The organism is Endozoicomonas arenosclerae (assembly GCF_001562015.1).
Classification (GTDB): domain Bacteria; phylum Pseudomonadota; class Gammaproteobacteria; order Pseudomonadales; family Endozoicomonadaceae; genus Endozoicomonas_A; species Endozoicomonas_A arenosclerae.
The window spans coordinates 1-57,671 of record NZ_LASA01000112.1 but is presented as its reverse complement, the minus strand read 5'-3'; the positions used below and the strand labels follow the sequence as shown (position 1 = coordinate 57,671).

The 57,671-nt window shown below is 48.1% G+C and carries 46 protein-coding genes (1 of these 46 running past the window's edge); 19 read left to right on the top strand and 27 right to left on the bottom strand.

What is annotated here, in order from left to right; genetic code table 11:
* Positions 1-2,632: the 3' portion of a hypothetical protein gene (locus tag WG89_RS17735; RefSeq protein WP_153301661.1), read on the top strand. It extends 266 nt beyond the left edge of the window; 2,632 of the gene's 2,898 nt are visible here — the last part of the coding sequence; the start codon falls outside the window, past its left edge; its stop codon occupies positions 2,630-2,632.
* A gap of 49 nt (positions 2,633-2,681) precedes the next feature.
* On the opposite strand, the gene tldD is transcribed toward WG89_RS17735, so the two are convergent.
* From tldD to WG89_RS17715, 4 genes are all read right to left on the bottom strand, one after another.
* Positions 2,682-4,121, bottom strand: a complete 1,440-nt coding sequence (tldD, locus tag WG89_RS17730) for a metalloprotease TldD (RefSeq protein WP_062268464.1) — start codon at positions 4,119-4,121, stop codon at positions 2,682-2,684.
* Positions 4,122-4,301: 180 nt separating this feature from the next.
* The gene (locus WG89_RS17725) at positions 4,302-8,207 is read right to left on the bottom strand and encodes a YhdP family protein (RefSeq protein WP_062268463.1); all 3,906 of its coding nucleotides are present in this window, start codon (positions 8,205-8,207) and stop codon (positions 4,302-4,304) included.
* A gap of 54 nt (positions 8,208-8,261) precedes the next feature.
* Positions 8,262-9,734 (bottom strand): ribonuclease G, encoded by a 1,473-nt coding sequence (gene rng / locus WG89_RS17720; protein WP_062268462.1) that lies wholly within the window; start codon positions 9,732-9,734, stop codon positions 8,262-8,264.
* Positions 9,735-9,926: 192 nt separating this feature from the next.
* Complete coding sequence (locus WG89_RS17715) at positions 9,927-10,511, bottom strand: Maf family protein (protein WP_062268461.1); 585 nt, start codon at positions 10,509-10,511, stop codon at positions 9,927-9,929.
* 232 nt (positions 10,512-10,743) lie between these two features.
* Here WG89_RS17715 and WG89_RS17710 point away from each other — a divergent pair, with 232 nt between their 5' ends.
* Together WG89_RS17710 and WG89_RS17705 are read left to right on the top strand one after the other, a co-directional pair.
* Positions 10,744-11,226 (top strand): exonuclease/endonuclease/phosphatase family protein, encoded by a 483-nt coding sequence (locus tag WG89_RS17710; RefSeq protein WP_062268460.1) that lies wholly within the window; start codon positions 10,744-10,746, stop codon positions 11,224-11,226.
* Positions 11,180-11,665, top strand: a complete 486-nt coding sequence (locus tag WG89_RS17705; RefSeq protein WP_153301660.1) for an exonuclease/endonuclease/phosphatase family protein — start codon at positions 11,180-11,182, stop codon at positions 11,663-11,665. Before WG89_RS17710 ends, WG89_RS17705 begins: the two co-directional genes overlap by 47 nt.
* A 3-nt stretch (positions 11,666-11,668) precedes the next feature.
* On the opposite strand, the gene mreD is transcribed toward WG89_RS17705, so the two are convergent.
* The 5 genes from mreD to fdhD all read right to left on the bottom strand — a co-directional run bounded on the left by mreD (position 11,669) and on the right by fdhD (position 17,930).
* Positions 11,669-12,157: a rod shape-determining protein MreD gene (mreD, locus tag WG89_RS17700; RefSeq protein ID WP_062268458.1), complete on the bottom strand. Its 489-nt coding sequence runs from the start codon at positions 12,155-12,157 to the stop codon at positions 11,669-11,671.
* A complete protein-coding gene (gene mreC, locus WG89_RS17695) occupies positions 12,154-13,065 on the bottom strand; it encodes a rod shape-determining protein MreC (RefSeq protein WP_079253898.1) in 912 nt (303 codons plus the stop codon). Before mreC ends, mreD begins: the two co-directional genes overlap by 4 nt.
* Positions 13,066-13,292: 227 nt before the next feature.
* Positions 13,293-14,330, bottom strand: coding sequence for a rod shape-determining protein (locus WG89_RS17690; protein WP_034832180.1), 1,038 nt, complete (start codon positions 14,328-14,330; stop codon positions 13,293-13,295).
* 452 nt (positions 14,331-14,782) lie between these two features.
* On the bottom strand, positions 14,783-17,119 hold the full coding sequence (locus tag WG89_RS17685; RefSeq protein ID WP_062268456.1) for an FdhF/YdeP family oxidoreductase: 2,337 nt from the start codon (positions 17,117-17,119) through the stop codon (positions 14,783-14,785).
* A 16-nt stretch (positions 17,120-17,135) separates the two neighbouring features.
* Positions 17,136-17,930, bottom strand: a complete 795-nt coding sequence (fdhD, locus tag WG89_RS17680; RefSeq protein ID WP_062268455.1) for a formate dehydrogenase accessory sulfurtransferase FdhD — start codon at positions 17,928-17,930, stop codon at positions 17,136-17,138.
* Positions 17,931-18,222: 292 nt separating this feature from the next.
* Here fdhD and WG89_RS17675 point away from each other — a divergent pair, with 292 nt between their 5' ends.
* The 6 genes from WG89_RS17675 to gatB all read left to right on the top strand — a co-directional run bounded on the left by WG89_RS17675 (position 18,223) and on the right by gatB (position 27,752).
* Complete coding sequence (locus tag WG89_RS17675) at positions 18,223-20,100, top strand: hypothetical protein (protein WP_062268454.1); 1,878 nt, start codon at positions 18,223-18,225, stop codon at positions 20,098-20,100.
* A 156-nt stretch (positions 20,101-20,256) separates the two neighbouring features.
* Positions 20,257-20,943 (top strand): tellurite resistance TerB family protein, encoded by a 687-nt coding sequence (locus WG89_RS17670; RefSeq protein WP_062268453.1) that lies wholly within the window; start codon positions 20,257-20,259, stop codon positions 20,941-20,943.
* A gap of 663 nt (positions 20,944-21,606) precedes the next feature.
* Complete coding sequence (locus tag WG89_RS17665; RefSeq protein ID WP_153301659.1) at positions 21,607-24,294, top strand: hypothetical protein; 2,688 nt, start codon at positions 21,607-21,609, stop codon at positions 24,292-24,294.
* Between the two features lie 196 nt (positions 24,295-24,490).
* Complete coding sequence (gene gatC / locus WG89_RS17660) at positions 24,491-24,778, top strand: Asp-tRNA(Asn)/Glu-tRNA(Gln) amidotransferase subunit GatC (protein ID WP_062268451.1); 288 nt, start codon at positions 24,491-24,493, stop codon at positions 24,776-24,778.
* A gap of 63 nt (positions 24,779-24,841) precedes the next feature.
* Positions 24,842-26,293 (top strand): Asp-tRNA(Asn)/Glu-tRNA(Gln) amidotransferase subunit GatA, encoded by a 1,452-nt coding sequence (gatA, locus tag WG89_RS17655; RefSeq protein ID WP_062268450.1) that lies wholly within the window; start codon positions 24,842-24,844, stop codon positions 26,291-26,293.
* 10 nt (positions 26,294-26,303) lie between these two features.
* Entirely contained in the window at positions 26,304-27,752 is a 1,449-nt protein-coding gene (gene gatB, locus WG89_RS17650; protein WP_062268449.1) for an Asp-tRNA(Asn)/Glu-tRNA(Gln) amidotransferase subunit GatB, read from the top strand.
* A 189-nt stretch (positions 27,753-27,941) separates the two neighbouring features.
* On the opposite strand, the gene WG89_RS17645 is transcribed toward gatB, so the two are convergent.
* The 6 genes from WG89_RS17645 to eno form a co-directional block, all read right to left on the bottom strand.
* On the bottom strand, positions 27,942-28,463 hold the full coding sequence (locus WG89_RS17645) for a MerR family transcriptional regulator (RefSeq protein WP_062268448.1): 522 nt from the start codon (positions 28,461-28,463) through the stop codon (positions 27,942-27,944).
* Positions 28,464-28,580: 117 nt separating this feature from the next.
* Complete coding sequence (locus WG89_RS17640; RefSeq protein ID WP_153301658.1) at positions 28,581-29,378, bottom strand: hypothetical protein; 798 nt, start codon at positions 29,376-29,378, stop codon at positions 28,581-28,583.
* 96 nt (positions 29,379-29,474) lie between these two features.
* The gene (locus tag WG89_RS17635) at positions 29,475-30,572 is read right to left on the bottom strand and encodes an Ig-like domain-containing domain (RefSeq protein ID WP_062268446.1); all 1,098 of its coding nucleotides are present in this window, start codon (positions 30,570-30,572) and stop codon (positions 29,475-29,477) included.
* Between the two features lie 68 nt (positions 30,573-30,640).
* Positions 30,641-31,693, bottom strand: coding sequence for an endonuclease/exonuclease/phosphatase family protein (locus WG89_RS17630; RefSeq protein ID WP_062268445.1), 1,053 nt, complete (start codon positions 31,691-31,693; stop codon positions 30,641-30,643).
* 147 nt (positions 31,694-31,840) lie between these two features.
* On the bottom strand, positions 31,841-33,250 hold the full coding sequence (locus tag WG89_RS17625; RefSeq protein ID WP_062268444.1) for a hypothetical protein: 1,410 nt from the start codon (positions 33,248-33,250) through the stop codon (positions 31,841-31,843).
* 154 nt (positions 33,251-33,404) lie between these two features.
* Positions 33,405-34,700 (bottom strand): phosphopyruvate hydratase, encoded by a 1,296-nt coding sequence (eno, locus tag WG89_RS17620; protein WP_062268443.1) that lies wholly within the window; start codon positions 34,698-34,700, stop codon positions 33,405-33,407.
* A gap of 649 nt (positions 34,701-35,349) precedes the next feature.
* Here eno and WG89_RS17615 point away from each other — a divergent pair.
* Complete coding sequence (locus WG89_RS17615; RefSeq protein WP_062268442.1) at positions 35,350-36,960, top strand: AbgT family transporter; 1,611 nt, start codon at positions 35,350-35,352, stop codon at positions 36,958-36,960.
* Between the two features lie 76 nt (positions 36,961-37,036).
* Here the strand turns inward: WG89_RS17615 and WG89_RS30420 are convergent, their stop codons facing one another.
* From WG89_RS30420 to WG89_RS17605, 3 genes are all read right to left on the bottom strand, one after another.
* Positions 37,037-37,180 (bottom strand): hypothetical protein, encoded by a 144-nt coding sequence (locus tag WG89_RS30420; protein WP_153301657.1) that lies wholly within the window; start codon positions 37,178-37,180, stop codon positions 37,037-37,039.
* A gap of 314 nt (positions 37,181-37,494) precedes the next feature.
* The gene (locus tag WG89_RS17610) at positions 37,495-38,181 is read right to left on the bottom strand and encodes a Crp/Fnr family transcriptional regulator (RefSeq protein ID WP_062268441.1); all 687 of its coding nucleotides are present in this window, start codon (positions 38,179-38,181) and stop codon (positions 37,495-37,497) included.
* Positions 38,182-38,410: 229 nt separating this feature from the next.
* A complete protein-coding gene (locus WG89_RS17605) occupies positions 38,411-39,904 on the bottom strand; it encodes an aldehyde dehydrogenase (protein WP_062268440.1) in 1,494 nt (497 codons plus the stop codon).
* A gap of 260 nt (positions 39,905-40,164) precedes the next feature.
* Between WG89_RS17605 and WG89_RS17600 the strand changes: the two genes are divergently transcribed.
* On the top strand, positions 40,165-40,539 hold the full coding sequence (locus WG89_RS17600) for an STAS domain-containing protein (RefSeq protein ID WP_062268439.1): 375 nt from the start codon (positions 40,165-40,167) through the stop codon (positions 40,537-40,539).
* A 167-nt stretch (positions 40,540-40,706) separates the two neighbouring features.
* A complete protein-coding gene (locus WG89_RS17595; RefSeq protein WP_172806845.1) occupies positions 40,707-41,849 on the top strand; it encodes a hypothetical protein in 1,143 nt (380 codons plus the stop codon).
* A gap of 2 nt (positions 41,850-41,851) precedes the next feature.
* Here WG89_RS17595 and WG89_RS17590 read toward each other — a convergent pair whose 3' ends face one another.
* From WG89_RS17590 to upp, 3 genes are all read right to left on the bottom strand, one after another.
* Positions 41,852-43,111: a uracil-xanthine permease family protein gene (locus tag WG89_RS17590; RefSeq protein ID WP_062268472.1), complete on the bottom strand. Its 1,260-nt coding sequence runs from the start codon at positions 43,109-43,111 to the stop codon at positions 41,852-41,854.
* A 10-nt stretch (positions 43,112-43,121) separates the two neighbouring features.
* Positions 43,122-43,394: a hypothetical protein gene (locus WG89_RS17585; protein ID WP_153301656.1), complete on the bottom strand. Its 273-nt coding sequence runs from the start codon at positions 43,392-43,394 to the stop codon at positions 43,122-43,124.
* Between the two features lie 64 nt (positions 43,395-43,458).
* Entirely contained in the window at positions 43,459-44,085 is a 627-nt protein-coding gene (gene upp, locus WG89_RS17580; protein WP_062268436.1) for a uracil phosphoribosyltransferase, read from the bottom strand.
* A gap of 296 nt (positions 44,086-44,381) precedes the next feature.
* Between upp and WG89_RS17575 the strand changes: the two genes are divergently transcribed.
* A complete protein-coding gene (locus tag WG89_RS17575) occupies positions 44,382-44,939 on the top strand; it encodes a hypoxanthine-guanine phosphoribosyltransferase (RefSeq protein WP_062268435.1) in 558 nt (185 codons plus the stop codon).
* A 43-nt stretch (positions 44,940-44,982) separates the two neighbouring features.
* Here the strand turns inward: WG89_RS17575 and WG89_RS17570 are convergent, their stop codons facing one another.
* A complete protein-coding gene (locus tag WG89_RS17570) occupies positions 44,983-46,428 on the bottom strand; it encodes a hypothetical protein (RefSeq protein ID WP_062268434.1) in 1,446 nt (481 codons plus the stop codon).
* Positions 46,429-46,530: 102 nt separating this feature from the next.
* A complete protein-coding gene (locus WG89_RS17565; protein ID WP_079253899.1) occupies positions 46,531-47,832 on the bottom strand; it encodes an amino acid permease in 1,302 nt (433 codons plus the stop codon).
* A gap of 164 nt (positions 47,833-47,996) precedes the next feature.
* On the opposite strand from WG89_RS17565, the gene WG89_RS17560 reads away from it, so the two are divergent.
* From WG89_RS17560 to WG89_RS17550, 3 genes are all read left to right on the top strand, one after another.
* Positions 47,997-48,287, top strand: a complete 291-nt coding sequence (locus WG89_RS17560) for a PA4642 family protein (protein ID WP_062268433.1) — start codon at positions 47,997-47,999, stop codon at positions 48,285-48,287.
* A gap of 209 nt (positions 48,288-48,496) precedes the next feature.
* On the top strand, positions 48,497-48,943 hold the full coding sequence (locus tag WG89_RS17555; RefSeq protein ID WP_062268432.1) for a rhodanese-like domain-containing protein: 447 nt from the start codon (positions 48,497-48,499) through the stop codon (positions 48,941-48,943).
* Positions 48,944-49,288: 345 nt separating this feature from the next.
* The gene (locus WG89_RS17550; RefSeq protein WP_062268431.1) at positions 49,289-50,827 is read left to right on the top strand and encodes an alkaline phosphatase family protein; all 1,539 of its coding nucleotides are present in this window, start codon (positions 49,289-49,291) and stop codon (positions 50,825-50,827) included.
* A gap of 19 nt (positions 50,828-50,846) precedes the next feature.
* Here the strand turns inward: WG89_RS17550 and WG89_RS17545 are convergent, their stop codons facing one another.
* Together WG89_RS17545 and WG89_RS17540 are read right to left on the bottom strand one after the other, a co-directional pair.
* A complete protein-coding gene (locus tag WG89_RS17545; RefSeq protein WP_172806844.1) occupies positions 50,847-51,926 on the bottom strand; it encodes a sensor histidine kinase in 1,080 nt (359 codons plus the stop codon).
* Positions 51,927-52,133: 207 nt separating this feature from the next.
* On the bottom strand, positions 52,134-52,808 hold the full coding sequence (locus WG89_RS17540; protein WP_062268470.1) for a response regulator transcription factor: 675 nt from the start codon (positions 52,806-52,808) through the stop codon (positions 52,134-52,136).
* Between the two features lie 143 nt (positions 52,809-52,951).
* On the opposite strand from WG89_RS17540, the gene WG89_RS17535 reads away from it, so the two are divergent.
* The gene (locus WG89_RS17535; RefSeq protein ID WP_062268429.1) at positions 52,952-53,563 is read left to right on the top strand and encodes a methyltransferase family protein; all 612 of its coding nucleotides are present in this window, start codon (positions 52,952-52,954) and stop codon (positions 53,561-53,563) included.
* An 81-nt stretch (positions 53,564-53,644) separates the two neighbouring features.
* The gene (gene fabV, locus WG89_RS17530) at positions 53,645-54,793 is read left to right on the top strand and encodes an enoyl-ACP reductase FabV (RefSeq protein WP_062268428.1); all 1,149 of its coding nucleotides are present in this window, start codon (positions 53,645-53,647) and stop codon (positions 54,791-54,793) included.
* Positions 54,794-54,821: 28 nt separating this feature from the next.
* On the opposite strand, the gene WG89_RS17525 is transcribed toward fabV, so the two are convergent.
* Both WG89_RS17525 and WG89_RS17520 read right to left on the bottom strand, forming a co-directional pair.
* Positions 54,822-55,958, bottom strand: coding sequence for a hypothetical protein (locus WG89_RS17525; RefSeq protein WP_062268427.1), 1,137 nt, complete (start codon positions 55,956-55,958; stop codon positions 54,822-54,824).
* Between the two features lie 195 nt (positions 55,959-56,153).
* Positions 56,154-57,227 carry an alkene reductase gene (locus WG89_RS17520; protein ID WP_062268426.1) on the bottom strand — a complete coding sequence of 358 codons (1,074 nt, stop codon included), beginning with the start codon at positions 57,225-57,227 and terminating at the stop codon, positions 56,154-56,156.
* Between the two features lie 255 nt (positions 57,228-57,482).
* Here WG89_RS17520 and WG89_RS17515 point away from each other — a divergent pair.
* On the top strand, positions 57,483-57,671 hold a 189-nt coding region (locus WG89_RS17515; protein ID WP_479686494.1), incomplete at its 3' end, for a transposase.

Below are 57,671 nucleotides of genomic sequence, written 5' to 3'. Positions count from 1 at the left end.
GGACGACCTTTATCAAACCCTTGAAAAGTACAGGATTGATACCCTCAATATTACCATCAGTCACGATGATCCTTATGAACCCGTGTTGAAGGTACGATGGCCCCACCAGAAAACCGAAGACGCATTAAGCGTTCCTGTAGTAACAGAACAACCTTACTGCTGGGTGATAGAAGTTTTAGACGATGACTGTCAGCAGACTAATGCCGCTTTTTATTCACTGTTTCAGCCCAAAGTTCTGAACCTCTTGCTACAACATCTGAAGTGTTACCTTGAACAGCAGGAATCCCTGGACTCCTGTCTGTTGGCCATCGCCTCAGGGCCTATTCGTCCTTCAACGTCTGCCGGCTCTGGCTATCATCAGGTGCTTGACCTCGGACAACATTCATCCGCTCATTGGCTGACCTGGACCAGAACCCGCCAACCCTCTGACTGGGCTGGTATTCTGCTGCTGGCAAAAGCCGATAACGAACCCACCTATTTATATCAGCTGGCTCAAAGTGATGACGCTGAGCAACAGTTTCAGATTAAATCGTCCCAGAGATACATAGGTCCCAACCATGTCGATCAGCTGTTCAACGGCATTCAGCTGGTTGTCAATAAAGCGGCTTTCTCACAGCTAGATAACTGGGTTTCTAATATTATCAGCAGGCGTTATCCCAATCCTGTAAACACTGTTCAGCCAGCAGATCCCATAGAACCTGCTCCAGCTGAAAATCCTGTAGCCAATGCTATGGAAGCATCTCTTTCTTCTGACACCGGCATCAGTGCAGTCTCTGTAAAAGGCGAATCATCACTGACTCTTTCTCACAAAAGCTTCCGGGATACTCCAAGAATTGAACTGCTATTATCACACGGCTATGGACGTTTTCATGGCCTGTCCTATTACCAGAGAGTGGAGTCTTCATCTCTTGCAAAATTGAAAAACGACCTGACTGGAAGCCCTGATATCCAACAAATGATGACTCTTGCAAAAGGTTATCTATTGGAAAAATTCGCCTGGCGGGAATCACTTAGTAGATCCGAACAGCAGACTGTTAAAAAACTAGTGACAGTACTGGATGAAATTGCCCAGACCAAAGGGGATGAGGCCAGACGAGCAGTATTTCACGCCATGATGATTGAACCACGCAGTCAATATCTTATAGAAGCCGCCATACATCACGAGCAGTCATTAATGGATGAAGCCATCGATATTCTCCGTCATAAGCTGCTGTCTGATCATCATCCTGGTCAAAAGCTGTTAACGACCTACCACTATCTTCCTCAGACAGCCCCTATTAATTACATCTGGGTGGGCAGTCTGCTTCCTGACCGCTACCTGAAAAACATCGAAGAGGTCGCTCAAGCTCATCCAACAAGAAAGATAATTCTATGGAAAGATCGCTCCTTGCTTTCTGATGGGCACAATCTCATGATGGCCGAGCTACCTAATCTCAAGACCTTCTCACCCCATCAGTTGCTGGTGATGGATATTAACGATGTTCCTTTTCACCAGGCTATCCCTGCCCTGGCTCAACAGTTTCAGGAAGCCCTGGCATTTGTTCGCAGGGAACGATTCTTTTCGATATACAGTAATATGATCCGCACAGCCCTGATGATTCTGGGTCCCGAGGTCATTGTACAAAACAGTCGGACAACCGATTTGAATTCTCCGGGTGAGATGGAAGGTATGATCTATGTGGATACAGATATTCCAGTAGAAACACTGCCCTATGACTTTTCCAGCCTGAAGACCCCTCTCGGTATAGCCCTTGAGAATCAGAACAATGACCGTATGGCTGTCGCCCATGATCACCACCCGGTCATGATCAAATATCTGGAGCAGCAACTTGAAAGAATGAATACGGCCCTGACACAAGAGTCGCTTTCGTCCATAAAATGCCAATACCGTAATATGCAGGGTAAGTACGATTGCCAGCGTATACGGAGTCAGTTACTGGACCAGGTCATTGTCTCTGCAGGTCCACCGGTTCTGAGACACTCCATCAATCTTCTGGCTGGGCTGGATACCTACAAACACTATCGCAATGATCTTCTCAGTCGACTGGCTACCCGGCAGCTGAATGAATACTTTGCCCAGACCCTGCTTTCTACCTTTACCTGTGATGCCCTGCACTGTGATATCAGCTGGCTGGAGCCCGACTCCGCGCCTTTATTTACTGCTACCTGGAGCCCGGAAATACTGCCAGAAAAACTTGGATTCAGGTCCTGGTACTGGTTCCAGATCCGGTCAATAGCCGTTAATACTTTCCGGACGTCAGAGTCGGGCAGTGACAGGGGAAGTATGAACAAAGCCCTAAGAAAGCAGATGCTGAAAACACGATCCAGACCTGAATATCTGGAGTTGATCAGAGAAAAAACTGTTGACGTTTATGGACAGATGAAACGGAGTTTTGCAAAAGAGCGAGTGCCCTTTGCCTTCACCAGAGGCCACTCGCCTCTATTGACTGACCACTCCACTGACGCCAGTACCTATTCAAATTCATGCCCTGAATGCATGATTCTGGAACAGCTTCCTGAACAACTGAATCCGGATCCTGTCACGGTAATAGAGTTTTACAGGGTGCTTTATCAGTTTGAAGAAACAGCGGAAATCGCAGAGCAGGCTCTGCTTCAACTATTGAAGTTTTGAGAGTGGACTGGAAAGTGGCATCGACGATGATCACCACTTTCCAGAAAGATCAGGCTGTTCCGCCTACGGTAATTTCATCAATCTTAAGCGTGGGCTGACCTACACCAACGGGTACAGACTGGCCATCTTTGCCACAGACACCAATGCCCGGATCCAGTTCCAGGTCATTGCCGACCATAGAGACCTGATTCATAACATCAGGCCCGTTACCGATCAGGGTTGCACCTTTGACGGGAGTCGTGACCTTGCCATTCTCAATCAGGTAAGCCTCGCTGGTAGAGAATACGAACTTGCCAGATGTGATGTCCACCTGACCGCCTCCCATATTGGTGACATAGATCCCTTTATCGACACTGGCAATAATTTCGCCCGGATCGCTCTTGCCAGCCAGCATGTAAGTATTGGTCATACGAGGCATAGGCAGGTGAGAATAAGACTCTCGACGTCCATTACCGGTGGGAGCAACCCCCATCAGACGAGCATTATGCTTGTCCTGCATGTAGCCTTTGAGAATACCGTTCTCAATCAGAACCGTTGATTCAGTAGGCACCCCTTCGTCGTCCATATTCAGAGAACCACGGCGACCTGTCAGCGTACCGTCATCCACAACAGTACACAGAGGCGAAGCGACTCTCTCACCAATACGTCCCGCGTAAGATGAGCTGCCTTTACGGTTAAAGTCCCCTTCCAGACCATGACCCACGGCTTCATGGAGCAGAACGCCTGACCAGCCGGGGGCTAATACAACGGGCATTGCACCCGCTGGCGCGGCACCAGCTTCCAGATTGACCAGAGCTTGTCGCACCGCTTCACGGGCGTAACTTAAACCTTTATCGTTCTGGATAAACTGCAGATAATCACTGCGACCACCGCCACCGGCAGAACCCCGCTCAATACGGCCATCCTTTTCAGCAATTACACTGACGCTCATCCGCACCAGCGGACGAATATCCGCTGCAAGTGTTCCGTCAGATGCAGCCACCAGAACGACCTCGTGAACCCCTGCAAGGCTGACATTGACCTGTTTGACCCGTGGATCGGTTTTTCTGGCTTCCTGATCAACCGCTTTGAGCAGAGCCACCTTATCTTCACGGCTCATGGAGTCCAAAGGATTTTCTGTCCCATATAGAGCCAGTGGTTGACTGCGACCCCAGGCCTGAATCTGTTGATCCTGTCCCAACCTGGCAATACTGCGTGCAGCGCCTGCAGCCTGTTCAAGAGCCGGTAAAATAATTTCATTGGAATAGGCAAAGCCGGTTTTTTCGCCGCTGATGGCCCGTACTCCGACCCCCCGGTCGACATTAAAGCTGCCTTCTTTGATAATGCTGTCTTCCAACGCCCAGGCCTCATGGCGTGTGGACTGAAAATAGAGATCAGCCGCATCGACCGAGTGCCCGAGAATACTGTCGAGAACCCTGCCCAGCTCGTTGTCACCGATATTTGCCGGCGCCAGCAAATGATTTCGCGCCTGTGTAAGAATGTCGGTCATATATTATTCAGGCCTTTGCTATTTTCCAGAGCCTGCATCCTGTAAAGGTTTGCAGACTTACATCTCGGGAACGGCAACCCATACATTCCGTATACTTTAAAAAAGGTTGCCTTGTATTAGAATTGTCACACCTCTGGACCGAAAAAGCATGTCTATTTTTCAGCTCAGAGGCGCTTTACTCTATGGCTTTTTCCGCTTGGGAATTTCCGTCTGTTCCGGTTTACGGGCTTTGCTGGAGAACAACTGATCCAGTGTGACTTCAGGATTATCAAAGGAACCCTTGATCCGGTAACGAATGCTGGCCAACTGATCCACCTGCTTGCCCACCAGCATATCAGCCAGATAAATCAGACCTGCCACCTGGGGAGCTGTGCCTAATAATACACTGAGTATCGGCAAGTTAGACGACACAGGCAATGTTACCACCAGACTCATATCCATATTTTCGGTGACGGTATCGACATGTCCGTCCAGCTTGAAGTCTGATGAGGGTCCGGTAATCTCCAGTGGCCTATCGAAAGTGATGATCCCTTCATCGAAGCGCACAACACCTTCCAGACGGTCAAAGCTGATGCCTTTCTTATACAGATCCGAAAAGTCGAGACGTAAACGACGAGTCAGCGCTTCCATATTCAGAATACCGAACAGTTTGAGCGCTCCGGCCCCCCCTTCAAGCTTCTGCAATGTACCACTTTCCAGTTTCAGGCGAGTGGTACCTGTCAGAGTACTGAGATTGATTCCCAGAGGAGACCCCTCCCAGGCCAACTGCCCCTGAATGGTGGTTTTCTTTGCTGAAACAAAAGGTGAAATCCCCATGGCTTCCTGTACAGCCTGAATACCCGAGCCTGTCAGGCGCTCGTTGTAGGACGTGCGATGCTGACCATTGACGTAGGTCCAGTCCAGATCACCGGAAAGCTCCATCTTTTGCAAATTAACTTTCAGGTTCTCAATTCGCTTGCCATTGGGCAGTGGACGAAGACCAAAGGAGACAGAGCCCAGATCCCTGTCACCCAGCTTCAGTGATTCAATAGAAATATCAGCATTCGGAAGTTCCGCAGGTCGAATGTGCTCCAGCACATCAGAACGCTCTTTCTTAACTTCTTCACTCACCTGTTTTCCGGAAAAGTGCAGTTTTTTCAGATTCAACTGATAGGGTTGCTGGTTATCCGGTATAAGTAGACTGCCTGCTATCTTGTCACTGTTAAGACTCAGAAGGGTACCTGCTGGCTGTTCTGAGCCCCCTGCTTCGTGAGCCAGATTAAATGCCAGGTTATTCAGTGTTTCCCCTTCAAAGTGAAGCTGGCCAATGTTCAGCTGTTGAACTTCAATCTGCCGAATCAGAGACTTTTCACTTTCGTCACCCGGTTGCCCCTCAAACTGCTGCTTCCAGGGCATCAGGTCCAGCTCAGGAATTGTGCCCGACAAGACAATTTTGTCAGGGGACATCGTGGGCAATGTGCCATCTTTACCCAGCATGACCACTGCGGACTCGTATTTAAAATTCTGGCCAAACTGAATTCGGGCCTGCCCGGTATCACCCAGGCGAATATCCAGTTCATCCCGATCGCTGAACAGATTGAAGCGCAACTCAAAAGGTATCGTCTCATCCGCAGCCACTTTCAATGGGGCTGGCAGCTCTACTTCCATCCCATCGAGATTACTGGTTACTTTCAGCTGAACATCGGCAGGCTTTTCACCCAGGATCAACTCGCCTTTGTAACGACTCGAGCCTTCCAGAAAGCTCAACACATCCAGTTGCAGCCACTGCTGAATAGCATCAGACGAAGCGGTGCCATCCCAGTTAAAATAAACCCGTGGCTGCTTTTTATCGCTCATATCGGTGTAGATGCTGGCAACCACGGAGTCACCCAGAAAATGGCCTTTCACTTTTTCAGCCGACAATCCGTTCTCTGTGCTGAAATTCAGGTCTCCCTGTATGCCATCAATCTGAATGCCAGCCGATTCAATGCCAAAAAAGGCATCTGAGGTTTCAATACTGACATCCACCGAAGTATCCAGAGCATGCTCCAGAGGAATGGCTAGACGAATACTGCCGTCCAGATCACCACGCAAGGTCCACTTCTTCGCTTCACCTTTCAGTTCCTGATCGATGGGCGTTTCAGTCAACAGTTTTTCAAGATCCTGACCTGTAGCAGAGACTTGACCAAAGATTTTCAGATCCAGATCACGGTCCAGCGGTAAACGGGCCTGAACATTACTGAGCTCAGCATCCAATGATCGAGCAGAATCGATGTCCACCTTGATATTGTCGTTGTCCACCCATACCTTGCCACTGGCATCGTAGACTTCCGGCCAATCGGGGTGATAATCCAGACGGGCTTTATCAACATCAAAATACAGCCCCCACTTCACATGCTCAGAATCTTTGTTTTCAAGGGAACCATCATAGTAGAAACGCCCCTCATTCACTTTGGCGCCCTTGATACTGGTATCCAGCCACTCCACCAGCTCTTCTGATAAAGTGGGTAACTTGCTGGGCAGATATTTTGACGCATAGCCGGCATCGCCATGGGTCATACCCACATTCAGGTCCATGACGATCGGCTGATCTCCCCCCAGAGGGATATCCAGTCTTAACTGGCCACTGAGATCACCTTCCGGTGCTTTAATAGTGATATCGTTACTGCTGAGCTGATAGAGATTTTCCTTGTCCAGTACATCCCAACTGAGTCTGGCTTTGGCACTGTCAAATTGCCAGACATCCCGAAACAACTTGGTCAGCCCCAGACTGAATTGCTCGGTATCAAGATCAAAATGCCCACTGAGCATCCCCATCTCCAAACGACCATTGACGTTAGATGCCGAAGGCGCGCCTTCCCATGCATCCACAGAAACGTTTTTCAGATTTGCAGTAAGGTCCAGCTGCTCCCGTAATGGCTTTTCAGGATAATAAGTGGCAGAAATGTCATTTAACCCGCCTGCTGGATTCAGGATCGTGAACAGTTCATCCGCCAGCTCTGGCATGAGTTGGGTGCTAACCAGAAACGATTTCAGTGCTGCCAGGTCAATGGCATCTACAGCACCCGTGTAGGTTGACTCTTTATCCTTGGTACCAGTGAGTCTGGCATGGGTACTGAAAGTATTTTCTCCGGACACCAGTTGAAGATTTTGCAGCCCTAACTTCCAGTCAGTACTCCCTACCAATTGATCACTGCTCAGTGTTAGCCCAGTAGAGAATGAAGCCTCCGGCAACACTTGCTGATCTTTTTGATAAACAATGGACGGTAGAGCTAAATCTCCCTGTAACTGCCAGAGACCATCCTTAAATTCCCACTCAGTATCGAGATTAAGCGGAGCCGATTGCAAATGCCCCTTACAATCTGGCAACAGAGCACACCAGGGCGCAAGATCCAGTGATTCAGCTGTAATCACCCCGGACCAGGCCATACTGTTTCTGTCTATACCGCTACCCAGCGCCTTGAATTCCATAGCCCCCTGTTGAGTCACAACACGGGATTGAAGATGCTTGAGAGAAGATTCTTCAACGATGGAGAAATAGCGGGTATCCAGAATCAGCGGCTCACTGCCAAAAGGCTGCATGGTGAACGAAAAGTTGGTGACATCAATATATTCCTGCAACTGCAATAACTGCAGAGTCTTTTTCAGATCGAAGCTCTTACCATCGTCACGAATGTATTGAATACCCCTGAGGGACCAGACTCCATCGCTGTCGCTTTCAACAGCCAGAGTAACGCCGTCGGCTTCCAGATAGGAAAAGACAGGCGCCCAGTTCATCAGACTTTGTTTTAGATCCAGCTCCAGATCGAGCCGGTGGATTGCAAAACCGGGAGCTTCAGAGGTATTGCCCTGAAGTGTCAGTCCCTTGATATTAAGTGTGGGTCGACCACCGGACCAGTTAGCATCTAATTGGTCAACAGCAAAGGCGGTATCGAGTTTGTCATTAAGATAATCAACCAGATGGTCGTGAAACAAAGGCAGGGATCCGATAAAGACACGGACCCCTGCCACTAACAATACAATAAGAAGAAGCACCGCCATGGTCAGGCGGAAACTCCATAAAGCGGTAGACTTGAGAGAAGCTACCAGCCTTGAATCTGACCTCATGAAATACCAGGCCACCCGTTTTTCATTGACGCTTTCCTTAGTGTGAACACCGGTTTACACCAGCACCACATCAAATTGCTCCTGGCTGTACATTGGCTCAACCTGGAAACGAATCGGTTTTTGAATAAACTCTTCAAGATCTGCGACGTTACTGGACTCTTCATCCAGCAAGCGATCCACTACCGGTTCGGAAGCCAGCACAGTGTAGCTTTGGCTGTCGTAGGCCCGAACGGCTCGAAGAATTTCTCTGAATATTTCGTAGCAAACGGTTTCCGCTGTTTTCAGTGTGCCACGACCATCGCAGGTTGGACAGGATTCACAGAGAACATTTTCCAGTGACTCCCGGGTCCTTTTGCGGGTCATTTCCACCAGCCCCAGTTCGCTGACACCGGTAATATTGGTTTTGGCGTGATCCTTTTCCAGAGCCTTCTCATAGGTTCTGAGCACCTGCCGCTGGTGTTCGGTATCTTCCATATCAATAAAGTCGATAATGATGATCCCGCCCAGGTTTCTCAGCCTGAGCTGACGGGCAATGGCCACAGACGCTTCAAGATTGGTCTTGAAAATGGTTTCTTCCAGATTGCGATGACCCACAAAAGCACCGGTGTTGACATCAATCGTGGTCATGGCCTCAGTCTGGTCAATAATCAGATAGCCACCTGACTTCAACTGAACCTTGCGGCTGAGTGCCTTGTTAATCTCATCTTCAACCCCGAACAAATCAAAAATAGGACGCTCGCCCGGATAGTATTCCACCCGGCCATCCACCTGGGGCACCAGCTTCTTAACAAACTTGGAAACCTTATTGAAAGTCTCTTTGGAATCAATACGGATTTTCTCAATATCCGGATCGACCAGGTCTCGCATGGTTCTCAGATGCAAAGGCAGATCTTCATAAATAGTGGAAGGAGCGCTACTTTCCTTAACAGTTTCTTCAATGGTCTGCCATAACCGGCGCAGGAACAGGATGTCCGCTTTTACTTCGGCTTCTGTGATCCCTTCAGCCGCAGTTCTGAGAATAAAGCCGCCCTTCTCATCTTCGCCATCGTCCTTCATGCCTTCTTCGACCAGCTTTCTAAGACGCTCACGCTCTTCTGCATCTTCAATGCGCAGTGAAATACCCACATGATTGTTATGGGGCATCAGAACCAGATAGCGGGCCGGGATGGAGATATGGGTCGTAAGACGGGCACCTTTGGTCCCCAGGGGATCTTTCGTGACCTGGACGACCAGCGATTGTCCTTCATGCACCAGTTCGACAATGGGTCGTTCTGACTGATCGTCGCTGTCCTTTTCATTGCGGGGAGCAATTTCACTGGCATGGATGAAAGCGGCCCTTTCCAGACCGATATCAACAAAGGCAGCCTGCATTCCGGGCAAAACCCGAACCACTTTGCCTTTATAGATGTTTCCAACTATTCCTCGACTGCAGGCTCTCTCAATATAGATTTCCTGAAGTACCCCATTCTCTACCAGCGCCACACGCGATTCCATTGGCGTGATATTCATCAGAATCTCTTCACTCATTCCCTTCCCCTTCAGCTGGTCAGGTCATCAGGAACTGAATTTTCTACTTATCCATTTCCCGGCCTGCCAGAAAAACAAAAATACAAACTAAATACCTGAAAACGTTTTGCCCGGCAGCACAAGGAACTACCAGACAAGGAAGTGACTGTTTGACAGACTCCCGAGATTCTTTCATTGATCAGCTAATGCCAATCAGGAATGCCAAGGGCTAATACCCAGATTTTGAAGCAAATCCGCAGTGTCTTTCAAAGGTAACCCAACGACTCCGGAGTAACTGCCGGTCATATTCTCTACCAGCAAAGCACCTTTGCCCTGAATGCCATAAGCACCGGCTTTATCCATGGGCTCACCGGTTGCGACATACGCTTGTGCCACTGCCCGGTCAAAAGAAGTCATTTGTACAATTGTTTTGGATACCTTCACCGACAGGTCATTTCCATCCGTGACGGCTACTGCTGTGATTACCTCATGGCTATTCCCACTTAATGACAACAGCATATCACAGGCTTGTTGCTCATTTCGGGGTTTACCGAGTATTTTCATTCTCAGAATGACCGAGGTATCCGCTGCCAGCACAGGCATGGGAGGCCGTTGATCAACACTGAGCTGCTCCCAGCCCGCCAATGCTTTTTCTTTTGCCATTCGGATGACATAAGCCTCGGGCGCCTCATCGGGAAGAGGCGTTTCATCGATTTCAGAATGAATCTGCTGAAAGTCAATGCCGATCTGCTGAAGGAGCTCCTTTCTGCGCGGTGACTGGGATGCCAGATAAATCATGATAAAAACAACTCCTTCAACTGGTCGTCTCGAACTCACAATCCGAGCCCACCGATAAGAAAACGCAGAAAGTTACAGCCTGTATTCACCCTGTCGAAAACATTAGTACATGAAGTCGCACCGGATCTGGCTGCTCTAAAACAAAATTGTACCGGTGCCGGTATTAAAGCAAAAGCCTCAGACTGTGCAGATTCTCACAGACTGGAGAAGGACAGGATAATCAGGGAAGATTATGAAAAACCTAAGAATTTTGGCCGCAAGCGTTTTTTCATCACCGAAAAGCATCACTAAACGTTTTGTTCACCTGGCTCTGACCCTGACAACCAGCGTCTTGATCGCCCTGCCAGCAAAGGCTGAGATCATTCCCGGCGGCCAGTTCCGCGTGATTACCTACAATGTTGCCGGTCTGCCGAGCTGGATCAACAATCTCGATACAGATCGTTTCGAACCCATGGGTGAAAAGCTGAGCGAATTTGACATTGTTCTCGTTCAGGAAGACTTCTGGTATCACGACCTGTTGGCTGCCAACATGGACTTTCCCTATAAGAGTACACCCAAGGTCAACAGCTGGGGTGAGTGGCTATGGCTTTACCTGGTGAATGATGGTTTGAACCGTTTTTCTCGCTTCCCCATGACCGAGGTTAAACGCCATCCCTGGGACAGATGCCATGACTATAACGTCTCAGGTGGAAATGGCAGCGACTGCTGCGCGTAAAGGCTTTTCTTTCGCCTCCCATACTCTGACCGCAGAAAACGGTGAGGAAGTCAGGCTGGATATCTACAACCTTCACATGGAATCCGCTCATACAGACGAAGGCAATTTGATTCGCACTGTCCAGGTAGAGATTCTGATTGAAGAGATGCAAAAGTTGTCCGGAAACAACGCCGTCATTCTGGTAGGAGACTTCAACTTCAGTAAAGGCAAAATGCCAGAGCTCTATCAAAAGCTGATAGAGGAAACAGGATTAACAGATTCCTTCACACCTCTGAGAAAAACAGAAAAGTGGACTGTGGACCGTATTTTCTTTCGCAGCAGCCAGCAATTGAAACTGACACCGGTAAAAGCACAGTCCCTGCGCTTTAATGACGGCGAAAGGACACTCTCGGATCACTCACCCAAAATGGTGCAGTTCAACTGGCGGCTGGAACAATAGTTATCAAGTCACCCTGAAACTGCGTCTGAGATACCTCAGCAAGGCTGACACCCAAGGCCAGAAAGCTGCACTGGTGATAGCCGGTGCCAAATACCAGAGCGTGGGAGGCGTTCTTCCCAGAGCACTGCGAATCCAAAGGTTCAGCATCTGATAAAAGCCAACGATGACAAAGGCCATAAAGGCCTGCTGCCACCATGGAAACATTCTTAAACGCCGATGCAACCCGAGAACAATCACAGCTACCAGCAACAATCCCATAGAGTTCTGGCCAAAGGGTGTCCCCAGCAGAACGTCCATCAGCAAGCCGGTAAAGAAAGCAAAAAACAATCCAAACCGTTCCGGCAGCGCCATAATCCAGTAAAGCACCACCATGGCGACCCAGGCAGGTCTGGCAATAGAAACCCATGCCGGCAAGGGCACAATGCTCAGCAGGAATGCCCCCAGAAGCGTTGCCCAGACAACCCAGTGGGCGTTGGCCTTCTGAATACTCATGAGCCCCCCTCCCGGGCTGACTCTTGCGCTTTCAAGCCCGCATCATCTAACTCTTCATCATTACGGAAGACCAACAGAACAAATCGGGTTCGGTTGACTTCAGCCATCAGCTGAACCTCAATTTTGGCAAAAGCGTCACCGGGGGTGTGGACTATCTTTCTCACTTTCCCTAGCGGGTAACCCACCGGAAAGATCTGCCCCAGCCCAGAACTGGTCAATAAATCACCTTCCCTGATATCTACCGTATCGGGAATATGCATCAACTCCATGGAATCCTTGGCACCTGTACCCACAGCAATGGCACGATAACCACTGCGATTCACCTGAACAGGCACGCGGCTGGCGGGGTCAGTCACCAGCATAACCCGGCTGCTGACAGGGTTGGCTTCAATCACCTGCCCCATAACACCATGGGCATCCACGATGGCTTGCCCTCTAAAGACGCCATCAGTGGTCCCTTTATTAATGGTAACAATGTGAGCGTAGGGATCAGGATCAATACCAATAATCTCGGCCACCAGAACTTGCTCATCCACCAGCTCTGATGAGTTCAACAATTCCTTGAGACGGAGATTTTGAGCGGTGAGGGATGCCAGCTTCTGGACTTTCTGCTCGAGAATGAGGTTACGGGCTTTAAGGCGCGTATTTTCTTCTAACAATTCACTTCGGGAAGTCACCAGTTCGTCTGCAGTGCTAAAAGCCCTGGAAGGTAAATCAGAAATCCATTGCAAAGGGGTCACCACCATGGTTAACCAGGAGCGGGCAACGGAAAGGTAGTTGTAACGATGGTCAACAAACAGCAAGGCAATACAAATAATCAGCAAAAAAACAAAGCGTGTTGCCAAAGACTGTTGCTGGCTAAATATCGGTTTAATGGCTGGCTCCTGTGATTTGCACGGAGAACTCAATCTTTTAGTTTTGAAAAATACTCAGCATGAATTTTTGCCGAAATAAAGCAATGAAAAAAATATTCATGCAACACATAACTGACCACTATTAAAACACACTCAGCCTAATGCGAAAGAGACAATTTCAGTCACTCAAGGTGAAATACCCGATTCAGAACGCACAAAAGGCCAAACGGAAATCCGCTTGACCTGTTGTAAACTGGAACGGTTTAATTTCCAGTGGGCTGTCAGTCAGTGGACAGTAAATCCATGCGATGCTTGTCCATCATCTCCAGTGCACGACCACCGCCGCGGGCGACACAGGTCAGAGGATCTTCTGCTACCAGCACAGGCAGACCGGTTTCTTCACTGATCAGCTTGTCCAGATCACGCAGCAGGGCACCACCGCCAGTCAGCACCAGACCACGCTCGGCGATATCGGACGCCAGCTCTGGTGGAGACTGTTCCAGGGCACTTTTAACGGCCTGCACAATAGCACTCAGAGACTCCTGCAGAGCATCGAGGATTTCACCACTGTTCAGGGTAAAGCTGCGTGGAATACCTTCCGCCAGATTACGGCCACGGACATCAATTTCCATCAACTCATCACTTGGATAGGCAATGGCAATTTCCTGCTTGATGCGTTCAGCAGTGGAGTCACCAATCAGGCTGCCGTAATTGCGACGCACATAGGTCACAATGGCATCATCAAAGCGGTCACCACCCACTCTGACTGATTCAGAGTAAACGACACCGCTCAGAGAGATAATGGCAATCTCGGTGGTACCACCACCAATATCCACCACCATGGAACCACTGGCCTCTTCAACCGGCAGTCCGGCACCAATAGCAGCCGCCATAGGCTCTTCAATCAGATAAACTTCACGGGCACCTGCACCCAGAACCGATTCACGAATGGCTCTGCGCTCAACCTTGGTGGATTTGCAGGGCACACAAACCAGAACCCTGGGGCTTGGCTGAATGAAGCTGTTCTCATGCACCTTATTAATAAAATGCTGAAGCATCCGTTCGCAGACATCAAAGTCTGCAATCACACCATCTTTCATGGGACGAATGGCAGTAATATTTCCCGGGGTTCTTCCCAGCATGCGCTTGGCGTCAGCACCGACCGCCACAACGCTTTTCTGAGTACCCAGATTTCGAATGGCCACAACTGATGGCTCATTCAGGACTATTCCCTTTTCACGGACATAGACCAGTGTATTCGCCGTTCCCAAGTCGATCGACAGATCACTTGAAAACAGACCCCGTAACCTTTTCAGCATTTTCTGTATTACCTTGATTCAAGGCTTTCTGTAAATGTCGCAGACTCTAACAATGCACAGTACTCAGAGCAAGCGGCAATTCCGCAAACAACAATGGTCCGACCGGGGCAAAACAGGGTAAAAATGGGGGTTGCCTCACGGACCATTTCGCAAAGACCATAGATTAACCTAATGCAGATAGCCTTTGTTCTCAATGGCCGTAATTCATAATTTCGAAATAAACTGAAAAATTTTGAACCCTCATTTCATTTTTTTCGAATGATTTTATCCAGTCCTTTCCCGGCAAAAAATTACATGTTGTTCACAGTTCATAAACAAAAGCCCAAAACTCATTGCCGAAAATCAGCAATGAGTTCGTCTCTTTTTAGTATGAAAATGCCGCTCAATCAGGTTCCGTAACCACTAACAAGATTCGGATGAGCGACATTTCCGGCTCATGGCTGTTTAAAATATTAAGAGCCCACAGCGATCGTTTCTTCGTCCTGATATTTTTCAATCACAACCGGAATGGATTTTGATGTGGGTGTATCACTGAATTCGCCTACGCTCTCAAGGGGCACCAGAGGGTTGGTTTCAGGATAATAAGCCGCGACATTGCCCCGGGGAATGTCATACTCCACCAGAGTAAAGTCATCCACCTGTCTCTCCACCTGATCCGGCCAGAGTGAGCGGATGCAAATTCGATCCTGATGAACCATACCCAGATCACGAATGTCCTCTGCACACATCATCAGAACCCTTCTCTGGCCATAAACCCCCCGGTAACGATCGTCCATGCCATAAATCGTGGTGTTGTACTGATCGTGGGAGCGCAGGGTCTGCAGGACAAATATGGGTTTATCCGTCAGCTCTGTGACAGAAGCAGGAATAATGGATTCAGGCAGCGGCTTAGCAAAAATAACAGCCTTTCCTTCTGAAGTATTCCAGTTCAAATCCCGAGCTGAATTCCCCAGATAAAATCCGCCGGGTTGTTTTATCTGCTCATTAAAACCCGTAAAGCCAGGTATTACTTTCTCAATCAGGTCTCTTATACGTCCATAGTCCTTTACCAGCTCCAGCCATTCCACGGGATGGCTGCCCAGGGTTGCCTGAGCCATACCTGCTACTATTTCTGGCTCAGACTTCAATAGATCAGAGGCAGGCTCCAGAACACCACCCGAGGCATGAACCATGCTGAATGAATCTTCTACCGTAATGGATTGACTGCCCGCAGTCTGGAGATCCATTTCCGTCCGCCCCAGACAGGGAAGAATCAGAGATTCTTTACCGGTAATCAGATGACTGCGGTTTAACTTGGTAGCAATGTTCACGGTAAGCTGGCACTGAGCCAAAGCCTTTTCGGTTAATTGTGTATCCGGAGTGGCAGCAGCAAAGTTCCCGCCCAACCCGATGAATACCTTGCTCTTTCCTTCCAGCATCGCCCTGATTGACTGCACAGTATTGTGGCCATGCTCCCGGGGACACGCCATATCAAACACCTGATCCATCTTTTCAAGGAAGGCTTCATCAGGCTTTTCATTGATGCCCATGGTGCGATCGCCCTGGACATTACTGTGCCCACGAACCGGACAGGCACCGGCACCCGGCTTGCCCATATTGCCCCGTAGCAACAGCAGATTGGTTATTTCAAAAATAGTGTCCACAGAGTGACGATGCTGGGTAATCCCCATAGCCCAGGTACAAATCGCCTTTTCCGATTTTTGATAAATCGCAGCCGCTTCTTCCAGCTGCGTACGACACAGACCAGACTGCTCTTCAATAAAGTCCCAGGAGGTATTTTCTACCTGTTCCAGATAAAGCTCCAGACCCTGGGTATGAGTACTAAGAAACTCATCATTAAAGATGGGTTTCCGACCTTCCTGTCTGGCCAGCTTATCTTCTGCCAGCATGGCTTTGACCATCCCTCTGACCGCTGCCATATCTCCGCCCATTTTGGGGGTCAGATACATGCCGGATATCTCAGTAGAACCATCGGTAATCATCTCTACTGCATTCTGGGGGTTGGTAAATCGTTCCAGCCCACGTTCTTTCAGTGGGTTGAAGCTGACGATTTTCGCACCTCTGCGGGAAGCCTTGTAAAGAACGTCCAGCATTCTTGGATGATTGGTGCCAGGGTTCTGACCAAAAATAAATATGGCATCCGCTTTTTCAAAGTCATGGATACTGACGGTTCCCTTACCCACACCAATCGATTTACTCAGCGCCACACCACTGGCTTCGTGACACATATTGGAACAGTCAGGAAAGTTATTGGTGCCGAAGCTGCGGACAAACAGCTGATATAAAAAAGCGGCTTCATTACTGGCACGACCGGAAGTATAAAATTCGGCCTGATCAGGATGCTCAAGTCCGTTGAGCGTGTCAGCAATCAGGTTAAAAGCTTCCTGCCAGCTGACATCTTCATAACGGTCACTCTCCTGGTTGTAACGCATGGGATGGGTCAGGCGCCCCTGATATTCGAGAAAATAGTCACTCTGCTCCCTGAGCCAGCTGACACTGTGACGGGAGAAAAAGTCCGGCCCGACTTTTCTGGAAGTCGCTTCCCAGTTGACGGCTTTGGCGCCGTTTTCACAAAAACGGAACTTTTTGTCTTCACCGTCTTCACCCCAGGCGCAACCAGGGCAGTCAAAACCATTGTCCTGATTGGTCTTGAGCAAGGTACGGATATTCTTGACGGCATTTTCACTTTTCAGCAGATGCTTACCGGTGCTGGCCAGAGCTCCCCAGCCACCTGCGGCTCGGGTGTACGGCTTAAGCTTTTTAGCACTCTGGTCGTTCCTGTCAGTCATTTTACTCCTCCCTGGCCTAACCGAGAATAGTGCTCAAGGGCTCCCTATTCTCGGCAGGCTCCTTACTGTAAAGGCGGGCTTCACCCTGCCTCGAAATATGAATGAGATTCAGACGATGCTGCCTGGCTGTAGTCACAGAAAGAGATGACGGTGCAGCCAGTGTGACCAGTGTTGCCAGACGACATCGAATGGCTTTTCTGACCAGCTCAATACTGCAACGGCTGGTCATGACAATAGTGCGACAAGACAGGTCTGCTGATTCTTTTATAGCTGCGCCCAGCAATTTATCCAGCGCATTGTGACGGCCAATATCTTCACGACAGAGACTGATTTCACCCGAAGCATTTAACAGGGCTGCAGCGTGCAACGCCCCGGAGCCCTCACCTAAAGGTTGCCAGTCCCGAATTCTCTGACGAATGTCCTGAAAATGTTCTGCAGGAGGCAGTTCAGCGCCAGGCAAAAGCTCCAAAGGCGTCAGGGTTGACTCCAGTGATTCATGACCACAGAGACCACAACCACTCCGACCCTGAAGGCTTCTGCGCTGCGTTTTCAGTTTTTGAAAATCCCTCTGGGCAATTTCCATCTCCATCACAAAGCCCAGATCGGTGCGGGTTTGGTTGATGGAATAGATATGTTCCGGGTAGCTCACCAGCCCCTCACTGAGAGAGAAACCCAGGGCAAAGTCTTCAAGGTCATTCTCTGAAGCCACCATTACGGCATGGCTGATTCCGTTGTAGCTCAGCGAAACCGCTACTTCGCCAGGAAGAGGGCTGGACAGCTGACCTGAATAGTCTTTGTAAAAAAGTGTCATTATTTTGGGCTTATGGTTGGTACAGAAGCAGCCTTGTCAGAGGACAATTAAAGTGTCAGTGCTTTGCATATAAAGGCCTTGATCCTCCTGCAATTTCCGCATTTTATCGGAGAAGGTTTTCCTATCAAAGTAATTATTGAACAGACTTGTTCCATTCTCTAAAACTACCTGTAAAGACGTCACAAGCGTCTAAAAAATTCCCATTATTTTTCAAAACATCCAAAACGTTGATTCTGAGTTCAACCCCATGGGTTAAAATAAAATGGTGAGAGCAAAATAATCAGGGAAGATCATGCTGCCTCAAACCAATTCAGGTCTCTATTCCAAAGTTCGCAACTGGGAACAGCAGTTACACACTCTCAGCACCAAAGTGAAAAGCGAAGCCCTGCCTGCCGTCAGCAATGGCCGGGTGGTGACCAAGCCCCCTCCCTCAGGATGGACTTTTAAAGGCTGGTTAAATGGCCCGGACAACGATGCCGAGATTCAAGAGCTGAAAGCAGACGCCAACCAGTTGATCCATGCAGCCCATGAACTCAATAATAAACTCGCCCTGAATGAACGAAGTGTCCTGCCCGCTCCCTCTGACAAGCTGAATGGTCTGACCATAAAACAGCTGCAAAGCAAGCTTCACAGTCTGCTCACCACCCAGTCCTGCCAGCTGGTAAGAGGTTATGACTACCTGGAACAGCTTTTTGAGGAAACCACCCACCAAATCAGCAACCCGGAAGAATCCCTCAGATTCTGCAGCGATGAGCTGCAAACCTGCTATTCCCGATTTCTGGCCTGCGCACCGGATGATACATCGCCCGAGTTATCCTGCATGAAGTTTAGTGCTGCCATTAATAGCTGGCTGGTTGAAAAGAGCAGAGCGTTAAGAAGCGACCCCCATGCAACTCCGGAGCGCTTTGAAGCCCACCGCCTCCTTCAGGAACGTTGTGGCAACTTTATGCTCGAAATCTATGAACTCTCACAAGGTGCATTCAAACAGGTAACCAGACAGCCATCACCTCCGCCATCTCCTGATCTGTCAAACCACCTGACCACCGAAACTGCAAGAGGAGAGTTATCTCTTGCCATAAGAACCAGCCAGGATGCCATCACGACTATGACCATTCCTGATGACTTTCCTGACGCCAGGGAGATGTTCTTAACCGATCTGAAAGCTTTTGAAACACAGTTTGAACAGGAACTCACAGCTTTTCCTGAGGGCCAGATCAGCTACAAGTGGCTGAAAGGTCAGAAGCAAAGGCTGGAGAAAATGCGCGAGACCATGTATTACGCAGTTCGTTCTCCAGACCGCCCTCCTATCGAGCACCCAGGCAGAATCGGCCTCGTTAATCACCACATTGACTGTGAGCCTAACTCTCACGTACAGGCCTTTGCCCATTTGAACGCCTACGATTACTTTTTGTATCGGGTTATTTCCGTCACTCCGGATCCTGGTGCTGTAGAACCGATACTGGATGAGTCCGAACTTGAAGAGCAACAGGCGGAACTGGAGGCTCTGCAAAGGGCAAGGGAAAAGGCCAGAGAGAAACAGAGGAATCAGAGGCCTCCTGCCTGGAATACCCCTCGCACTGTCAGGGAGCAGATGGAGATTCAGGAAAAACGCCTGCAGGAGGAGCTGGATGACCTGAACCAGCGCTATTCCAACCTTTCCTATGAAATTCGCACCCTGAAAAAAGCCGGAAGAGAAAGACATCAGGCTCAGGTTCTGGCATGGAATAACCAAAACTTTCATCGAAAAAATGATCTGAAGAATCAGGAAGAACAACTCTGGTGGCGCAAGGTTTTCGAAGAATTAAGGAATCCACCCAAAGGCCAGAGAGCCTTGACTCTGCACCGCCCCGGTGAAGGAGACGTATTTCGGGCAGAGCCGTTTCATGACGACCTGGTACCAGACCCTTATAAGCTGAGATTTGTTGAGTTGCACCCGAATCGACCCGAAACCATCAACGCATTCCATCAACCTGATGCCAAAACCTTTCTGTGGGGCGGGAGTGGGCACTGGCGATGTCTGGTTAAAAACAAACAAGGCGGGATCGACCTGCTGAACGACTCAACGGTCACCAGAAATTATTTCTCATCCGTGGATAAGATGATCGCCCACTTCAATAGCATGGAAACATACGCTCGCAGGCAAGTCACACTGGTTACTGAGTCAACATGAGGCCCGACTCCATCAACACCGGATGAAGAGGGAGAGAACACCTCCCTCAATTCCTTACCCGATGCTAACAAACCTTTACCTCCCCGAGTCATGCAAAGCAGAAGAACTCACGTATAGTAAGTCACGTGATAAGTAGAACCTGAACGGGAGGCCGTTATGGATTTTAAAGGGTTGTTGAATCAAGTTCTGAGCTCAGGTTCTTCCCTGGCCAGTGACGGTAAAAGCAAGCTGGAGAAAGGACTGAACATCCCCTCCTCTGGCAGTGAGCGCAGTGCCATGCTCTCGGGGATGGGCAAAGGCGCTCTGGCTGGCGGAGCACTGTCTCTGTTACTGGGCTCTAAAAAGGGTCGCAAACTGGCAGGAACTGCTGCAGGTGCAGGCGGTGCTGCGGCACTGGGAGCACTGGCACTGAAAACCTACAAAGACTGGAAAAGTAATCAGTCTGATGCATCCGGGCAAAGCCATGATGAGATGAAATTGCTGCCGGAAAATGAAGAACGACAGAGTCTGGTTATTCTGCAGGCCATGATTGCTGCAGCAAAAGCCGACGGCCATGTTGATGATGAAGAGAAAGCCCGAATTCAGGAAGTGGTCAAGTCTCTGGGCGCTACAGCAGAAGTGAATCAGTTTGTTCAGCAGGAACTGGAAAAACCGCTGGATCCTGCAGAAGTGGCCCGTGAAGTCTACAGCCCTGAAGAAGCCGCAGAAGTCTACCTTGCCTCTTTGCTGGTTGTGGATGAACAGAACTTTATGGAAAAAGCTTATCTGCAAGAATTGGCCAGACAGCTTGAACTGGAATCCGGCCTGGTTGAAAAGCTGGAAGCTCAGGTTCAAAACGCATAGCCTCTGAACAAAGAGTCATGAAACTCTCTTCCCCTTCATGACTCTTTCGTCCTTTCACTTACAAACGCATAAAGCTCAAACCTTTTTTGGTGCAAAGGTTCAGGAAACATTGAACTTGCCATCAGCGTCTACCACTCATCCGAAAACCCTCTGCCAAAAACATAATCTTCTATAATTCCCCCTCACATTTGCTAATGCGTATTTACCTTTATAAACACCGCATAGCATCTGTGAATACTGTTGCCGTTTTTTAATGGACCTTAATAAAGGTAGAAAAGATCAACGAAGAATAATTCAAACATCGAATAGATCTGGAATTAGACGACGCAAGCTGAGCGGCAAACATCACGACAACAGAATCTGAAAAGACCTAAAAAATAGGCCGATCTTACTTTACGCAGGCTTTACCAGATGCACTTTAAGACACCGTTTATAAAATGTTCTTTATTGACTCTCAGCTTAACTTTCTTTGCACCCTATGCTTTTTCTCAACTGCACGTCCTAGTCAGAAGCACTGAAGGCACCCCCTTTCAGCAGAGGGCTGAGATTTTACTGATCTTACTTTCTGAGGGAGAGGTCGATCACTCCTATCTGGACCAGGAAAACATCACGGTCCTTGCCCAAGCTTCTGGTTGTTCATTAGCCCAGCAGTATTTACCCGCAATGCCTGATGAGCAAAAAGTATTAGACCGTGACTGGATCCACTGGACCTACCTGTCTCTTCCTACATCAAAACAACCGAATGCAAAGCCCGTGGAAGTTCCCTCAGTCCCCTGTGTCCATAAAAGAGAATTTCCAAAAATAACCACAGAGATTATCCTGCAAAATCTGCCAGACATTGACGGACACCCTCTTCAGCCACAAAACTTGAACGTTAAAGAGGTAATCAGGGCACTTGAGCGGGCAGAAGTCTCTGGAGAACTCAATCCACTTCCTAAAGCACAGAACCGGAATACTTACTCTTTTTTAGAATGGATAGTTTTCTCTCCCAAGGAAGCAGGTCGGTTAAAATTTTGGAAGAAAAAGCAAAAAGAAAATACACCTCCTGTTGATTTCAATCCCTTAACTACGAGCGGCGAGTTCATCATCGACAGATCCCTCCTTGCTCCTGAAAAGAAAATTGAAGAAGAGGAAGAGCCCGAGAAAGAAGAAAGCGGCAGCGATGGAGAGAATGACCCTCCAGAAGATGATGACAGCGAAGATGACTCAGACAAGGAGCCTGATCGCCCTGAAAGGCCAGAGGCAGTGGAAGCTGAGCCAGAACCCCCCATTTCGCGACTAAGACTTCTGGGACAATGGCTGCTTAATACTGTGCTCCCCAACCTTGCTCGTGGAGCTGCAAATATCTATCTTCCGGGCTCACTCTGGTATCTGCCTTCTACCTATACCCCAAAGGCTCTGGTAATCACCCTCGAAGTGGGAAGAATTTATCTATACACCACAAGTGGTATTCAGTTTTTCTTCAACGATGATGACAAGCCTTCCACCAAGCTGGATAAAAAGCTGACTCCTTATTTGGGTCGCTATCTGGTAAAAGTCCCGGCTGGAACAGCTCTTCTCTATCTGGATGGACTTAAATTCACTAGATTCCTAGGCCAAAAAGCCAGTCAATATACAGGTATTGAACTGGTTGACTTCTGGAAGGATGCAGAAGAAAAATATCGTAAATCCGCCGAAGAGCGGCAGGAGATCATAAAAGCATTTGAAGCCAAACCTTTACTGGCAAGACTGGATCAGCTTACTCACATTAAAAAGTTCCAAATGGGGCTTTGCTTCGACATGCATGAATACTTCATGATCTATGGCTACCCGTCCACAGGTTACGAGGGTAATTTATGTGTTGAGCCTCAATATGGCCCACGCCCCAAGCTTCCTGGTTGGGACTACATGGCCAAAGTCTTTCACCCGGATAATATTGAGCGGCATATTCCCGACTACTTTGGCAGGGTTACCACGCCCTATGACCGGATTACTTACCAGATCTACTTCAGCCCCCTACATTTCAGCTCCGATTTAAAACCTCTGAAAATATTGGGCCTGACTCACAAAAAGGCTCTGGTTCAGCTGACCAGCCCTTATGCACACACCGAAGCTACGGCCTATGCTTTGCTGCACAAAGAAATGGAGCTAGAGGACGAAAGTCCAAAACTTGCTCACCTGCGCATTCGCCTCGCTCAGGAGGCAGTAGCTCTTGCTTCAAATATTGAAAGTGGAGCTATTGCCTCTAATCTCAGTTCACTCGTCAGTGCACAATCGCTCTCCTATCACGAGACAGACTTACTACTTGCTCATATGGTCAGCATCAGCCGCTCTGAGTTGAATCACCTGATACAACGATTTGGTAGTAAGGATTTACAGCTCCAACTAAGACTGCTTAAGCGATACCAGTCTTTCCGTTTCAGATTTGTTAACAAATACCCTGAATGGTTCACAAAAGTGGATGCCACTATTCCCAGCCATATCCAGCCTCGTGCCCTAAAAGAAGAAGCATTCGTAAGGGATATAGTCAGTACACAGGAAGATGAGTTCAGGAAAAAACTGAACGACTCACGAAGTGAAGTGAAAAAGGAATTCAGAATAAAACTGGAAACAGCACTCGCAGAAGCGGAGAAAGCCTTCAAAGAAAGTCTGAAAAAAGCGATGACCGATGTCGACCCGGCACACAAGGAGGATCTGGAAAAATCAATGAAAAAGACGGAAGAACAGTTCAGAGAGAAGTTAAGAAAGGCCTCAGCAAAAGCTGAATCCAGTAGATTATTCTCTACACAAGAGTCAGCAGAAACAAGTCACATCGAGGCCAACTTCTGGATCATAGAAGAAGAAATCAGCAAATCGAACTTCCTGGTAGCGCGAGCCTTACTTGACTACCTCGAAGAAAGAGCAGAAAAAGAACTGGCACGCCTGATTGAATCATATGATAACAGCTCCATGCACTATGCCTTGAGAAGACTGAACTACTTCAGTGGCTTCAGGGGCTTTGTCATGGGATCAAAAAGTGCTGGTGAACTGGATCATCCACCTGAAAAGTTAAAAAAAGAAGCCCTGGCCATTTCAGAAGCCGCTCTGGCTGACAGTCTCAGATTCGCTGACCCGGAAGTAGTGAACAATTCAACCACCTCAGTAAACGCAACGGCTTCAGCTACATCAACGGTGGAGAAGACTACAGCAACTACTGTTACACCTTCAGTTGTTGAGACTTCAACCCACTCAACCAGTGTACAACCGACAGTTACCGCTAGTCCTATACCCAAAAAGCAGCCAGAACCTTCTTCATTGAAAAACGTTCTGGTAGATGAAGTAACATCCCACTCTGATGACTTGTCAGCGTTTGATCTGGATGAGGTTTGGTGAGGTTCCTGAAAAATAGAGAAGCCAATAAACCGGAGTACGCCAGGTTTACAAGAATAATTCCTGGCTACACCTTGAGATTCACCTTCATAGCCCATACATTTAGCCTTTATTCCCCATACTCAACTTTCCCGCTGCTTCTAAAAGCAAGCGAAAGCTGGATATAACCGCTTTTTAAAGCCCGAATTCGGAGATCGCCATGGCCATTGATGCTTCTGAAATTCAGAAGGTTGCCCATTTGGCACGCCTGTCCATAGATGACAGTCAGGTAGAAAACACTGCCAATACCATCAGCCGTATTCTTGAGCTGGTTGATCAGATGCAGACGGTTAATACCGACAATGTGGAACCCATGGCTCACCCACTGGATGCCACCCAGCGTCTGCGTGAAGACGTGGTCTCTGAAGAGAATAATCGCGAGCAGCTGCAGAGCTGTGCACCGGCTGTTGAAGACGGACTGTTCCTGGTTCCCAAAGTCATTGAGTAAACCAGCCGGATACTGAACAGCGCTTCAACCCTTTATTCTGTTTAAAAGCGATTACCCTGAATCATGTACGATAAATCACTCTCAGAACAAAGCCGTGCCCTGGCCGACGGCGAACTGTCCAGCGTTGAGCTGACCCAGCTCTACCTTGACCGAATCAAGCAGCTGGATGGTAACTACAACAGTTACATCACAGTGACTGAAGAACTGGCCCTGGATCAGGCCAAGGCTGCCGACGAGCGTCGTGCAGCAGGTGATGCCTCTGCCCTGACCGGCATTCCCCTGGCTCACAAGGACCTTTTCTGCACCGAAGGTGTAAAAACCACCTGCGGTTCCAAAATTCTGGACAACTTTGTAGCTCCTTACGAGTCCACTGTGACCCGTAACTTCAAGGAAGCCGGTTCCGTCATGCTGGGTAAAACCAACATGGACGAATTCGCCATGGGTTCTTCCAACGAAAACAGCTACTACGGTTCTGTGAAAAACCCCTGGGATACCCAGGCTATTCCTGGCGGCTCTTCCGGTGGTTCTGCAGCCTGTGTAGCAGCTCGTCTTGCTGCTGGAGCAACAGGTACTGATACCGGTGGCTCTATTCGTCAGCCTGCTTCTCACTGTGGTATCACAGGCCTGAAGCCGACTTACGGCCGTGTATCCCGCTACGGCATGATTGCCTACGCATCCAGCCTGGATCAGGCCGGTCCGATGACCCAGACTGCAGAAGATGCAGCCCTGATGCTGAATGTTATGGCGGGCTTTGACCATCGTGACTCCACCTGCCTGGATCGCGAAGTTCCGGATTACACCGCTAACCTGAACGACTCTCTGGAAGGTAAGACTATTGGTCTGCCTAAAGAGTATTTCTCTACCGGTCTCGACTCTGAAGTTGAACAACGTGTTCGTGACGCTGTTGCTGAATACGAAAAGTTGGGCGCAAAAGTTAAGGAAGTCAGCCTGCCTAATCTGGAGCTGTCTATTCCTTCTTACTATGTCATTGCTCCTGCAGAGGCTTCTTCCAACCTGTCTCGTTTCGACGGTGCTCGCTTCGGTCACCGCTGCGAAAACCCAGAAGACCTGATGGACATGTACAAGCGCAGCCGCAGTGAAGGTTTTGGCGAAGAAGTTAAACGTCGTATCTTGGTAGGCACCTATGCCCTGTCTGCTGGCTACTACGATGCCTACTACAAGAAAGCACAGAAGATCCGTCGTCTGATCCGTGATGACTTTATGAACGCTTTCGAACAATGCGACATTATCATGGGACCGAATGCACCAACGCCTGCTTTCAACATTGGCGAGAAGAGCGACGATCCGGTAGCCATGTACCTGTCCGATATCTACACCCTGTCTGTTAACCTGGCGGGCCTGCCTGGTATGTCTATACCTGCTGGCATTGTGAATGGTCGCCCTGTTGGCCTGCAGATGATCGGTCGTCACTTTGATGAGTCTTTACTGCTGAATGCGGCTCACCGCTTCCAGCAAGCTACCGACTTTCACCTGAACACTCCGACTACAGCCTGAGGTAACAGACATGACATGGGAAACCGTTATCGGGCTGGAAATTCACGTTCAGCTCGCTACTAAAACCAAAATTTTCTCTGGAGCTTCCACCGCTTTCGGTGCCGAGCCCAACACTCAAGCCTGCGCCGTGGACCTGGGTCTGCCCGGTGTTCTGCCGGTTGTGAACGAAGAAGCCATCAACAAGGCCATTATGTTTGGTCTGGGCATTGATGCCGAGATCAACAAGGTTAATGTGTTTGAGCGCAAAAACTACTTCTACCCTGATCTTCCAAAAGGCTACCAGACTACTCAGCTGGAAAAGCCGATCGTAGGTGCCGGTAATGTAGAAATCACTCTGAAAGATGGTTCTACCAAAACGGTTCGCATTCACCATGCTCACCTGGAAGAAGATGCTGGCAAGAGTCTGCACGAAGACTACCACGGTATGTCCGGTATCGACCTGAACCGTGCTGGCACACCTCTGATCGAGATCGTGACCGAGCCAGACATGCGTAACGCTGAAGAAGCAGTGGCCTTCGCCAAGAAGCTGCACTCTATTGTCACCACTCTGGGTATCTGTGACGGTGATATGTCTCAGGGCTCCATGCGCTTTGACGTGAACGTCTCTGTACGTCTAAAAGGTCAGGAAGAATTGGGTACCCGTACCGAAACCAAGAACCTGAACTCCTTCAAGTTCATGGAAGCAGCCATCCTGAAGGAAGTGGAACGCCAGATCGATCTGATTGAAGACGACGGCAAAGTGATTCAGGAAACCCGCCTCTACAACGGCGATACTGGTGAAGCTCGCTCCATGCGCAGCAAGGAAGAAGCCAACGATTACCGTTACTTCCCTTGTCCAGATCTGCTGCCTGTGGTGATTGAAGACAGCCGTCTGGAAAGGCTGCGTTCACAATTGCCGGAAATGCCGGACGCCAAAAAAGCCCGCTTTGTCAGCGACTTTGACCTTAGCGAAGTGGATGCAGAAATCCTGTCAGGTGATCAGGCGACAGCAGCATTCTTTGAAGCGGCAGCAAAAACCAGTGGCGACGCCAAACTGGCTTCCAACTGGGTGCTGGGTGAAGTTTCCAAATCTCTGAATGCCAGCAACATTGAGATCGCTGAAAGTCCTGTGTCTGCAGACATGCTGGCGGGTCTGATTGCCCGTATCAAAGACAACACCATCTCCGGCAAGATTGCCAAGCAGGTTTTTGAAGCCCTGTGGAACGGTGAAGGCAAAGATGCTGATGAAGTGATCGAGAAAAAAGGCCTCAAGCAGGTAACCGACACAGGTGCCATTGAAGCCATGATCGATGAAGTTCTGACAGCCAATGCCCAGCAAGTTGAAAACTATCGCGCTGCGCCTCCTGAAAAGCGTGGCAAAATGATTGGTTTCTTTGTTGGACAGGCGATGAAAGCGTCCAAGGGTAAGGCTAACCCTGGCATGGTAAACCAGATTCTCAAGAAGAAGCTGGACAGCTGATAGCTCTTAGCCCAAAAAAAAGCCCGCCTAGTCTAATCTCTCAGCGGGCTTTTTTCGTTTCTTAGGAATTATCTTACTCTCAAAACCCGTTCGGGCTGAGCCTGTCGAAGCCCAATACCATGACCCTTCGACAAGCTCAGGGTGAACGGAGTCCGTATGTAAATCGGGAAATTATTTCGAGACAAATCCCTAATCTCTTGACCACTTACGAATGTCTTTAATCTCCTCTTTCTCAATACTCAGGGATTCCAGAAACTCCTGGTGAGCTTCAGGCTCCATTTTTTCAAATTGTTTGTGCCAGCTTTTCATATCGTCTTCGCTGAAACCGGCAGCTCTCATGATTTCGACCCAGCGCTCTTTATTGACCATGTTTTGCTCCAATAGTGCAGGATTTTCCAACAGCATGACGATTGCTTTCTGCTGCTGTCTTAGTGTCTGTATCTCGTTTTCAAGAGCCGCAAACTGATCGCGCAGTATACGCTCCTGATCCCTGTTATCTTTACGATCCAGCAGCTCGCCAATACTCCTCATCGGCAACCCATAAGAACGATAAGCCATAATCGACTCAAGCCGCTTGAGCTCAGTATCGCCGTACCATCGATAACCGTTCTCCGAGCGGCTGGCAGGATTCAGTAACCCTATTCGCTCGTAGTAAAGAAGGGTTGTTCTTGATATCTGACACTTTCTGGCCAGTTGAGAGACTGTCAGCATGGGATCTCCTGATCGATAACAAGCTTATTGTCAGCCCTGCACCTGTAGACGGGTCAACAAGAGAAAATAATGATTAAAAAGGCGCCATTGGAAAAGCGCCAGGAAGGTCTGGCAGGATCAAACACTGATGATATGAGCCTGCCTGCTGCCAGGATTGAATCCATAGCGCTGCCAGCGGGCACCATCTGCATCCTGATCTTTCAGAATTCGAGTGCATTCATCGGAACGCGCATCAATATACTCACGGAGAGTTTGCATTCGTACAGACTCTGCATCGGATAAAGGTCCCTGATTTTCCATTTCTCTCTGCTCGAGAGCCTTCATCTCCTGAACGGCCGACTTGTAACCCTGCAAAAATCTTTGCTCCGGGGTACGACAGAGGAATTGCATGGTTTTAACGACACCGGAACCCGCCCCGTAAAGTGCACCACCTAGAATGCCACCCAGCGCTCCGGCAAAAAAACCTACAGGAGCTGCAGATGAACCGGCAACCACGGTCGGAATCAAAGTAGCCGTTGAAAGTCCCCCAGTCGTTGAAGCCACCCCATAAACACTCAATCCGATCACCGCAGCACTGCCCAAAGCACCAGCAACCAGTGTTTTAAAGGCTGAAAAAGTATTGGCTATTTCATTCTTGATATTTCTGCCCAACAACTTGATCGCAGCGGATAAGCGACAGAGAACAAAAGGACGTTTTTGACCTTTTATTCTATCCCAACCTTCAAGGTAATTATTCTCAACGGTTACTTTACGACCTGAAACCGGAGACGACATGAGCTGAGGGCCAGACATGGAAAACATAACCGGTGCTTTTTCTGCGTGCGTTACTCCACTCTTGCTCTGCTCTCCATTTGGATTAGAGAGCTGTATCTGAGTATGCGGTATTCCCCCGCTATCCGTCACTCCTCCTAACATAAGCCCCTACTCCTTGTGTATTCATTTATACACTTGAAAGTAACCGGAACAGGGTTCAGAAGGCATAACATTCATGTCACTGAGACTAACCAAATATCAGTTGTTCTTCTCAGACACCACCACTTCCCAGTGAAAGTCCTCCGGAAAGATGGGGTTCCCCCAATAATCCTTGATTCTGGTGGACAGAACAGCACGATACCGTTGACCTTCGACCAGGCTCACACTCGGGTTAAAAGTCACCACATAACCATCTCGCACCCTGACATTGCCAGAGACCCTCTGACCCTGATCGTCTTCGACATAAAAGCCGGACCAGAGAGAGTAAGATTGCAGAGGCCGGTCCGACAAAAAAGTAAATCGTCCCCAGGGGTCATGCCGGTTGGGATTTAGAAAACCATCATCCGGAGGGTAGACCGTCACATCCGGTGCTTTTGACCGGCCATTCAATTTCTCCCAATAAAACTCCCATAAATTAGCCAGAGCACGACCTGTATATTCTACGCCACCGGCTTCAGTGATATAGCTTTGCCTCAGCCATGGGTATTTCTGGCTGTCGACATAATTGGTGAAGAAATCGACAATATTTCTTTGCAGGCTGGCAGCTGTAATCATAGTGGCCTCCCCTACCTGCAAATGGGACATTTCAACATTCCGGGTGCGCATTTCAGTAAATACCTGAAAAACATCATCCAGGGGTGAGACCGCTGTAGGAAGAAGGTGGAATGCCCGGTTGTAATCCCAGACAGAGTACTTGTCTATCATGGTATCCCTTTTCTCAAGAAGGCTATCACCTTCCGGGGGATCAACCAGCTGGGAGCGGTTATCCATCAGAATATCGTAGGACTCATCTTCAAACCCATGAGCGACCATTCCCAGGAAATGGGCAATCAATTGTTCACAACGAGGGGCATCCAGCTGCCCCTGGCAAAGTGCAAAAATATGTTTGAAGTAAGGGACATGAAACGCTGGCCAGTGCGCGGGCTCTGCATAACTGAATTTGTGGATATAACCACCATCAGGTAGAACACTGCCAACTATCCAGTAAGGCTTGTTGTCATCCAAAAGGTCTTTTAATGCTTGAGGGACCACATTTTTTCTGGCTTCATCGGTCATGATGGCGTGAGTAATATTTCCCGCAGCCACCGCGCCAAAGCTATAGAATGATAGCAAGAGCGTAATGAAAATCCTTTTCATAACCTTGTCCTGACTATTTTATAGGCTTACACCAGTATTCCTCTTTTTTATCTTCAAACCAACCCGATTCAGTCTCTGGTAAAATACAAAATACCTTCAATAGGGTAATGATCAGAAAGAACACCTAATCTGGAACTGGTTTGATTGGCGTGGAGAATTTTCATATAGCCATTAATCGGGCAGACATTTCTCTTATCACAGAGAATATTGTCCAGTGTACCCAATGGGGTTTTCCCCTTGGCCATTTCATTCTCGTGAATATCAAAGGAATAAGGCAGGGATGTATTGGTAAAATCAGCCGCCTGACGACTGACCAGTGTTTCCAGCATGATCTGAAAATATTCATCCCCTTGAGCCATTCCGTCCTGTCTGCCTGCATCAGAGTTGAAATCACCCATATAGATAACCGCCTCATGGCGGGGAATGTTCAGTTTATTTTTGATCTGCTTAAGATAGCCATAATGCTTGATCAAGCCTTTGTATTCTTCCTCATTATCACTTTGAACGGTTTGCAAATGCAGACCAAAGACATGCAAGTTGCCACTTTGAGTAGGTACTTTTACATACCAGGCTCCAATGGCACACCATCCCTGATTACCAACAGGCATGGGAAAGACAAACTCACGCATCTCCAAAATAGGAGCCTTGCTGTACACGACGACTCCGCCATTGAAAAGCCTTCCAGACAGCAACCATTTCCAGCCCTCTCCCAAAACGGGCGTCATGTAATAACCTGCCTTTCTCATTTCCTTATTGACGACACCTCTTAAGTACTTATCTGCGATCTCCTGAAGCGCAACAATGTGATAATCCCTCTTGACCATATATTGGGCAATCTCTTCTGCTCTCAATTCAGGGTCGTTCATATCCTGGCTTCCAAACCACCAGATCAGGAACTCGAAGAAGTCATAGGAAGTCATCAGATTCACATTCCAGGTCAATAGCTTCAGAGGTGAGCACTGATCCGATTTGTTCAAAGGACAAGTCAAAGGGGGATTAGTATTTACAGGAATAGGCTCCCTACTTTGCCGAGTATCATCAATTCTCAGCATCTCAGTATCGGCAACGACAAGTGCACTCACCCATAAAAGTAAAGCCAGAAGGGGACTGAACTCTTTCATCAAGTCTGCTCATTGACTGGAAAATCAAGATTACAGAATAGAAGCTTTCAGAAGAGACATAGAAGAAAATCAGAAACTACTGACTGAAGCAAAAGCGCTCAGACAGTAGTTTCACGATAGGGTATTAAAATAGAGGGTATAACTCATTCAGCCTTTGCTGGCAAAAGCATCCTTCATTTCACTTTCAACCTGCATAAAGAATGCGCCAAAACCTTCCTGAATGCTTTGAAGCTCTTTGTGAATAAAAGATTGATTCCTGCCTGTGTAACCTTCCGACTCAATCAATTTTTCCACATCATAAAATCTCGCTTGAAGATCAACGCTGTCACTGATCTGTTTCTTTATTGTATCCTCACCTTCCTTATCCCTTTTCTGGTACTTTTCCCAGAATTCTTCACAAGTGTCGTAGGAGGATTTTACTTCTTTGTAGAGTTGCTTTAATTCGCCTGCATCGATCTTTTTATCTTCAACTGTTTTCTGTTCAGGCCAGACCCAACCACTCATCCAGCTGCCAACACTTTTGGCTGCCCCCGCCAGTTTAGGCACTGCATACTTACCAACGACCGCTGCCAGCATCAGAGTTCCACCGATCGAAGCTGCATTTTTGACTACTGGATGATAGAGTGCAGCATAGGCTGTCGCGTACCCCATACTGGGCTCAAGGAGCTTGGGGGTAAAATATTCAATATAATGTCCGGGATAGCCGGTTTTGGAGAAAGCTTCCTGGGCAAAATCAACGCAATTAAAGCCCAAACCTCTATAGACGCAACTGGCTTCCTTTTTCTTACAGGCATCTGAATACTCAGAAATATACTTTTCTACTTCCAACGCCTCCTGGTGGGAGATAAAAAAAGTCACTTTAGGAATATGATCAATACCGTTATAGCCTTCATAACTACTGACTTCGTCCATTATATCGCCCAGCTCAGCCCCAAACTCTTCGCGGAAAAGTTTGCTCGCGCCAACCGTTGACGAAATAACCCCCTGGGGTTTACTACCCGATGATTTCACACCTCCAGCTACTACCTTAGAACCCAGATAGAGCTCAGAGTCCTTGCCTGCGGAGGTCAGTACTGAGCCTTCACCTGGTTCATCGCACTCAATTTCAGGAACAGAACACTGGTCAGCGTCACCGCGTGGCCAGGGAACTTCGCACATAGGATCCGGTACTTTGGGTTGTGGCAACAAGGGATTGGCGGGGGAAGTCTCAGATTGGAATGCTGAATCCAGCTCAACCTCTGGATGATAACAGCCTTGTGTATCTATCGTTGGCATTTCCTGCCCCAGGGCAGGATGATATCCGTCTGGATAGAGCCCCCGGGCAATATCTACATTTCTCTCTTTGTTTTCCAGCCTGACAAAACTGTGTCCATAATCAAGATAAACGGTCAATCGGCAGGAAGCGTTATCTTCTCTTGTAACATTCCGGTTATTGAAAACCGCACCCCCACCACCTACTGCAACCCTGGACTGTGCAGTATTCCCGACATCCATGGGCCTGGGAGGCTGTGTCTGTGTTTGAGTTTGTGTCTGAGGTGAACTGCGCCCGGCATCCATGCCTGATCTCCTTCTCCAGAAAGTGCATCTTTTTATTATAATCAATGACTTAAAAGCACTGACTACTCCCCGACCAAGTGCTCTCAATCAGGATTAGCCGTATATCGGACGTTTCGCTCTGATCTGTCGATAGAACGCTCGTCAGAATAAGGCCTTACCACTCAATAGGCCTGACAAAAGCATCCCTACCGGCAAATTCAGCCATATCTCCAAGCTCGTCCTCAATACGCATGAGTTGATTGTACTTTTCTACCCGTTCTCCACGACAGGGAGCACCTGATTTCAGATGGCCGGTACCCAAAGCCACGGTCATATCGGCAATAAAGCTGTCTGTGGTTTCGCCACTACGATGCGATACAAACGCTCCCCAGCCACAACTCTGACATAAATGCACCGCATCCACTGTCTCTGTCAGGGTTCCAATCTGGTTTAGTTTTATCAGAGCCGAGTTCGCCAGATTTTCTTCAATACCCCGGGCAATGTACTCAACATTGGTGACAAAAATATCATCGCCTACAATCTCTATGGCATCACCCAATTCATCGTTCAGAACTGCCCAGCCTTCCCAGTCCGACTCAGAAAGACCGTCCTCCAACAAACAAACCGGATAGTTTTTAACCAGTTCTGAGTAATAACGCACCATTTCTGCAGAAGACAGTACTTTCTTTTCTGTCTTTAACTGGTATTGCCCATTTTCAAAAAACTCGCTGGAAGCCGGATCCATACAGATGCCGACATCTTTACCGGGCGCCAGGCCCGTTTTCTCAATCGCTTGCAGGATAAGATCCAACGGTTCGCGATTTGACGACACTGACGGAGCATATCCACCTTCATCCCCAACTCCGGTATGGTAGTGCTTCTCCAGAAGAATGGATTTGAGAGCCTGATAAATTTCGCTACCCCAACGCACAGCATCACGAAAAGTATCTGCGCCATAAGGCGCAATCATATACTCCTGGAAATCCGCTCCCTGCCAGCGAGCATGGACGCCTCCATTCATAATGTTCATGCAGGGAACCGGCAATCGATTAGCGCTGATCCCACCGATATACTGATACAGAGGCAGCTCAACCGACATGGCAGCAGCTCTGCATACAGCAGTAGAAACACCAAGAATCGCATTGGCTCCCAATCTGGACTTATTGGGTGTGCCATCCAGTTCGATCATGCGATTATCAATGCCTGCCTGATCCCTGACATCATCATCAAACAGCAGCACAGCTATCTCACCATTGACCGACTCAATGGCTTTTTCGACCCCCAATCCGGAATATCGCCCCGGCTCACCATCCCTGAGTTCTACCGCCTCCCTTGATCCTCTACTGGCACCTGATGGCACCGAAGCACGGGCTACGATTCCACAGGCTAATGAACATTCGACTTCAAGGGTGGGGTGACCACGGGAGTCCAGAATTTCGTGCGCTACAAGGCTGGTGATGGCGAAATCCATGGGAAATGACCTCCGGTTTGAATGGACTAAATATAGAGGTAATCCACAAGACAAACCTGTCATAAAGGTTATCTGCAAACCGATTTAAATAACTTGCATGATGAACCTCTTTTATAAAATCGGTCAGAACTGACCTTTTCCAGGCCCAATGACCATTCATGCACGTCAATTTTAACCTTTTTTGTTAAACAGCTTTTCTTATCCACATTTTTATTCGTATTAGTTTTTTTGAATCACAGTTTTTAAATCGACCTGAATTTCGCTTTAAATGAAATATTTACAATTCTCTTTCCCGAGAATCGCTTAACCCTTTAACCATCTTTCTCACCGTTTCACACAAGGGCACAAGCCTTCCGTTTTAATAGACGCGTGTCTTCTAGATAAATATATAAATCGAATAAAAATTAAACTTTAATAACTAAATTTGTAAAAAAATCCTGTTTCAGGGTATGATTCCGGCCGATTTGCTGGGAATGTACTCCAGCGTATCTTTTTGTCAGGGTATTTTGCCTGACTTACTCGTTGCATTTATTCGCTAAACGACCACGAGCATTTAACGAATAGGTGTTACTCATGATCAAGCCAGGTCGCCAAAACCAAAAGTAAAGGCACCAGCTAACAACCAGCTAAAACTGTTTGGAGCGGAAGTATGTCGTATCAGTCCGAAGTTCTCCCAACAGGTGATGCACACAATACCAATAACAAACGCACCGCCTTTGATCGTTTCCTTGCTGCTGTAGAGTGGCTCGGTAATCTGTTACCCCATCCTATTACCCTGTTTGCCCTGTTTGCTGTTGGCATCGTTGTCATCAGTGGCATCGCCTCATGGGCCGGACTGAGCGTGGTTGACCCTCGCCCGGAAGGTGCCGCAGGTCGTGCAGCAGATGGCATGATCCATGTCGTCAACCTGTTTACGGGTGAAGGCCTGAGGATGATTGTGACCAATCTGGTCAGCAACTTCACCGGCTTTGCTCCTCTGGGTACCGTACTGGTCGCCCTTATGGGTGTGGCCATTGCAGAACATTCCGGACTGCTGAGTGCACTGGTTCGTTCTCTGGTAATGAAAGCATCCCGCAACACTGTAACCCTGATCGTTGTATTTGCCGGTATTATCTCCAACACCGCCTCCGAACTGGGCTATGTGGTTGTTATCCCCCTGGCTGCCATGATTTTCCACTCTCTGGGAAGACATCCTCTAGCCGGTCTGGCCGCAGCATTTGCCGGTGTATCCGGTGGTTACAGTGCCAACCTGCTGCTGGGTACCGTTGACCCACTGCTTTCCGGTATCACTGAAACTGCAGCCAGAATGATTGATCCGGCTTACGTGGTAGGCCCTGAAGCCAACTGGTACTTCATGTCTATCAGCGTATTCCTGATTACCTTTGTAGGTACCTGGGTAACCAACAAGGTCATTGAGCCTCGCCTGGGTAAATACAATGAATCAGAAGCTTCTGTTGATCTGTCTGAAGACAAGATGGAAGAAGTCACCGACCTTGAAAAGCGCGGTCTGATTCGTGCAGGTCTGGCTCTGCTGGCAGTAACCGCAGTTATGGCTCTGACCATCGTTCCTGAGTGGGGCGTACTGAGACATCCTGAAACCGGTGCGGTTGCAGGCTCCCCATTCCTGAAAGGCATTGTTGCCATGATTCTGATCTTCTTTGCCATTCCTGGCTTTGTCTACGGTAGAACAGTAGGCACCGTCAAGAACGACAGAGATGTAATCAACTGCATGTCCAAGAGCATGAGCACCATGGGCATGTACATTGTCCTGGTATTCTTTGCCGCTCAGTTTGTTGCTTTCTTTGGCATGACCAACCTGGGTACTATCTTTGCAGTACTGGGTGCTGAGTTCCTTCAGAACATTGGCCTGACCGGTCCTCTGCTGTTCATCGTCTTCATCCTGATGTGCGGATTCGTGAACCTGATGATTGGCTCCGCTTCTGCACAGTGGGCCGTAACAGCGCCAATCTTTGTACCGATGCTGATGCTGGTTGGCTACGCGCCGGAAGTGATTCAGGCTGCTTACCGTATCGGTGACTCTGTGACCAACATCATTACTCCGATGATGAGCTACTTCGGTCTGATCGTTGCCTTCGCTACACGCTACAAGAAAGACCTGGGTATTGGCACCCTGATCTCCATGATGCTGCCATACTCCATATTCTTCATCATTGGCTGGAGCGTTCTGTTCTTTGTATGGGTCTTCGTACTGGGTCTGCCAGTAGGTCCAGGCTCTGCTACTTTCTATAGCGCTGGCTAATAGAAAGACAGACGACAAAAAGGGGTGATGATTCACCCCTTTTTTTATGTCTGTTCAAAACTGTAAATGGCAAAGATCAACTTGAGTCCACAATCTGATGCTCCATCTGAATGGACGGATCGACAAAAAGATCGGCCAGCAAAATAACGGAAAGAAAAAAAAGCAGAACAACGACGGAACTGAGCACAGCTACCGTTTCCTTTAGCACTAGACTCATCATGACCATTGACTCCCTGACTATGGCATTTTTATTTTTCAGGGCTTTGAGTTCAAAGAACCTCGCCCATAACTTATTTATATGATCTGCCAGCTCATGCAGCCAATGCCAAAATCAGTGAAATGTCATCTGGGTGACACCCAAAAAATAAGACGCTCGACTCATAACTGAAAACAAGTCGAGCTTCGCAATTAACAAATTGCTTTATCATTCAACAAAGCTAACTAAAGGACATATAATTTAATTCAGCTGAATTATTAAAAAAGAAAATTCTATTTATCAATCTTCTTTTAATGTCATCCAGTTTACACTTCTAATTAACCGGAAATTGCCTGCTTTAAATTCACCAAATCTAAAAGTGACTCTTTTGAACGAATACAATAACAACCTTTGTTTTTATGCATGACATCTTCTTTAACCAGTTCCCTGAAAACTTTATTGACCACCTGTCTTGAAACACAGACCAGTTGAGCAATATCTTCTTGAGTAATACTGAGATCAAGACCAAACCCATGGGTACAATCCACCGCATGGTCATGACAGAGGTTTACCATGGTCTCAATAATACGGGTTCTGGCATCCTTAAAGATCAGGCTATCCAGCCTTGCCTGCAGGGTTCTCTGGCGCTCTTCAAGCTTCTGAACCACCTCGAGGTAGAGCTTCGGATTAGAGATATCGTTAAGAAACTTCTCTTTCTCAATCAGTAGAATGGTGGCTCCCTGAATGGGCACCAGCTCATAAGACACATCTGCCGTGTGTATGCCACCAAACAAGTCCCCCACCTCCAGAACGGAGTCCAGCATTCTGACTGTTTCACTGACCTGTCGATAAAGTTTGATTCGTCCTGTTAATACCAGGTAAACACCCTGCTGACGAATAGCCAGTGGCGAACGATGATCAATTTTAACTTGATGGGCTTCACGGGTCAGTGACTCTACATCCTCTTTGGAAAAACGCTTAAAGAAGTCCAGCGACCTCAAATACCAAAGGTTTATATCACTCATGTAAGACCTGCTACGACATTGTTGTTTTCTATTTTTATATACGACTATTATTTTCAAGTAACCAATAGACGACAATATATTTTGATTATTTATTTGCTAACACAAGTTAGCCTATCAATTTAACTAACCTAGTTAACTATACTTCTTACTTCCTGGTCAAAAAAGAAGATAAACGGAAATGTGATCTGTTTCAAACTTGAAACAGACCACATTTTAATTAAGACATAAACTAGAGATACATAACCGTGGATTTAATTTCTATAAACTTGTCAAAAGCATGAAGTGATTTATCCCGGCCGTTTCCAGACTGCTTGAACCCACCAAAGGGAACAGTAATATCTCCACCCAGATAGCCATTCACGTACACAGTCCCTGCCCGGATTTTACCGGCAACACGATGCGCCCTTGACAGATTGTCGGTCCAGAGTCCTGCTGCCAGCCCGTAATGGGTATCGTTGGCGATCTTGACCGCTTCGTCTTCACTGCTGAACTGAATGACAGAAACAACAGGCCCAAAAATCTCTTCCTGGGCAATTTTCATCGAATTATCGACCCCTTCAAACAGAGTAGGCTCAATATAAAAGCCCCCCGTATCTTCCAGAATTCGTTGCCCACCTGAGCTAAGTCTGGCGCCCTCTTCCTGTCCTGAAGCGATATAGTCGAGAATGGTTCTGACCTGCACCTCATCAACAATAGCGCCTGCTCGACTTTCAGGATCCAGTGGGTGCCCCGGTTTCCAGGCCTGCATATGCTTTTGAAGCAGTGGTATAAATTCATCATAAATGGCTTGATCTACCAACAACCTTGAACCTGCCACACAGACTTCACCCTGGTTGTAGCCAATACCCATGGCCGCCCCTTTGGCTGCTGCTTCAAGATCCTGACAATCGGCAAAAACAATGTGGGGACTTTTGCCTCCGGCCTCCAGCCAGATTCGCTTCATATTGGATTCGCCAGCATAAACCATCAGCTGTCGGGCAGTTCGGGTAGAACCGGTAAAAGCCAGACAATCGACGTCATTATGCAATGCCAGGGCTTTACCCACCGTATGGCCATAGCCCGGCAGCACTTGCAGCACTCCTTTTGGCAAACCTGCTTCTTCAGCCAGCTGCGCAAGACGTATAGCGGTTAAGGAAGATTTTTCAGAGGGCTTGAGGATAACACTGTTGCCGGTAGCCAAAGCAGGCCCCAGCTTAAGACTGGCCATACTCAGGGGGAAATTCCATGGGACGATCACAGCCACCACACCCACAGGTTCACGGGTAATCATGGCCAGACGGGAGGGATCCACAGGGGCTATCTCGCCATAAATCTTGTCTATGGCTTCAGCGCACCACCTCAGGGATTTTGCACTGCCCGGAATGTCATCATTCAGGGAAAAGCGGATGGCCTTGCCCATATCCAGGGTTTCCAGCAGTGCCAGCTCTTCAACATGTTCCAGAATTAAATCCGAAAGCTTGAACAGAACAGCTTTTCTATCAGCAGGAGCAGCCCTGGACCACTCGCCTGAATCAAAAACCTCTCGAGCACAGGCTACAGCCCTGTCAGCGTCCTCCTGAGAGCAACTGGCTATTTTGCCAAGCGTCCGTCCATCAAGGGGAGAGATGCAGTCAAACGTTTCTCCTGAGGCGGCATCGGTATACTCGCCGTTAATCCATGCTTTACCGTTAATGGTTAGCTGTTCGGCTCTGGTCTCCCAGTAAGCTTTATCCTGGCTGGACATGGTGACTCCACTTTTACTCTGTGAATGCAGCCATATCAGGCTCTACAGCTTTTATTGTTCGAAGTTGCTGTACTCCCGCTTCATGACTGCCTCAGCATTGATTAATGAAACACTACTGCTCGGCAAGCATTCATTATTGAGACTTTTTCGGTGATAGCCAAGTCAAAATGTCAGCATTACTGTCAGCCTTGTTATACAACTGCCTGGCAAGTGCTTCTAGGATGTCTGGCAAACAAACAGCCATTTAAAGGAGTATTACCATGGCTTTATCCATCAACCTGGAAGATCACTACAACTACACCCTGCTGGAAGTCCAGGGCAAAGTCGACTCGGTCACATCACAAATGCTGGATCGAGCCATCGAGGCAGCGACATTTGAAGGCAATCGCCACCTGATTCTGGATTGCTCTCAGTTATTCAGCATCAGCAGTGAAGGTTTGAGAGTCTTGCTGAATACTCGCAGTACCCTGACACTGCTTCACAGCCTGACTCTTTGCAATGTCTCGAGATCGATTCGCGCTTTACTGGAATTGAGTGGCATCTCGCGGTACATCAGCATTGCCAGTGATTTGGAAGAAGCTGAGTCCATGCTGTTTGAATCGGATGCCCAGCTGGGCAGGATCAGTTCGAATTAAATTGGCTTAATCCGATGAGAACGGATCCAGCGACAGCAATACCAGCTCAAGTCAGTACTGTCACTGTTGATAGGACAGGCTCTGCACCAAAGAGCCCTGTTCAAACTTTCTCTCCCTCTGATGTAAGACAGCGACTGCATGTTAGCAGCCAGAGTAATAAGCCCCTCATGTCCTATCAGGTTCGATCATCTAAGAAAGTAACCGTTTCAGAAGCAGCAGATCTCTTCAAGACAGCCAACATCTCTTTCAATGACCCAACCATGAAATCAGTGCTGGTTGACTTTTATATAGGGGCCAGTGAAGAGGAAAAGGTTCAATTCTGGCTGTCTATCCTCTCCAGCGATCAACATATAAGTTTCAAGCACTGGTTCTCCAAAAAAGCAATGGGCTTAAATTTTGAGCCTTATTGCGCAAGAGCCTACCAATTAATGTTCAAAGACAAATTTCCTACCCTGCCCATTCCTCTCAGTGAGCATATTGCCAGAGATGCCCCGGTTAACTTTATCTGGGTTGGAAGCCTTGTGCCGGATCGCTATTTGCAGCAAATTGAACGTGTTGCTCGATGCACACCCAGGAAAGAAGTCGTTTTATGGATTGATCGCACACTGCTAAACCCCGCTGATCAGCATTTAATGCGAGAACTACCTTCTTTATCCAGACTAAAGGGTCTCGACATAAAAGTGCTCGACATCAATGATGCCGATCTGGACAGTGCACTACCTGAATCACCAGGCGTACTCCATAGCATGATTGATTTTGCCAGAAGTGAATTAAAAGCGATGGAAGTAGTCAGCGATATTGTACGCTATGCACTGCTCGCTATAGGAAGTGAGGCTATTGACCGCGCTTCAGGGACAGCACGGAGTCGATCAAGTACTGGCATGATTTACCTGGATACCGACCGAGGACCACAAACTGATGAGACGGTTGAATGGGGGCCGATGAGTGCACCTGCAGGATTGATTTGCACAAAACATGGTAACAATGATGTTCTGGCGAGCGCCTACAGTGGGCATCCGATCCTGTTGGAAACACTGAAGACAATCAACAATCGCTTATCCCCTGCAGGAAAAGAGAAGTCTCTGCTCTACAGAAATAGCTTTGCGCATTACTATGACACCCTTCAAAAGACCGGCCCTTCCTGCCTGTTCGACACTTGTCAGCAAGTAACCGGGCATCCCGAGTCTATGGATGAATACCCGTACTTTCACTTCAACTCACCAGTAGCAGGTCCAGAAGTATGTGACGGTAACTGGTGGAAAACCGACAAGCCCCGTCACACCCATCACTGGACTCAGGAAATCACCTGAGCTCAGGCTTCCGTTGACTGGAATTTATCTTCCTTGTCAGCATGAGGAAGAATCATATTAAGCAATACAGCCGTGATGGCACAAAGACTCACTCCTTTGAGCGTAAATTCACCAAACGACAGAGCCAGGTTACCAATACCAAATACCAGAACAACTGAAACGATAACCAGGTTTCGAGGCTTACTCAGATCCACCTGGGCTTTGATCATAGTACTGAGACCGACCACAGCAATAGAACCAAACAACAGCATCATAATGCCACCCATAACCGGGGTTGGTATCGTAGCCAGAAAACCACCGACCTTACTGATAAAGGCTACTGCAACGGCAATAACGGCGGCCCAGGTCATAATCTTCGGGTTGAAAGCCTTGGTTAGCATCACCGCACCGGTCACTTCCGAGTAGGTGGTATTAGGTGGTCCACCCAGCATGGCTGCAGCTGAAGTGGCCAGACCATCGCCCATCAGAGTATTTTTCAGGCCAGGTTTTTCCAGATATTTTTTACCGGTTACCGAACTGATCGCGAGCATGTCGCCAATATGTTCGATGGCAGGAGCAATAGCTACCGGCACCATAAACAGAATGGCATTCCAGTTGAACTCAGGCGCGGTAAACGCCGGAATAGCGAACCATGGACGATCAATCACCGGTTGAAAATCCACAACACCCATAAATAAAGCCGTCAGATAACCTGCACCGATTCCGCAAATAATAGGAATCAGTTTGAGAATACCGCCCGCCATTGTGGAAACAACCAGCGTCACCACCAGAGAAATACCTGCCAGTAACAGTGATGTATTCGGATCAATAGCCGGGTTTGCCCCACCACTGGCCATATTCACTGCAACAGGGGCCAGTCCCAGACCAATCACCATGATCACCGGGCCTACAACCACCGGTGGAAACAGTCGATAAAGGATACCACTGCCTTTCAGTCGAATAATAAAGCTGAGCAGAACATAGAAAAGGCCTGCAGCCATCATTCCACCTAATGTGGCGGGTAATCCCCAGCTTTGAATACTGAAAGTAATCGGKGCAATAAAAGCAAAAGAAGAGGCTAGAAAGATAGGTACCTGGCGCCGGGTACAAACCTGGAAAATAAGTGTACCAATACCAGCCGTAAAGAAAGCCACATTGGGATCCAGCCCCGTCAGCAGTGGCACCAGCACCAGTGCTCCAAAGGCAACAAACAGCATCTGGCCGCCCATCAACATCTGCCGCCAGACAGGCATGTCTTCACCGTTCAGAGTCGCATCAGTCATAATCAGTCCCTTAAAAATAGACGCCCACATATAGCCAATAGCTGCCCAATAAAATCCAGGTCAACACAATGGCAAAGTAAACAACAGGATAATCACGCCGGGCTATAGGAATGACCAGCCAGGTGGTTTTCCTGGCCAGATCAGACAGCCCGTAGAGCAGCAGAAAAAGACCCCAAAGCCAGTACCAGTCAAAGAAAAATGCGACATAAACCACGACCAGACAGATCACTGCCGGACGTGGTGGTACTGTAACTGCAGTCCAGATTTTTTCAGGTAGGTTCATTTGGGAGCCGTTACTCAAACTCAACTCGTTGGAAATGCATTCCTTCCCTGAAACCTCTGCCGCGTTACTTGGTTCCGAAAATCTTATCTCCGGCATCACCCAGGCCTGGCATGATATAGCCATGCTCATTGAGGCAGTCATCCACTGAAGCGGTAAAGATGGTGACATCAGGGTGAGCAGCCAGCACTTTTTCAATACCTTCAGGTGCTGCAACCAGAACCAGGCAACGAATTTCCTTACAACCGGCTTTTTTGAGCATATCGATCGTGGCGATCATGGAACCTCCTGTCGCCAACATCGGATCCAGAACCAGAGCAATACGCTCATCGATGTCCTTAACCAGCTTTTCAAAGTAAGGAACGGGCTCAAGCGTCTCTTCATCACGATACAGACCGACTACGCTGACACGAGCGCTGGGCACCAGATCCAGAACGCCATCCATCATGCCAAGACCGGCACGGAGAATAGGTACGATGGTGATTTTCTTGCCCTTAATCTGCTTGACGGTGACATCGCCTGCCCAGCCATCAATCACATGATCTTCCAGTTCAAAATCCTTGGTGGCCTCATAGGTCAGCAATGAGCCTACTTCATTGGCCAGTGTCCGAAACCCTTTCGTACTGATATCTTTGGTACGCATGATGCCCAGCTTATGCTGTACCAGTGGATGCTTGATTTCCTGTACACTCATGTCAGTTCCCGACGCCTTCCGCTTGTTTCTGAGTCAGCCCATTTCACAGGCATAAACCTTTTTATTTTTACACAGCCTTTACTATTCMCCTATAAGTTTTTCTCACATTAAACCGCCGTGAACCTGCAACTTGCTGTTAACCTCTAATAAAGGTATTTTTGCTCTCTTTTTTGCTACGGTTCAACTTTTGCCTACACTGGCTGTTACCCAGAATCCTGACTGTTTACGGCGGATTTTGAAAAGCCAGATGTTAGCCAACGAACCGTTACCTGTTATTTCAACGAGGTTCCCAAACCATGTCTGTTGATCTCGACCATATTCAGCAAGTCTTCGACGAAGCTGACTGCCTGTATAATGAACAGCAGATAGAAGCAGCCATCAAAAGCATGGGCAGTGCAATTACTGAACAGCTGTCCAATAGTAACCCGCTGGTTTACTGCGTAATGAATGGTGGTATGGTCATTACTGGCAAGCTGCTGACTCACCTGCAGTTTCCGCTGGAAGCCTCTTACGTGCACGCCACCCGCTACCGTGATCAACTGACCGGTGGTCGTCTGGACTGGAGGGTACGCCCTTCTCAGGATATGAAAGGCAGAACGGTTCTGATCGTTGATGACATTCTTGATGAAGGTCACACACTGGACGCGATTGTTGACTTCTGCAAGGAGCAAGGCGCTGAACAAGTTCTGACAGCGGTACTGGTCGATAAGCTGCACGATCGCAAAGCCCGCCCAGGCCTTAAAGCGGATTTCTTTGGTCTGGAAATTGAAGATCGTTACATCTTTGGTTATGGACTGGATTATCAGGGCTACTGGAGAAATGCCAACGGCATTTTTGCTTTGAAGGGTCACTGATCCACTCAATCAGTTGAGCCAGGCTAGCGAGCAGCAGCCTGGCTTAATGGCCTTTTATCCCGGGAGAGTTCATTCTTCCCTGAAGCCCTTTTCTAATAGCAGCACGTTCCTGTTCAACTTCTTTGGGAACGGCTTTATGCTTTTTAAGCGCCGCTTTTTCTTCTACTGCCTGTTGCTTGCGAACTTCTTCCACCCCTTTTCTGAAATCCTTACCCTTACTGGCCTTGGCCTGGGCATCAACGGCTTCATGATATTCGTTCTTGAGTGCCTTCCTGTCACTGGAATGAGTTTCTACTTTACTTTCAAGCCGCCTCAACTCTCCCTCAAGGTTTGCTCTCAGCGTTTTGAATGATGCCTCTACACGGGTTTTAGCCTGCTGCTTTTGCTCAGGAGTCAAACGTTTGTTGTCATTAATTTCACTCAACCGCTGTCGTCTCATCTTTTTGATCCCTTTCAGCTTGGCTTTCAATGCCGGGATCTCATAATCTTTTCTTTGCTCATGCTCCATTTTCTGAAGAGCCAGCTCTTCTTTTTTGGCGGTGACTGTTTCGCCTAAAGCTTTTACCTCTGCCCGATAATCTGTCCACTTCTGTCGAACTTCTGCATCCGCCTTGCGATGCATGGTCTCTACTTCACGATCCAGCTTTGTGTGACGGAACTCCGCCTCTCTGGCTGCTGCTGAATCAATCCTTGGCTTCAGGGATTGACTGAGATTTCTAATCTCTTCTTTCAGCTCGGCTCTCTTGCCGGGCTCATCGTCACTGCCTCTTATCCTTCTTAATTCATGTCGGTCGGTGTCATAACTTTGAAAGCCAGGATCTTTATCGAAGGCGGCTCTGAACTTCGCCATCATCTCTTTTCGATCACCATACCGTTCAGCTTTTGAGAAGTCATAGGTTTTTCCATCCGGGGCTGGAAATTTACCTTTCTTGGGTGGTGCGCCCACCGTGTCATAAAGTTCAAGAGATTTGGCGTACTTTTGATCAAAATCCACCAGCTTTTTCTCAAGATCATTAGCTCTCTCTTTTAGCTGAGCCAACTCCTCTATCTTCCCATTTCTGGCAGTAAGATCTCTTTCCAACTCTTTATTGTGAACACCATTGATGAGTTCCTGAGGAACAGGCTTCCAGTTTTCATGCTTGAAGAAACGCTTCAGCTCGCCAAAGACATGGGCTACTTTTTGCTTAAAGGTTCGATCGGTGGTTTCTTTAGCCGGGCTGGCAGAACTTGATGACTCTGTGCCTACGTGCTTTTTGCCCTCCACTACTTCGCTTGTTCGTTCATGGACCGAAGTGTTCGAAGGGACTGATTGCTGAGACCTGCCATGCGGTGGGGGAGGCGGAGGTAAATAGTTAGGATGATTACGGGCTTCAATAGTGCGATTTAAACCCTGGGCTTTAGGCCTTGGGATGCCTTTGATACCAGAAGAGCCGTGCTGATCCGTTTGTATCGGACTTTGACCCCCTACTGAACCCGCTCCTGTCGACATCCCTGCTTCCTCTGAATTCTTTTCAGTCTATTCCGTTATATATTTAAGTATCATCTATCGCAGAGAGGCTTATCAGGCGAATCTATATCTTTTCGGAATAATTCATAGTATTTGATCCACTATAAAGGCGGTAATCGCCACAATCCCGACAATAACCGTAAACACATCGAGATAAATATTCCTGAAGTGACTGAGACTGGGCACTTTATACAGCGCATAGACCGGCATCAGATAGAGAATTGCGGCCAATACCGGAACCACCACCATCTCAACCATGCCGATTACACTCCAGTTTGCATACCCTGCCAGCCAGCATGTAATGAGACCAAAAGCCACCGTCCCCCTACGTAATGCCACTGGATTCAGAGGCTTGCGTCCGTTGTACTTAAGCCATTGCTGAGTCACCAGCCCGTGCATACCTTCCAGCGTCCCGAGATAAACCCCAAAGAAAGAACTGGCAATGGCCAAAAATGCAATCACCGGAGCAACCACAGCAAACATGGGATTTACGGAGCGGTTGGCCAGTACCGACAATACCGGGAGGTTAGCTTCTTTAGCCATTGCCAGATCCTCCGGAGTCAGGGTCAGAACACAGGAAAAAACAAAAAACAGAATGACCACCAGCAGCAACTGGGTATTGCGCTTTAAAATCAGACTGGTTTTCTGTGCACAGGACTCATTGTCAGGCATGGTCATTCGATAGGCCTGGGCAAAGGCTGAGCAAGCCGGTGAATGGTTGAATGAAAATACCAGCAGGGGCGTTGTCAGAAACAGCGTCAACAATAAATCATGGGTATTGAAAGGCTGGTCAAATGCCGCAAGATTCCAGTCAGGTATCAGGTAAATGGAAATACCCACCAGCACCACGACCAGAGGGTAACAGAGCAACTTGACGGCTCTGAGCATCCAGATTTCACCCACGTGCATGATCGCTACCAGCAAAGACACCAGACCAAGGCTTAATAGAAGTCTGGGTGGAGACTCAATGAACAGCTGATTCTCCAGAAAGCTGATGACAACGTTGGTGATCCCGATTCCGTACAGAAGCAGTATGGGGTAGATAGACAGGAAATAGGCCAGTGTCAGCACTCTGCCCGCTTTAACGCCAAAATGCTCATTGACAGTACCCGTAATATTGGAAGCTGGATTAGTTGAGGAAAGACAGAACCGAACCAGATTTCTGTGAGCCAGCCAGACCATTGGACCAGCCAGTAGCGACAAAACAATCAGAGGCCAGATTCCACCTGCACCGGCATTAATGGGAAGATAAAGTATACCCGCACCAATAGCCGTACCAAAAAGATTGAGCATCCAGCCAGTGTCTCGGGAACTCCAGCCTTTCCCCTGCCTTGGTTCAGAGTGAACGGCTTCATCGAGTTCCGTTTCCACGGTGCTGTCAGGCATAGCATCCCCTGCAGGATCAAAATGAATATAGGTCTTCAGGAGCAAAGATATAAAAGGCAGCAAGCAGTATAGACAGCAAAAATACCTTTCACCGCCAACACTTACAGTTTGAAACACATAGTGTACAATGCCGCAAGACAGCTACGTGTTGACCAGGAATAAAAATGAAGAAAGACAAGCAGAAAGTCATTGGTGAAGTACTGAGCGATGAGCGAATTAAAGAGCTGCTTACCCTTCAGGCCCCTGCTGGCGAAGACAAAGCTCTGCATATTCTGACTCGTGCCTACCGGGCTCTGAGGGCAGATGATTTTGAGCGTTTTTTACGCTTTTACTCAGAAACCGGCCTGGAGATCAACCCTGTCACATCAGAAGGCGGGTCATTCCTCTCCACCCTGGAAAAGCATCAACACGCATCGCCTTATGTTCAAGCTCTAAAGAACTGTGGTGCCAGCTAACACCTTGCACAAGATTTATTATTCGGAAGCCTGATCTGACAAAGGATTTGTCTCGAAATAACTTCCCGATTCACATACGGGTTCCGTTCACCCTGAGCTTGTTAAAGGGTCGTGGTACCGGGCTTCCTCTTCCAGCCATCTGCTGATAATACCGAATCTCTATCAAACTCCTATACTTCACTCCTTTAGAAGTATTCAGGAGATTGTCCATGTTTGGTGCATGGTTTAGAGACCCTCGCATACTGGCCTGTGCCATGGTGATGTTCAGCTCAGTTTCAAGCGCTTGTGATGAGTCCTCCATGGAAGAGAAGCTCGCTGCCTACAACCAGCATTATCCTGCCATCAGCTACCCAACCCTTCGGAAAGCCATGGACGCTGGTGAAGTCTTTATCATTGACAGCAACAAGGCAGAAACCTATAGCAAAGGTCACTTACCCGGGGCTCACTCCCTGGCAGAACGGACCACACTGGAAACCCGCCTTCCGGTTCTGAAAAGCTATCCCATTGTTGTTTATTGTGGTGGCCCCCAGTGCTACTCCTGGTTTTCAGGGGCTGATTTTGCTGCAGCCCATGGCTACACCAACATCATGCATTACAAGGGCGGCCTGAAAGACTGGAAAGAACAGGGAGATACCCTTTCAACCGGTAAGAATTAAAGATTTTCTCGAAATAATTTTCCAATTCGCATAGGAATTCCGTTCATCCTGAGCTTGTCGAAGGATACTGGTAATGCACTTCAACTGGCTCAGTGCGAACGGTATGAGGTTTAGCGCCTCGCTGCACTAGCCAGTTATGCATTATGCGGAACCCTCCCTCATAGCCGTTCCACACAACAGACTCTTCATAAAAGTGTCACTGCTTCGTCATTCGTCGCTGTCAGCCTAATGCCATATAAAAATTTCTTTATGCGTTCTATTACAAAACTTGATTGAGCAGCAGGCAGTCCTGCTGAACACAGTGCCTCAGAAAAGACAATAAAAACCAATAGAAAGGAAACCCTCATGAAAAAAGGAAGCCTGCTTCTGGCTACAGGTCTGGGACTCACCCTGACCGGAGCTACTTCGGCCAACAGCGAATCGCCACAGTACTGGGTAGACAATGGTAAAAAAGCTCTTGCTGCCGAGTTGAGAAGCTACCCCAACATGCGTTCCGCCAAAAACATCATTCTGTTTGTAGGCGACGGTATGGGTATGTCTACAGTGACCGCGTCCAGGATTCTGGAAGGTCAGTTACGTGGAGAAAATGGGGAAGAGAACGAACTATCCTTCGAACAGCTCCCCTATATGTCCCTGTCAAAAACTTACACTACCAACTTTCAGGTTCCTGATTCAGCAGGCACTATGACTGCCATGATGACCGGTGTGAAAACCCGCAGCGGTGTCCTCAATCTTGATCAAACTGTTGATCGTGGCGACTGCAACTTTTCAGAAAATAATGTTCTGACCACATTCTTGCAAACGGCTGAAGATGCCGGTCAATCAACAGGTGTCGTATCCACCGCTCGTCTGACACACGCAACACCTGCTGCCACCTACTCTGTCAGTCCAGACCGTGGCTGGGAAGACGACAAGGATATGCCTCAGGAAGCCAAAGATGCCGGGTGTGTTGACATTGCCAGCCAGCTGATTGATTTTGAATACGGCAACGGTATTGAAGTAGCCATGGGGGGCGGACGTCGCAGCTTTATTCCAGCCACCATGAATGACCCGGAAGACACCGACAGAACCGGTGAGCGTCAGGACAACAGAAACCTGACCGAAGAGTGGGTGGCAAACAATTCCAATTCGGCCTACGTCTGGAACAAAGAACAGTTCGACAACATTGATCCTCAGAACACCGACCACCTGCTGGGTCTGTTCAACCGTTCTCACATGGAATACGAAGCAGACCGTGAAGAAGACACCGGTGGCGAGCCTTCTATTGCAGACATGACCGACAAGGCCATCGACATTCTTTCCAAAAACCGTAAAGGCTTCTTCCTGATGGTGGAATCGGGTCGGATTGATCATGGTCACCATAGCGGCAATGCCTACCGTGCCCTGCATGACACCATTGCCTTCTCCAAGGCTGTTAAGACTGCCATGGAAAAAACCGATCCTCGTGAAACCCTGATCATTGTGACAGCAGACCACAGTCACGTAATGACTATTGCCGGTTACCCGCAACGGGGTAACTCTATTCTGGGCAAGGTCGTCGCTACTGACCGCCAGGGTAATCCCTCAGACAATGTACTGCTGGCAGCTGACGGCCTGCCCTACACCACCCTGGGTTACGCAAACGGTCCGGGCACCAATGGTAGCGGCAGTGCCCAGCGCAGAGTTGACCTGAACAACATGGATACTGAAGCCAGAGACTTCCGTCAGGAATCTCTTATTCCCCTGTATTCAGAAACTCATGCCGGTGAAGATGTCGCCGTTTACGCCGGTGGCCCATGGGCTCACCTGTTCAACAAGACCCAGGAGCAGAGTTATGTTTTCTATGTAATGAATCATGCTTCCCGGATCAATAAGCGTAAATGGTGGGCCTGGAATCAGTGGTAATGTGACAGGCAGAGGGTCTCTATACGGATAGAGACCCTCTGTTAAAGTTTACTGATGCTACACAACCCGTTTCTGAATCCCTGTCGTCCAAACTAAATGACCAGCCATTCTGACGACAGATATCTTTTACAATCAGCAATCCCAGACCATGTCCTTCCATATTGCCTTCTGTGGCTTTCAAACCGGGTCCGGTGTCCAGAACCTGTAGCCCCTGATCACTAACCACTATTTTTACTTCGCCTTCCCGTGTATAACTGAACGCGTTTTTAATGATATTACCCAGAAGAATACGCAGTACTGTGTCAGGGGCATTGATCATAACGGCACTTTTGGCATCCACTACCACCCGGACATCTTTCCCTTCCAGCAGCATCTGATTCTCTTCCACCAGCAGCTCAACAAACGACTGGTCGATCATACTCCTGGCTTCTATGCCGTTTTTTTTCTCCCTCACCAGACTGAGCAGGGTTTCAGAAATATCGGTCATATCCCGGCAAGCTCTTTCAAGTCTGACTCTTTGCTTTTCAAGAAATTCAGGCTCTTTTGAAATCTCAAGCAGACCCACCACCCCCATAATAACGGACAGTGGAGTTCTTAACTCATGACTTACATAACGACTGAATGACTTTTCTCTTTCAATACTCAACTGAATCCGTCGTCGATAATCATTCAGGGCCTGAACCAGTCTCATCTGCTCTTCTGAGAACATCCCTTTTTCCGATAAAGGGGATAGATCATCGGGGTTCCCCAAATCAATCAATCGCGCCAGGTCATTAAAGGGTCTGGCAATATTTTCAGACAACCGCCGAACAATAAGATAGAAGCTGACCAATATCAGTAATGAGGACAGGAAAACGCCTAATGTCAGGGTATTTTCCATATTCTGGGTCATTGTGACCGGTGTACTGTTTTCAACTATATAGAGTGTTTTTCTGTTACCTCTTATAATGGCCTCTTTAGCCAGCACAGTGACGACTGAATCGCCTTCGGTATCATCATCAAAATCAGCGCCACCACGCCAGTTCTTATCAAAATATCTCGTGACACTGCCCGGCATGGACTCATAACTGTCATAAGCAGTGGTCAGCTGATCCAGCACCTGAGGTCCGGTTGCTCCCTTCCTGTATTTCTCCAGTGCAAAACCCTGTAAAAACTCAGCTCGCCTTATGCTGACAGAGTCCTCAACATAATGAAGCACGGAAAAAAAAATTAAAAAGTTGAACAGTAAAACTGAAACCAGACAAATGCATATAGGGAGGGTAATTTGCCTGCGAAGCGAAGGAGGCAGTGGCATTGTATCGAACATTCAGGTAGATCCTTTTAACCGATAGCCAACTTTAGGCACTGTCAAAATCAGCGCCTGTTCAAAGGGTTTGTCCACAGAGGTTCTGAGCTGGTAGATGTGATTTCTGAGCGTATCGCCCTCGGGAGGATCATCTCTCCAGATGGCGTATATAAGCTCATCCCGAGTAACGACTTCCGGCGCTTTATCCATCAAAATTTTCAGGATCTTGAAGCAGGTTGGATTCAAACCAATAGGCTGTCCCTCCCTGATAGCACTGTGACTGGCCACATCCAGTGACAAACCACCATAAATCAGCTGTTTTTTAAAGACCGAGGGTGAACTGCGACGAACCAGGGCATTCACCCGGGCATCCAGAATCTTCAGATCAAAGGGTTTAATCAGGTAATCATCAGCTCCTTCTGAAAACCCTTGCAGAGTGTCGTCCGTTGTATCCCGGGCAGTCAGCATCAAAACCGGAGTGCTGACACCTGAAGTGCGGAGCTCACGACAAACTCTGAAACCGTCCATACCTGGCAGCATCACGTCCAGAATAATAATGTCGTAGGTATTCTCACAGGCCAGGCTCAGACCATTTTTCCCATCAGCTGCGTAATCGACTTCATGACCCGTACTTTCAAAATAATCAAGAATAACACCGGCAATCTCTCTGCTATCTTCAACTAACAGCACTCGCATTCCATATACCACCAAAGGAAAAGCAACAGGCCGTAGTATAACCAGCAGTCGGTACAAAAAATGTCTGCAAATGTTTAGACATTTTTATCACACGCTCATTTCTAGACTGGAATCCCTCTTTGCAGTATTTGATGGAAACTATAATGTCCCAGTCCGTTAGTCAGACACGGCATAGACTCCGACTCAGCAGAATAGCCTTCGCCCTGACCTTTTTTATTTTAATCCTGAGTCAGCCTGTGCTCTCTTCCTACCCAGCCCTTCAGAAAATCAGTTTCTGGGCTGGGTTATCCCTGATCGTCATTGGCGCCATGGGACGTTTTTACACCATGGCGTTTATTGCCGGCATGAAAAACAAGAAAGTGGTCGACTATGGTCCTTTCTCCCTGTGTCGAAATCCTCTGTACTTCTTCACGCTCTGCGGTGCTGCAGGTATCGGCGTTATGACTGGCAGCCTGATACTCACAGCCCTGATTCTGTTTATGTATTGCGTGACTCATATTCCCCAGATAAGGCATGAAGAAACGGTTCTGTCCCAACGTTTTGGAGAAGCCTACCGCCGATACAAAAGCAAAACCCCTGGCTTCATCCCGAATCTGGAGCTCTATCGCGCCCCGGATGAAATCAGTATCCGGCCCAAAGTACTTAACAAAGCAATGAGGGATGCCAGTGCCTGGATTATCTGTATTCCGGTCATCAGCCTGCTCAACGCAGCCAAAGTAAAAGAGTTCATTCCAGCCGCCTTTACTTTGCTCTAGGAGTCTGTCCCGTTTGTTGACAGGCTCGGATGCGAGTGGGAGCATTCAGTTGCTCCCTCATAATGCAGTAGAGATTGAGTCATGGAAAACCAGCCCGTTATTCAAGGTGTCATCGCCCGAAACTGTCATCCTGACGGGTGCTGGGAAGCGGTCAAACAACAAATCCTTTCTGTTAAACAACTGTCGTTTGAAACCCAACCTGATCTTAACGTTCTTATTCTCGGAGCTTCCTCTGGCTTTGGCCTGGCTACACGCATCGTCGCCAACTTTGGCCTCAGAGCGAACACTCTCAATCTTTCTTATGAAAAGCCCCCTTCAGAGAAAGGAACCGGATCGGCAGGCTGGCACAACAACCAGGCTTTTCAGACATTGGCTGAACAGGAAGGTCTGACCTCCATAAACCTGGTGGGTGACACTTTCTCGAATGACGTCAGAAGCAAGGTCAGGGAAACCATCAAAAAACAGTTGAATGGACGTGTAGATCTGCTGATATACAGCCTGGCTACCGGAGTCCGCCCCGATCCTCAATCAGGAGACCTCACTCGATCAACCATCAAACCCATTGGCGAACCCTATGAAGGATACACACTCGATCTTGAGCATGAGGAGATCAAACCTGTTGCCCTTAAGCCTGCATCTGAACAGGAGATTCAAGACACGGTAAAAGTGATGGGGGGAGAGGACTGGTTTAACTGGGTGCAAGAACTACAGGAAGAACGATTGCTCGCAAAAGGCTTCAGAACCATGGCCTATTCCTATATAGGCCCACAAATCACCCACGCGCTCTATCATCAAGGCACCCTGGGACGAGCCAAACAAAACCTGCAGGAATACGCCGATCGCTTGAATGCATTGCTGGAAGGGAACAACGGGGGAGCCTGGTTAGCGGTCTGCAAAGCGCTGGTTACCAAAGCCAGCGTATTCATCCCCGGACTGGGTCCCTACCTCATGGCGCTCTACAAAGTCATGAAACAGCAAGGTTTGCATGAAGGCTGTATCGAACAGATGATCAGGCTTTTTGTTGATAAGCAGGCTTTGGGAAAACCTGTAGAAGATGCCCAACGCCTGATCAGACTGGATGACTGGGAGCTAAAAGACTCTGTTCAAAATGAAGTTTCTGTATTGCTCAAACAGGCGACACCGGAGAACTTTAAGGACGTACTGGATTATCGTGGTGTCAGAGAGGATTTTTTGAAATTGAATGGTTTTGAACATATACTGGCTCACTAACTGCTTAAACGTTTCGGGCCCCAACCCCTTATTTAAGCCGGATATCCTCTACATACATGCCTCTATACTCCAATGGAATCTTGTTCTTTGACTTTCTTCTTGAACAAGATGATGGCCGACCATCCGGATATATAACACAACCATTCTCAGCGAAGCCTTTTCCAAGGGTCAATTTCAGGCATTTGCTTGCAACGCCTTTCTTGGTTGAAACAACCCCTGCCAGACAGTCCCCGTCATCCAGAAAACTAACCAGCCTCTTAACAACTCTTTCAGAACTCTCAGGGTTTTGCTTCTGGGCTTTAAATGCCCATACTTGACCAGGTTCAACTATTTTTCGACCAGCTGCATCATAAGTAAAGCTGCAGGCTTTAAGGTCAATAGTCTTATCATTTTGTTTGGTTAAGCACATGGGCGCGGCTGATCTGAGACCTCGATTAACTGGAGTCAGAACACCAAAGTCTGACCAGGCATTGCCGTAGCGTTCCATCCGAAAGAGTTGACCAGTACCCTGATCTTTTTTCTTGATACAACTTTGTTTTTCAATACTAACAAGATCAAGTTTTTCAATTCCGGGTGGTTTCAAACCCTCGCTGTATATCCTGAACAGCTCATAGAATATCATTGAAATCCCTAACACTTCTCCAACTTGTTGTGTGACACCGTACAAAAACTGGTAACTGCCCACCATAACAATTATCCCAGATCTGAATAGATTTCGTTCAACCAGTTCATTAAGGCTTAAGGATAAAATGGCAATTCCGAAGAAATTGCTCGCCAAGTTGCTTCCATACATAAGGGAAAAAACATAGCTGACAGCTAATCCACTGAAAAAATAGTTCATAAGAAACTCCCTTTCTCCAGCCCCACCCGGATCAAATTTATAATTCAGGCATTCCCGGTTGTTTGCCAGAGATCCAGGCTTGCCTGCTTCTCTCAGAGTAAAGAGTGTAGAACGACTTAGATCTTCAACAGGAACAGGAATTTTTTCAGGAAAAAATAGTACTACCGCTTCTACTAAAGTATGAAGTGAACGACTGGTATTATTTTGAAGTGCGAAGGCCTCAGCTTGCTGAGTGAATACATTTATTATGACAATCAAAAGGAGAAAGGCTCTATTTTTTTTATACAGGGTTTGAACCACACGATCGTCACTTGCTCTATTCATAAATCGTAACGTCTTTCATACGAGTTATTTTAAAAAATAAATATTAGCTCATTTATTCTTATCCGCCATGCCGGGATGTTAACGACTGGAAACTCATTGCTTGAATGAAGTTAATTTGCCCTGGTAAGAACTTAGAATGGGAGAAATTCAGTATGGGAAGGTACTATGACCTTCCCCACTACCTGATATCTTCAATTAACCAGAGATAGCAGGATAATCGGTATAACCCTGAGCGCCACCCTCATAGAAAAATTCAGGTTTGGCTTCTGTCAGGTCGGCATCCTGTTTGAAACGTTCGACCAGATCAGGATTAGCAATAAACGGAACACCAAAAGCCACTGCATCCAGTTCTTGTGAGTCTATGGCGCCTAATGCCTCATCTTTGCTGTAACCCATATTGCCGATCAGATTGCCTTTATACAGTTCCCTTGCCGGCGACATGACATCAGCCTGCTGTTCCCCGGCAAAATCACTGCGCATCAAGTGCCAGAATGCCAGCTGGTAGTCGTTGAGTTTTTCAGCCAACCACTGAGTCAAACCAACAGGGTCACTGTCTTTCATACTATTGAACCCGTTCAGAGGAGAAGTACGCAAACCCACTTTACCTGCACCCCAAACTTCAACCACAGCGTCCAGCACTTCAAACATTAAGCGAGCACGGTTCTCTATAGGGCCACCGTAAGCATCAGTACGCTTGTTACTGCCATCACGGAGGAAGTTATCCAACAGATAACCGTTCGCACCGTGCACTTCTACCCCATCAAAGCCTGCCTCTTTAGCATTCAGTGCGGCTTGCCTGAACGCTTCAACAATGGCTGGAACCTCTTCAATCTCCAGCGACCTTGGTGTGGTGTATGGTAATTTGCCTTCCGGTGTATGAACTACGTCATCAATAGCCAAAGGGCTTGCCGCCACGGGAACCTTGCCATCGTTCAGAACGGGGTGGCTGGCACGTCCGCCATGCCAAAGCTGTAGAAAGATCTTACCGCCTTTTGCATGTACGGCTTCTGTCACCTTTTTCCAGCCATCAATTTGAGCCTGAGAGTAAATGCCTGGCTCATTCACGAAAGCAGACGCGCCTTCTGCCACCATGGTCGCTTCAGCAATGATCAACCCGGCGCCGGCTCGCTGGGCGTAATATTCAGCCATTATCTCGGTGGGTACATGAGCTTCGGCACGTGTACGAGTCAAAGGCGCCATGATAATGCGGTTAGCCAGTTGGACATCCCCTAACTGAACCCCGGAAAACAGATCGGATGGAGCAGACATTTCAATCCCTCAGATAGCTTTGGTTTATTTATGGGATAAAGATTAGTATTCTTATTTTTTGGAAACAATAAGGTTAATTGAAATTGATTGTTCGCGATTTGGAAACTATAGATTTCAGGACACTGTCGATCTTCGTCACAACCTGTCGGCTCATGAGCCTGACACTCTGTGCGGATGAAATGAGTCTGCCCAAGGGAAGGTGTGAACAAGTTCCTTGTGAGCTAATCTACCATCAGCTCATATTTGGAGTTCACCATGAAGAATCAGCTCACGTTTGCCGACTGCGAGTTCACCCAAAAAAAGCGACAGACTCGTAAAGAGAAGTTCTTACTCAGAATGGAGAAGCTGATTCCCTGGTCTCGATTAGAAGCCGTCATTGAGCCTTTTTATCCAAAGCCAGGTAATGGAAGACGCCCTTACCCGCTAGCAACCATGTTGCGTATT

Bases quoted from the DNA above. Each gene is read 5' to 3' on its own strand.
- gatB (WP_062268449.1), top strand. From the start codon at position 26,304: ATGACATGGGAAACCGTTATCGGGCTGGAAATTCACGTTCAGCTCGCT.
- WG89_RS17525 (WP_062268427.1), bottom strand. From the start codon at position 55,958: ATGAATAGAGCAAGTGACGATCGTGTGGTTCAAACCCTGTATAAAAAA.
- WG89_RS17685 (WP_062268456.1), bottom strand. From the start codon at position 17,119: ATGACTGACAGGAACGACCAGAGTGCTAAAAAGCTTAAGCCGTACACC.
- WG89_RS17645 (WP_062268448.1), bottom strand. From the start codon at position 28,463: ATGCTGACAGTCTCTCAACTGGCCAGAAAGTGTCAGATATCAAGAACA.
- WG89_RS17610 (WP_062268441.1), bottom strand. From the start codon at position 38,181: ATGAGTGATATAAACCTTTGGTATTTGAGGTCGCTGGACTTCTTTAAG.
- WG89_RS17555 (WP_062268432.1), top strand. From the start codon at position 48,497: ATGTTTGGTGCATGGTTTAGAGACCCTCGCATACTGGCCTGTGCCATG.
- WG89_RS17715 (WP_062268461.1), bottom strand. From the start codon at position 10,511: ATGATTTATCTGGCATCCCAGTCACCGCGCAGAAAGGAGCTCCTTCAG.
- tldD (WP_062268464.1), bottom strand. From the start codon at position 4,121: ATGACCGACATTCTTACACAGGCGCGAAATCATTTGCTGGCGCCGGCA.
- WG89_RS17675 (WP_062268454.1), top strand. From the start codon at position 18,223: ATGCTGCCTCAAACCAATTCAGGTCTCTATTCCAAAGTTCGCAACTGG.
- WG89_RS17600 (WP_062268439.1), top strand. From the start codon at position 40,165: ATGGCTTTATCCATCAACCTGGAAGATCACTACAACTACACCCTGCTG.
- WG89_RS17575 (WP_062268435.1), top strand. From the start codon at position 44,382: ATGTCTGTTGATCTCGACCATATTCAGCAAGTCTTCGACGAAGCTGAC.
- WG89_RS17560 (WP_062268433.1), top strand. From the start codon at position 47,997: ATGAAGAAAGACAAGCAGAAAGTCATTGGTGAAGTACTGAGCGATGAG.
- WG89_RS17690 (WP_034832180.1), bottom strand. From the start codon at position 14,330: ATGCTGAAAAGGTTACGGGGTCTGTTTTCAAGTGATCTGTCGATCGAC.
- WG89_RS17585 (WP_153301656.1), bottom strand. From the start codon at position 43,394: ATGAACCTACCTGAAAAAATCTGGACTGCAGTTACAGTACCACCACGT.
- WG89_RS17670 (WP_062268453.1), top strand. From the start codon at position 20,257: ATGGATTTTAAAGGGTTGTTGAATCAAGTTCTGAGCTCAGGTTCTTCC.
- WG89_RS17630 (WP_062268445.1), bottom strand. From the start codon at position 31,693: ATGAAAGAGTTCAGTCCCCTTCTGGCTTTACTTTTATGGGTGAGTGCA.
- WG89_RS17550 (WP_062268431.1), top strand. From the start codon at position 49,289: ATGAAAAAAGGAAGCCTGCTTCTGGCTACAGGTCTGGGACTCACCCTG.
- fdhD (WP_062268455.1), bottom strand. From the start codon at position 17,930: ATGACACTTTTTTACAAAGACTATTCAGGTCAGCTGTCCAGCCCTCTT.
- WG89_RS17640 (WP_153301658.1), bottom strand. From the start codon at position 29,378: ATGTTAGGAGGAGTGACGGATAGCGGGGGAATACCGCATACTCAGATA.
- WG89_RS30420 (WP_153301657.1), bottom strand. From the start codon at position 37,180: ATGATGAGTCTAGTGCTAAAGGAAACGGTAGCTGTGCTCAGTTCCGTC.
- WG89_RS17535 (WP_062268429.1), top strand. From the start codon at position 52,952: ATGTCCCAGTCCGTTAGTCAGACACGGCATAGACTCCGACTCAGCAGA.
- WG89_RS17635 (WP_062268446.1), bottom strand. From the start codon at position 30,572: ATGAAAAGGATTTTCATTACGCTCTTGCTATCATTCTATAGCTTTGGC.
- gatA (WP_062268450.1), top strand. From the start codon at position 24,842: ATGTACGATAAATCACTCTCAGAACAAAGCCGTGCCCTGGCCGACGGC.
- WG89_RS17625 (WP_062268444.1), bottom strand. From the start codon at position 33,250: ATGGATGCCGGGCGCAGTTCACCTCAGACACAAACTCAAACACAGACA.
- WG89_RS17710 (WP_062268460.1), top strand. From the start codon at position 10,744: ATGAAAAACCTAAGAATTTTGGCCGCAAGCGTTTTTTCATCACCGAAA.
- eno (WP_062268443.1), bottom strand. From the start codon at position 34,700: ATGGATTTCGCCATCACCAGCCTTGTAGCGCACGAAATTCTGGACTCC.
- mreD (WP_062268458.1), bottom strand. From the start codon at position 12,157: ATGAGTATTCAGAAGGCCAACGCCCACTGGGTTGTCTGGGCAACGCTT.
- WG89_RS17520 (WP_062268426.1), bottom strand. From the start codon at position 57,227: ATGTCTGCTCCATCCGATCTGTTTTCCGGGGTTCAGTTAGGGGATGTC.
- WG89_RS17605 (WP_062268440.1), bottom strand. From the start codon at position 39,904: ATGTCCAGCCAGGATAAAGCTTACTGGGAGACCAGAGCCGAACAGCTA.
- WG89_RS17595 (WP_172806845.1), top strand. From the start codon at position 40,707: ATGTCCTATCAGGTTCGATCATCTAAGAAAGTAACCGTTTCAGAAGCA.
- fabV (WP_062268428.1), top strand. From the start codon at position 53,645: ATGGAAAACCAGCCCGTTATTCAAGGTGTCATCGCCCGAAACTGTCAT.
- upp (WP_062268436.1), bottom strand. From the start codon at position 44,085: ATGAGTGTACAGGAAATCAAGCATCCACTGGTACAGCATAAGCTGGGC.
- rng (WP_062268462.1), bottom strand. From the start codon at position 9,734: ATGAGTGAAGAGATTCTGATGAATATCACGCCAATGGAATCGCGTGTG.
- WG89_RS17665 (WP_153301659.1), top strand. From the start codon at position 21,607: ATGCCTGATGAGCAAAAAGTATTAGACCGTGACTGGATCCACTGGACC.
- WG89_RS17565 (WP_079253899.1), bottom strand. From the start codon at position 47,832: ATGCCTGACAGCACCGTGGAAACGGAACTCGATGAAGCCGTTCACTCT.
- WG89_RS17615 (WP_062268442.1), top strand. From the start codon at position 35,350: ATGTCGTATCAGTCCGAAGTTCTCCCAACAGGTGATGCACACAATACC.
- gatC (WP_062268451.1), top strand. From the start codon at position 24,491: ATGGCCATTGATGCTTCTGAAATTCAGAAGGTTGCCCATTTGGCACGC.
- WG89_RS17570 (WP_062268434.1), bottom strand. From the start codon at position 46,428: ATGTCGACAGGAGCGGGTTCAGTAGGGGGTCAAAGTCCGATACAAACG.
- WG89_RS17725 (WP_062268463.1), bottom strand. From the start codon at position 8,207: ATGAGGTCAGATTCAAGGCTGGTAGCTTCTCTCAAGTCTACCGCTTTA.
- WG89_RS17540 (WP_062268470.1), bottom strand. From the start codon at position 52,808: ATGCGAGTGCTGTTAGTTGAAGATAGCAGAGAGATTGCCGGTGTTATT.
- WG89_RS17705 (WP_153301660.1), top strand. From the start codon at position 11,180: ATGACTATAACGTCTCAGGTGGAAATGGCAGCGACTGCTGCGCGTAAA.